This is a genomic window from Hamadaea tsunoensis DSM 44101, from assembly GCF_000428945.1.
Classification (GTDB): Bacteria; Actinomycetota; Actinomycetes; order Mycobacteriales; family Micromonosporaceae; genus Hamadaea; species Hamadaea tsunoensis.
In genome coordinates this window covers 56,573-114,243 of record NZ_AUAX01000022.1, presented here as the reverse complement: position 1 = coordinate 114,243, position 57,671 = coordinate 56,573, and the positions used below count along the sequence as shown (strand labels likewise).

General features: G+C 70.6%; 48 protein-coding genes (2 of these 48 running past the window's edge). 23 read left to right on the top strand and 25 right to left on the bottom strand.

Annotated features, from left to right (window positions below):
• The 13 genes from G401_RS0128385 to G401_RS0128325 all read right to left on the bottom strand — a co-directional run.
• Positions 1-2,510: the 5' portion of a CHAT domain-containing protein gene (locus tag G401_RS0128385; protein ID WP_027345134.1), read on the bottom strand. Its footprint begins 10 nt before the window's first position; only the first 2,510 of its 2,520 coding nucleotides appear in the window; its start codon is at positions 2,508-2,510; its stop codon lies off the left edge, out of view.
• Positions 2,507-2,965 carry a hypothetical protein gene (locus G401_RS0128380; protein WP_034593396.1) on the bottom strand — a complete coding sequence of 153 codons (459 nt, stop codon included), beginning with the start codon at positions 2,963-2,965 and terminating at the stop codon, positions 2,507-2,509. Before G401_RS0128380 ends, G401_RS0128385 begins: the two co-directional genes overlap by 4 nt.
• Positions 2,965-3,534: an RNA polymerase sigma factor gene (locus G401_RS0128375; RefSeq protein WP_027345132.1), complete on the bottom strand. Its 570-nt coding sequence runs from the start codon at positions 3,532-3,534 to the stop codon at positions 2,965-2,967. The genes G401_RS0128380 and G401_RS0128375 overlap by 1 nt, the downstream gene beginning before the upstream one ends.
• The gene (locus G401_RS0128370; RefSeq protein WP_211240866.1) at positions 3,531-4,514 is read right to left on the bottom strand and encodes a S8 family serine peptidase; all 984 of its coding nucleotides are present in this window, start codon (positions 4,512-4,514) and stop codon (positions 3,531-3,533) included. The genes G401_RS0128375 and G401_RS0128370 overlap by 4 nt, the downstream gene beginning before the upstream one ends.
• Positions 4,515-4,737: 223 nt before the next feature.
• Entirely contained in the window at positions 4,738-6,072 is a 1,335-nt protein-coding gene (locus G401_RS49065) for a carbohydrate-binding protein (protein ID WP_051367269.1), read from the bottom strand.
• Positions 6,073-6,138: 66 nt separating this feature from the next.
• Positions 6,139-7,140, bottom strand: coding sequence for a galactofuranose ABC transporter, permease protein YjfF (gene yjfF / locus G401_RS0128360; RefSeq protein ID WP_027345130.1), 1,002 nt, complete (start codon positions 7,138-7,140; stop codon positions 6,139-6,141).
• The gene (locus tag G401_RS0128355; RefSeq protein ID WP_027345129.1) at positions 7,137-8,192 is read right to left on the bottom strand and encodes an ABC transporter permease; all 1,056 of its coding nucleotides are present in this window, start codon (positions 8,190-8,192) and stop codon (positions 7,137-7,139) included. Before G401_RS0128355 ends, yjfF begins: the two co-directional genes overlap by 4 nt.
• Entirely contained in the window at positions 8,189-9,703 is a 1,515-nt protein-coding gene (locus G401_RS0128350; RefSeq protein ID WP_027345128.1) for a sugar ABC transporter ATP-binding protein, read from the bottom strand. Before G401_RS0128350 ends, G401_RS0128355 begins: the two co-directional genes overlap by 4 nt.
• Positions 9,704-9,746: 43 nt before the next feature.
• Positions 9,747-10,736 (bottom strand): ABC transporter substrate-binding protein, encoded by a 990-nt coding sequence (locus tag G401_RS0128345; protein ID WP_027345127.1) that lies wholly within the window; start codon positions 10,734-10,736, stop codon positions 9,747-9,749.
• 67 nt (positions 10,737-10,803) lie between these two features.
• Positions 10,804-12,300 (bottom strand): L-arabinose isomerase, encoded by a 1,497-nt coding sequence (gene araA / locus G401_RS0128340; protein WP_027345126.1) that lies wholly within the window; start codon positions 12,298-12,300, stop codon positions 10,804-10,806.
• Complete coding sequence (locus tag G401_RS49060) at positions 12,297-12,977, bottom strand: L-ribulose-5-phosphate 4-epimerase (protein ID WP_034593394.1); 681 nt, start codon at positions 12,975-12,977, stop codon at positions 12,297-12,299. The genes araA and G401_RS49060 overlap by 4 nt, the downstream gene beginning before the upstream one ends.
• Entirely contained in the window at positions 12,974-14,653 is a 1,680-nt protein-coding gene (gene araB, locus G401_RS0128330; protein ID WP_027345125.1) for a ribulokinase, read from the bottom strand. The genes G401_RS49060 and araB overlap by 4 nt, the downstream gene beginning before the upstream one ends.
• A gap of 54 nt (positions 14,654-14,707) precedes the next feature.
• Positions 14,708-15,733 carry a LacI family DNA-binding transcriptional regulator gene (locus G401_RS0128325; RefSeq protein ID WP_027345124.1) on the bottom strand — a complete coding sequence of 342 codons (1,026 nt, stop codon included), beginning with the start codon at positions 15,731-15,733 and terminating at the stop codon, positions 14,708-14,710.
• Between the two features lie 272 nt (positions 15,734-16,005).
• Here G401_RS0128325 and G401_RS0128320 point away from each other — a divergent pair, with 272 nt between their 5' ends.
• Both G401_RS0128320 and G401_RS0128315 read left to right on the top strand, forming a co-directional pair.
• A complete protein-coding gene (locus G401_RS0128320; protein WP_027345123.1) occupies positions 16,006-16,989 on the top strand; it encodes a LacI family DNA-binding transcriptional regulator in 984 nt (327 codons plus the stop codon).
• Positions 16,990-17,487: 498 nt separating this feature from the next.
• Positions 17,488-18,978 (top strand): family 43 glycosylhydrolase, encoded by a 1,491-nt coding sequence (locus G401_RS0128315; protein ID WP_027345122.1) that lies wholly within the window; start codon positions 17,488-17,490, stop codon positions 18,976-18,978.
• A 995-nt stretch (positions 18,979-19,973) separates the two neighbouring features.
• On the opposite strand, the gene G401_RS0128310 is transcribed toward G401_RS0128315, so the two are convergent.
• Positions 19,974-20,990 (bottom strand): LacI family DNA-binding transcriptional regulator, encoded by a 1,017-nt coding sequence (locus G401_RS0128310; RefSeq protein ID WP_027345121.1) that lies wholly within the window; start codon positions 20,988-20,990, stop codon positions 19,974-19,976.
• 231 nt (positions 20,991-21,221) lie between these two features.
• Here G401_RS0128310 and G401_RS0128305 point away from each other — a divergent pair, with 231 nt between their 5' ends.
• The 8 genes from G401_RS0128305 (at position 21,222) to G401_RS49050 (ending at position 35,293) form a co-directional block, all read left to right on the top strand.
• Positions 21,222-23,108 (top strand): glycoside hydrolase family 127 protein, encoded by a 1,887-nt coding sequence (locus G401_RS0128305; RefSeq protein WP_034593392.1) that lies wholly within the window; start codon positions 21,222-21,224, stop codon positions 23,106-23,108.
• Positions 23,109-23,165: 57 nt separating this feature from the next.
• The gene (locus tag G401_RS0128300; RefSeq protein WP_211240865.1) at positions 23,166-24,446 is read left to right on the top strand and encodes an ABC transporter substrate-binding protein; all 1,281 of its coding nucleotides are present in this window, start codon (positions 23,166-23,168) and stop codon (positions 24,444-24,446) included.
• Positions 24,447-24,506: 60 nt separating this feature from the next.
• On the top strand, positions 24,507-25,439 hold the full coding sequence (locus G401_RS0128295; protein ID WP_027345118.1) for a carbohydrate ABC transporter permease: 933 nt from the start codon (positions 24,507-24,509) through the stop codon (positions 25,437-25,439).
• A gap of 18 nt (positions 25,440-25,457) precedes the next feature.
• On the top strand, positions 25,458-26,267 hold the full coding sequence (locus G401_RS0128290) for a carbohydrate ABC transporter permease (RefSeq protein WP_034593391.1): 810 nt from the start codon (positions 25,458-25,460) through the stop codon (positions 26,265-26,267).
• A gap of 120 nt (positions 26,268-26,387) precedes the next feature.
• Positions 26,388-28,877, top strand: coding sequence for a glycoside hydrolase family 127 protein (locus G401_RS0128285; RefSeq protein WP_027345116.1), 2,490 nt, complete (start codon positions 26,388-26,390; stop codon positions 28,875-28,877).
• A gap of 131 nt (positions 28,878-29,008) precedes the next feature.
• A complete protein-coding gene (locus G401_RS49055) occupies positions 29,009-32,290 on the top strand; it encodes a discoidin domain-containing protein (RefSeq protein ID WP_051367268.1) in 3,282 nt (1,093 codons plus the stop codon).
• 745 nt (positions 32,291-33,035) lie between these two features.
• On the top strand, positions 33,036-33,908 hold the full coding sequence (locus tag G401_RS0128275; RefSeq protein WP_027345115.1) for a hypothetical protein: 873 nt from the start codon (positions 33,036-33,038) through the stop codon (positions 33,906-33,908).
• Complete coding sequence (locus G401_RS49050) at positions 33,905-35,293, top strand: hypothetical protein (RefSeq protein WP_051367267.1); 1,389 nt, start codon at positions 33,905-33,907, stop codon at positions 35,291-35,293. Before G401_RS0128275 ends, G401_RS49050 begins: the two co-directional genes overlap by 4 nt.
• Here the strand turns inward: G401_RS49050 and G401_RS0128265 are convergent.
• The gene (locus G401_RS0128265; RefSeq protein WP_027345114.1) at positions 35,290-36,399 is read right to left on the bottom strand and encodes a glycosyltransferase; all 1,110 of its coding nucleotides are present in this window, start codon (positions 36,397-36,399) and stop codon (positions 35,290-35,292) included. The genes G401_RS49050 and G401_RS0128265 overlap by 4 nt on opposite strands.
• Positions 36,392-37,369, bottom strand: a complete 978-nt coding sequence (locus tag G401_RS0128260; RefSeq protein WP_034593430.1) for a glycosyltransferase family 2 protein — start codon at positions 37,367-37,369, stop codon at positions 36,392-36,394. Before G401_RS0128260 ends, G401_RS0128265 begins: the two co-directional genes overlap by 8 nt.
• A gap of 226 nt (positions 37,370-37,595) precedes the next feature.
• Here G401_RS0128260 and G401_RS0128255 point away from each other — a divergent pair, with 226 nt between their 5' ends.
• Positions 37,596-38,660 (top strand): hypothetical protein, encoded by a 1,065-nt coding sequence (locus G401_RS0128255; protein WP_157546476.1) that lies wholly within the window; start codon positions 37,596-37,598, stop codon positions 38,658-38,660.
• A 174-nt stretch (positions 38,661-38,834) separates the two neighbouring features.
• Here G401_RS0128255 and G401_RS49045 read toward each other — a convergent pair whose 3' ends face one another.
• Both G401_RS49045 and G401_RS49040 read right to left on the bottom strand, forming a co-directional pair.
• Positions 38,835-40,247, bottom strand: coding sequence for a DUF6297 family protein (locus G401_RS49045; RefSeq protein ID WP_034593390.1), 1,413 nt, complete (start codon positions 40,245-40,247; stop codon positions 38,835-38,837).
• Entirely contained in the window at positions 40,244-40,843 is a 600-nt protein-coding gene (locus G401_RS49040; RefSeq protein ID WP_034593389.1) for an ABC transporter ATP-binding protein, read from the bottom strand. The genes G401_RS49045 and G401_RS49040 overlap by 4 nt, the downstream gene beginning before the upstream one ends.
• A 94-nt stretch (positions 40,844-40,937) precedes the next feature.
• On the opposite strand from G401_RS49040, the gene G401_RS0128240 reads away from it, so the two are divergent.
• Complete coding sequence (locus G401_RS0128240) at positions 40,938-41,735, top strand: class I SAM-dependent methyltransferase (RefSeq protein WP_027345111.1); 798 nt, start codon at positions 40,938-40,940, stop codon at positions 41,733-41,735.
• 82 nt (positions 41,736-41,817) lie between these two features.
• Here the strand turns inward: G401_RS0128240 and G401_RS0128235 are convergent, their stop codons facing one another.
• Complete coding sequence (locus G401_RS0128235; RefSeq protein WP_027345110.1) at positions 41,818-42,267, bottom strand: hypothetical protein; 450 nt, start codon at positions 42,265-42,267, stop codon at positions 41,818-41,820.
• 123 nt (positions 42,268-42,390) lie between these two features.
• On the opposite strand from G401_RS0128235, the gene G401_RS0128230 reads away from it, so the two are divergent.
• Positions 42,391-42,777: a hypothetical protein gene (locus tag G401_RS0128230; protein WP_157546473.1), complete on the top strand. Its 387-nt coding sequence runs from the start codon at positions 42,391-42,393 to the stop codon at positions 42,775-42,777.
• 3 nt (positions 42,778-42,780) lie between these two features.
• Here G401_RS0128230 and G401_RS0128225 read toward each other — a convergent pair whose 3' ends face one another.
• A complete protein-coding gene (locus G401_RS0128225) occupies positions 42,781-43,011 on the bottom strand; it encodes a hypothetical protein (RefSeq protein WP_027345108.1) in 231 nt (76 codons plus the stop codon).
• A gap of 92 nt (positions 43,012-43,103) precedes the next feature.
• Here G401_RS0128225 and G401_RS0128220 point away from each other — a divergent pair, with 92 nt between their 5' ends.
• The 4 genes from G401_RS0128220 to G401_RS49035 all read left to right on the top strand — a co-directional run bounded on the left by G401_RS0128220 (position 43,104) and on the right by G401_RS49035 (position 47,268).
• Positions 43,104-43,850, top strand: a complete 747-nt coding sequence (locus G401_RS0128220; protein ID WP_027345107.1) for a methyltransferase — start codon at positions 43,104-43,106, stop codon at positions 43,848-43,850.
• A 147-nt stretch (positions 43,851-43,997) separates the two neighbouring features.
• A complete protein-coding gene (locus G401_RS0128215) occupies positions 43,998-44,783 on the top strand; it encodes a TIGR02452 family protein (RefSeq protein WP_027345106.1) in 786 nt (261 codons plus the stop codon).
• 106 nt (positions 44,784-44,889) lie between these two features.
• On the top strand, positions 44,890-46,047 hold the full coding sequence (locus tag G401_RS0128210) for an alginate lyase family protein (protein WP_027345105.1): 1,158 nt from the start codon (positions 44,890-44,892) through the stop codon (positions 46,045-46,047).
• Between the two features lie 18 nt (positions 46,048-46,065).
• Positions 46,066-47,268 carry a glycoside hydrolase family 3 N-terminal domain-containing protein gene (locus G401_RS49035; RefSeq protein ID WP_051367266.1) on the top strand — a complete coding sequence of 401 codons (1,203 nt, stop codon included), beginning with the start codon at positions 46,066-46,068 and terminating at the stop codon, positions 47,266-47,268.
• Here the strand turns inward: G401_RS49035 and G401_RS49030 are convergent.
• Complete coding sequence (locus G401_RS49030; RefSeq protein ID WP_051367265.1) at positions 47,225-48,412, bottom strand: MFS transporter; 1,188 nt, start codon at positions 48,410-48,412, stop codon at positions 47,225-47,227. The two genes, G401_RS49035 and G401_RS49030, sit on opposite strands and share 44 nt — an antisense overlap.
• Before the next feature lie 259 nt (positions 48,413-48,671).
• Here G401_RS49030 and G401_RS53455 point away from each other — a divergent pair, with 259 nt between their 5' ends.
• The 4 genes from G401_RS53455 (at position 48,672) to G401_RS0128180 (ending at position 51,464) form a co-directional block, all read left to right on the top strand.
• Complete coding sequence (locus G401_RS53455; RefSeq protein ID WP_051367264.1) at positions 48,672-49,337, top strand: hypothetical protein; 666 nt, start codon at positions 48,672-48,674, stop codon at positions 49,335-49,337.
• A gap of 101 nt (positions 49,338-49,438) precedes the next feature.
• Positions 49,439-50,269: an HAD family acid phosphatase gene (locus tag G401_RS0128190; RefSeq protein WP_027345104.1), complete on the top strand. Its 831-nt coding sequence runs from the start codon at positions 49,439-49,441 to the stop codon at positions 50,267-50,269.
• Between the two features lie 184 nt (positions 50,270-50,453).
• Entirely contained in the window at positions 50,454-51,194 is a 741-nt protein-coding gene (locus G401_RS0128185) for a dienelactone hydrolase family protein (protein ID WP_027345103.1), read from the top strand.
• A 3-nt stretch (positions 51,195-51,197) separates the two neighbouring features.
• Complete coding sequence (locus tag G401_RS0128180) at positions 51,198-51,464, top strand: DUF6295 family protein (protein ID WP_027345102.1); 267 nt, start codon at positions 51,198-51,200, stop codon at positions 51,462-51,464.
• Positions 51,465-51,594: 130 nt separating this feature from the next.
• On the opposite strand, the gene G401_RS0128175 is transcribed toward G401_RS0128180, so the two are convergent.
• The 4 genes from G401_RS0128175 to G401_RS49015 are packed head-to-tail and all read right to left on the bottom strand — an operon-like array spanning position 51,595 to position 55,234.
• Positions 51,595-52,815, bottom strand: a complete 1,221-nt coding sequence (locus G401_RS0128175) for an ABC transporter permease (RefSeq protein ID WP_027345101.1) — start codon at positions 52,813-52,815, stop codon at positions 51,595-51,597.
• Positions 52,816-53,502 (bottom strand): ABC transporter ATP-binding protein, encoded by a 687-nt coding sequence (locus G401_RS0128170; protein WP_027345100.1) that lies wholly within the window; start codon positions 53,500-53,502, stop codon positions 52,816-52,818.
• On the bottom strand, positions 53,499-54,626 hold the full coding sequence (locus G401_RS0128165; RefSeq protein WP_084557693.1) for a peptidoglycan-binding protein: 1,128 nt from the start codon (positions 54,624-54,626) through the stop codon (positions 53,499-53,501). The genes G401_RS0128170 and G401_RS0128165 overlap by 4 nt, the downstream gene beginning before the upstream one ends.
• A 2-nt stretch (positions 54,627-54,628) precedes the next feature.
• On the bottom strand, positions 54,629-55,234 hold the full coding sequence (locus G401_RS49015) for a hypothetical protein (RefSeq protein ID WP_157546470.1): 606 nt from the start codon (positions 55,232-55,234) through the stop codon (positions 54,629-54,631).
• Positions 55,235-55,847: 613 nt separating this feature from the next.
• On the opposite strand from G401_RS49015, the gene G401_RS0128155 reads away from it, so the two are divergent.
• The gene (locus G401_RS0128155) at positions 55,848-56,504 is read left to right on the top strand and encodes a response regulator transcription factor (RefSeq protein ID WP_027345098.1); all 657 of its coding nucleotides are present in this window, start codon (positions 55,848-55,850) and stop codon (positions 56,502-56,504) included.
• Positions 56,501-57,671 carry the 5' portion of a sensor histidine kinase gene (locus tag G401_RS0128150; protein ID WP_027345097.1) on the top strand. It continues 47 nt past the right edge of the window, so only the first 1,171 of its 1,218 coding nucleotides appear in the window; its start codon is at positions 56,501-56,503; its stop codon lies off the right edge, out of view. The genes G401_RS0128155 and G401_RS0128150 overlap by 4 nt, the downstream gene beginning before the upstream one ends.

Below are 57,671 nucleotides of genomic sequence, written 5' to 3'. Positions count from 1 at the left end.
GCGCCGAAGCAGACGAATCCCGTCGGTTCACCGCCCGTCGCGGCAGCGAGCGCCGCGGCGGGCGTACCACCGGCGGCGAGATGGCGGTGCAGATCCGTCATCACCCGCATCGCCACGTCGTCGGCGACCCGGCCGACGCTGGCCACCACCGTGACCGTCCCGGCGGCGATGAGCGCGGTCGTGAGGCCGATCGACTCGTCGCCGGGGCGTACGTCGGCGAGACCGAGATCGCATGTGGACAGAACGGCCCGGCGCGGGGGCGCCGCCAACTGCTGGAGGTCGTAGCCCATGAGCGGCCCGTCGGCCAGCTCGAACGACGAGAACAGCGGATTCTGGGCCTGGTGCCGGCCGTGCGCGGCCACGTGGACCAGGCCGGCACCGGACATCGCCGCGGCGGTCGCCCCGGCGGTCGCCCCGGAGCCGGTGAGCACGGCCGAGCCGGGGTACAGGGCGGCGATCTCGCGGATCTCGGCCTCGGCGCGGTCGTTGCCCGGGCCGGCCACGAGCGTCACCGGCCCCTCCCCCGGCACCGGCCTGGAGCTCCGGCCCGGAGCCGCCCCGATGCGGGACCGCGCCGCGTACCAGGTGGTTGCCGACGGGGTGACGGTCACCGGCCGCCCCGCACAGCCGGGCAGCAGCGACCACGGCGCCACCATCAGACCGCCGGTCGGCACCAGCACCAGCGGCCGGTCGCCCACGACCGGCAGGACCGGCGCGAGCACCACGTCCGCGAGCGCCTCGGCGTCCCGGCGCAGGGCGGCGAGGATCGCGGTCGCCAGCCGCTCGGGAAGCGCCCGGCCGGCCAGGGCGTCGAGGTCCGCGCGCAGCCGGAGCACCGACTCCTCCGCCGCGGCCGCCGATCCCAGCACCGCCAACCGCGCTCGTCCATTCTGGAGGATCAGCGCGTGCAGGGTCGGCCCGTCGCGCAGGTACACGACCATCGCGGCGTCGCCGAGCGCCGCGGCCGCGTCCCGTAGGGCGACGGGTTCGGTGACGCCGCCCGCGCCGGGCGAGGCCCAGGACCGCTGACGGATCCGGCGTTCCAGCTCCGCGCACAGCGCCCGCAGGGCCGCCGTGGGGCGGCCGGCCCGCTCGGCTTCCCCCGTCGACAGGCGCAACTGGCGCAGCCGCTCCACGGCGGCCGCCGCCTCCGGATCGTGCGGCGGGCGGACCGCCGGCAGCAGCAGCGCCTGTGCCCGCGACCGCTCGGCCCAGCGGAAGACGGTCGCCGCGCGGCCGTCCGACAGCGCGTGGCGTACGCCCGCCGCGGCCAGGTCCCGGCCGTGCACCGCCGCACCCGTCTGCAGGTCGAGGCAGCCGAACGCCGCCCGGTAGCGGTGCAGCTCCGCGAGGCCGTCGGCCAGTTCGCGACGCGTACCGGTGACCTCGGCCCGGACCAGCCGGCCCAGCACCCGGGTGTCCAGCCGGTCGCCCCGCCGCCGGCGCCCGTACGCCGACAGCAGCGTCCGCGCCTCGCCGTCCCGGCCGAGTCCGGCGGCGCACCGGGCGGCGAGCAGTCCGGCGACCCGGGCGTCCTCGTCCAGCCCGAGCGCGGCGAGCCGATCGGCGAGTCCCGTCAGCCGGCGCAGCAGCCGGGCCGACGGCGCCCCCTCGGCGGCCGAGGCGCGGGCGCCGACCAGCTCCGCCAGCTCCCAGAAGCGGCCGTTCTTGCGGCGGTCGAAGGTCGCGCGGGCCTCGGCCGCCCAGCGACCGGCGGCGGCGGGGCGACCGGCGAGCAGGGCGGCCTCGGCCCGGGCGAGCAGCGCCTCACCGTCGTCCTGGCTCATCCCCTGCGTACGCAGCGCGGCCGCCGCCCCGGCCAGTTCCTCGTCCGCCTCCCGGTAGAGCCCGGCGGCCAGCAGGACACGGGCGCGGTCCAGGGCCAGGAGCGGCAGTACGCCGGGCGCCTCCCGCGCGTACTCCTGGGCGATGTTGTTGAAGGCGGACAGCGCGCGGGGCAGGTCGCCGGCGGCGAGGTCGAGCAGCGCGAGGTTGTGGCCGGCCTTGGTCGCGATGAGGGTGAGGCCGTGGCGGCGGGCGACCCGGGCGGCCCGGGCGAGGTCGGCCCGCGCGGCCGGCGGGCGGGACGCGCGCAGGTGCAGTACGCCGCGGTTGAGCAGGACGCGGGCGAGCTCGCGCGGTTCGCGGCGTTCGTCGACGACGGCCAGTGCCCGGTCGTACTCGGCGAGCGCCTCGTCGTCGCGGCCGGTGCGGCGCAGCAGGACCGCTCGCTGTCCATGCAGGACACCACGCTCGGACGGCGGCAGCAGCGATTCGGCCTCGTCGAGGTGGCGCAGTCCGAGATCGGTGTCCCCCTGCTCGGCGACGGAGTACGCGAGGCTGACCAGGACCCGCCCGCGCAGCTGAACGGCCTCGGGGTCGTCGACCGCGGCGAGCAGCGCGAGGGCCTGGCGCAGCCGGCGGGCACCGGCGGTGGGGCGCATGTCGTTGGCGGCCTCGACCCCGGCGGCGTGGAGGGCGGCCGCGCGGGCGTAGGCCTCCGTCCTCACAGGACGATGCTCGGAGTCACCACGGGATGCTCGTCGAACAGCACGACGATCTGGACGAGCCCGTGCGGGACGTTCTCGAAGACGAACCGGCCCCCGGCGTCGGCGGTGGCCTCCCGCAGGACGGCGGCCTCCTCCGGTTGAGCCGGCGCGGTACGCAGCTCGATGTCCAGCTCGCCGGGCGGGGCGAGCCAGCCGTCGATGCGCAGCCCTTCGTGCATCGGCGCCACGGAGATCATGATGCTCAGCCGGACGCAGTCGAACGTGATGGTCCGGGTCCGGTCCGACGCCCGCGCGCCGGAGCCGATCAGCACCTCGTCCTGCAGCCGGGCCACCTCGGCGTCGAGGCCGTCCAGCCCGAGGGCGAACATGACCCGCTCGGTGAGGTCCGACGGCACCGGGTCGATCGTCTCGTAGACGGCGCGCAGTTCTTGGAGGAGCTTGTCGTCGTCGTCCATCACCGGCTCCAAGCGGGGTGGGCGAGCAGCTGCTCGCGGAGTTTGGCCAGGCATCGCCCCCGGGTCGGTCCGATGCTCCCGCGCGGCATGGCCAGCGCCTCCGAGACGAGGTCGTAGTCCGGGCGGTCGGCCATGGCCACCACCCGCAGCAGGCACCGGCACTTCTCCGGCAGCTGCTCGACAGCCTGCCACAGCACGCGCGCCCGCTCGTCGGCCAGCAGGGCCTCGTCCACCGGCGGCTCCGGCGACACGGCGGCCTCGACCGCCTCCGGATCGGGCACCGCGCGGTTGCGTTCACGCTCGCGTACGCGCCAGGCCTCGCGCTGCGCGGCGGTCACGAGCCAGCCGGTCAGCGCGGCCGGCGTCCGGATGTCGGCCAGGCTGCGCAGGAACTCCAGCCAGGTCGTCTGCACGACGTCGGCCGCCGATTCGGTGCCCAGCCCCTGCGCCCGGGCGACGTGCCAGAGCAGCGGGTTCAGCTCGCGCACGATCTCTTCGAGGGCCGAGCGGTCGCCCACCCGGGCCCGCAGCAGCAGGCCGCCGATCCGCTCCCCCCGTTCGGTGGTCATGCCGGTTCTTCCCCGCGTTCCCCGGCCGCGAAGGGCAGCAGGCCCGCCACCGGTACGCCGAGCGCCACGGCCTGCGCCACCGTTCCGGCGTAGCCGGCGACCGCGTAGGACGTGCCGCTGCCGACGCCGAACCGGGCCCCGACGAGTTCCGGGGGAAGCTGTTCGTGGTGGACGTCGGCACCCAGGTCGTCGGTGCTGTCCTGAGTCTGGTCGGCGGTGGCCGTCACCACCGGTGCCGTGCTCACCACGCTCACGCCCGGGTACCAGACCATGCCGCCGATCCCGCCCAGGCTGTCCTCCCAGTGGTCGCCGGACAGCGTGAGGGCGCCCACCGCCGTCAGCGGAGTGCCGGTCGACGCCGAGGCCGCGGGATAGACGAGTCCCGTTCCGGCGCCCGGCTCCACCGCCGTGTTGCCGGCGGCGGCGAGCACGGTCACGCCGCGCGCGGACAGCTGGGTGATCAGCACCGCGAGTTCGTCGATGTAGGTGTCGTCATGGGTGGCGGCGTCCCTGCGGAAGCCCACGGGGATGCAGACGACGTCGACCTGCCCGCCGCCCTCGTGATAGGTCAGCAGCCACTGCAGCGCGGCGCGAAGCTGGTCGTCCAGGATGTAGCCCAGAGCGCTCTGGGCCAGTTGGAGGGAGAGGATCCGCGCGTCCGGCCCGTTCTGGTGGATCAAGCCGGCCACGAACGTGCCGTGCCACCGCGTCCCGGAGCCGTCCGCGGTCCACCCCGCGGCGGGGACGACGACCGGATCGTCGGTGCCGGCGGCGAACCAGGGATGGTCGTCGGCCACGCCCGTGTCGACGAGCGCCACCACCGGCCGCCGGCCGCCGGGGAGATCCGCCGCCGGGCGTCTGCGCGGCGCGGGCAGCCACGCCTGCAGCGGCCGGAACGGCAGGCCGTGGGTGTCCTTGACGGAGAACAACTCGATCTTGCCGGCCATGATCACTCCCGGGGTGACGGATGGGTCCCTCACGAATCTAGGGGCGCCGCGTCCCGGCTGGATACATGTTCCCCGGAATCCGACCCTCTTTCACCGGAAAGCGCACCCGCAAGATCCCGCGCTCCCCCGCGCGCCCTCCAAGATCCCGTTTGGATCAGGGAAATCACCCGAATCTTGGTCCAAGATTACGTGGCGATCCCTGATCCAAACGGGATCAAGGCCCTACCGAGACGCCCTACCGGAACACGGCAGGGCGCTACGAGAGGGTGATGCGGTCGAAGTCGGGGGCCCAGCCCGACGGGTTGCCGAACCGGATGGTGTTGCTGCCGGCCGTCAGCGTGACGGTGGTCGTGACCGAGCCGATCGTGTCCCAGCCGCCGCTGGCCGGCGTACTGACGGTGGTGGCGGTGCCGCCGTTCACGCTCACGGTCGCCGAGCGGTTCTCACCGGACGCGTAGTAGATGGTCAGGGTGTGCGCCCCGGCCGTGCCCGTGACGTTGTTGATCTGCAGGTAGTTCGCCGTGCCGTTGCCGACGTAGCCGACCACCGCGCCGCCGGACGCTCCGGCCGAGCTGCGTACCGCCGCCTGGCCGCCGCGGGTGTTGGCGCTCGCCTCCGCCTCGTAGCCGGTCGCCGTCGAGCCGCCGGACAGCTGCGCGGTCCAGTGGTCGTTGGCGTGCGCCAGCGTGAAGCTCAGGCTCGGGCAGTCGTACGCGCTCCCCGACGGTGTGCCCGCCGGGTCCACCTGCGAGTTGCCGGGGGCCGCCGCGACCCAGGTGGCGCCGGCGAGAACCTGGACCGAGCTGCTCTCGAAGACCTTGCCGGCCACGTCCTTGCAGTAGTAGCCGGCCCCGGTCGCCGGGTTCACCGACGTGTAGATCTCGAACATGTTCCAGCCGAACGGGAACTGCGGCAGGTCGTAGGTGCCGCTGCTGGTGAAGAAGGCGTCCCAGACGTGGGTCTGGTAGTTGTACAGGTACGCCGTCCAGGTGTTCGCGGTCGTCGACGTCCTGTGCTCGTCGAGGCTGTACGCCGCCCGCCCGTTGACCGTCGTGGTGTACGTGGCGAGGAAGGACGCGTCGAGGTTGACGATCTTGCCGACGCCGTCCCGCCCGCCGCACCAGTCCCAGGCCCACAGCTTGGATCCGGACGGCGTGTACGCGGTCGTCATCTCGATGCACGCGCCGGACGCCGGGATGGCCGTGGGCGCGTACACGTAGTCCCCGCCGGTGGTCGTGATGCCGGTGAGGACGCTCTGCGTCGCGTGCAGGCCGGCGCTGGCGGAGTTGGGGAGGTCGACGCCCCAGGTGGTGTGCAACTGCGCGGCGGCGAGCGACGCCTTCGCCAGCCGCGAAGCCTTGAACTGGGCGGCCGCGGCGCCCGCAGCCTGCTGGGCGGCGGCTCCGGTGAGACCGGGGACGACGCCTCCGATCGGGGCGGTCGCACCGCGGGCGGCGGGATCGTCGGCGGCCGGGCGGGCGAGTCCGTCCGCTGTAGACGGTGCCGTCGTGGACGGATGTGCCGAGGCGGGTGCCGCGGCGGTCACGCCGAGGACGGCGACCAGGGCGACGTAGATGAGGGACCGGGCCATGCTTTCTTCCTCTCGGAGAAGGCGCGGCCCGGTCGCGCTCGAATCAATACATCACTGTACATCCATTTAGGATCGTGCGCTCCCCCGCGCGCCGATCACCCGCTGCAGCAGGATGAAGAGCAGCAGCAGCACACCCGTGAAAATCTTGATCCACCACGAGCTGAGCGTGCCCTCGTCCGAGATGATCGTTTTGATCAACCCCAGCACGAGTACGCCGAGCAGCGACCCCAGCACGTAGCCCGTACCGCCGGTCAGCAGCGTGCCGCCGATGACGACCGCCGCGATGGCGTCGAGTTCCATGCCGACGCCGTGCAGCGGGTCGCCGGACTGGATGTAGAGCACGAAGACGAGTCCGGCCAGCGCCGAGCAGAAGCCGCTGACGGCGTACACGGTGATCTTGGTACGCGCCACCGGCAGACCCATCAGCAACGCCGACTGCTCGCTGCCGCCGACGGCGTACACCCGGCGGCCGAAGCGGCTGAAATGCAGCACGACGACGGCCACGAGCACGGTCAGCAGCGCGACGGCCGCCCCGACCGACAGGAACACGTCGCCGCCGAGCGGGATGTGGTACTGAGCCAGGTTCGACACGGTCGGCTCGTTGATCGAGATCGCCTGCTTGCTCAGCACGAGACTGAGGCCGCGGAAGAGGAACAGCCCGGTCAGGGTCGCGATGAACGGCTGCACCTTGTAGAAGTGGATCATGCAGCCCATGAGGGCGCCGCCGAGCGTACCGACGAAGAGGACGATCAGCGAGGCGACCGCGAGCGGCACGTGCTCGACCACGACCAGTTGCGCCAGCAGCATGCCGGAGAAGCCGATCACGGAGCCGATCGACAGGTCGATGCCGCCGGTGAGGATGACGAAGGTCGCCCCCACCGCCGCCACCACCAGGTAGCAGTTGTTCACCAGCAGGTTCGGCGCGACCTGGGCGTCGAACGAGTAGCGGTAGCCGCCCCACGCGTACATGACCAGGAACAGAGCCAGGGTCACGACGACCGGCAGCCGCCGATCCCGCAGGAGCCGGCCGGCCGCCGACACCGCCGGCGACGCGGAGAGCGTGGTCATGACGAGACCTCCACGGGTTCCTGAGTGGACACTGCGGCCGGAGCCGGCGGCGGTGGCGCCGACCGGAACGGGGCCATCAGGCGCCGGCGGAAGTCCGGCGACTGGATGAGGCACACGATGATGACGACGGCCGCCTCGAACACCATGTTCGCCTGCGACGGGATGCCGATCGTGAAGATCGTCGTCTTCAGGGTCTGGAGAATCAGCGCGCCCAGCACCGAGCCGCCGATGCTGAACCGGCCGCCGGTGAGCGGCGTACCGCCGATGACGACGGCCAGGATGGCGTCCAGCTCGATCCACAGACCGGCGTGGTTGGCGTCCGCGTCCGACAGGTTCGAGCTGTTCATCAGCCCGGCGATGCCGGCGAGCAGGGCGCAGAAGATGTAGACCATGATCTTGATGCGCCGCGCCCGGACACCGGCCAGCCGGCTCGCCTCGGAGTTGCCGCCGACCGACTCGACCAGCAGCCCCAGCGCCGTACGCCGGGTCAGCGCCAGCATCGCCACCACCGCCAGGGTCACGATGAAGACGCCGGTGGGGGCCGTGAAGGCGTACCCGCCGATGGTGGCGTAGGGCTTGGACAGCACGGTGATGATGAAGCCGCCCGTGATGAGCTGGGCGATGCCGCGGCCGGCGACCATGAGCACGAGCGTCGCGATGATCGGTTGTACGCCGATCCGCGCGACCAGGAACCCGTTCCACAGTCCCAGCAGGACACAGGCCGCCAGCGCGAGCGCGACCGCGATGAGCACCGCGCCGACCGAGTTCTGGTCGGGCTGCCTGCTGATGTACCAGCAGGCAAGCGCCCCCGCGATGGCCATGACCGCGCCGACCGACAGGTCGATGCCGCCGGTCGCGATGACCAGCGTCATCCCCAGGGCCACCAGGATCAGCGGCGTGCCGAAGATGAGGATCGAGACCAGGCTGCCGTAGAGATGGCCGTTGCGCACGTGGATCGCGAAGAAGTTCGGCGTGAACGGCAGGTTGAACAGCAGCAGGGCGATGAGGATCGCCGCGGGCCAGAACAGGTGATGGCGAACGACCCGGCTCATGCGTGGCCTCCGCTCGCGATCGTCTCCATGATGCGCTCCTCGGTCACGTCGGGACCGTTGTCCAGCCGGGCGACGAGGGTGCGGTCGCGCAGCACGCCGATGGTGTGGCTCAACCGCAGCACCTCCTCCAGCTCGGCCGAGATGTACAGGACGGACAGGCCCTCGGCGGCCAGACCGGCGACGAGCTTCTGGATCTCGGCCTTGGCTCCGACGTCGATTCCCCGCGTCGGCTCGTCCAGGATCAGCAGCTTCGGCTCGGTGATCAGCCAGCGCGCGAGCAGCACCTTCTGCTGGTTGCCGCCGGACAGCGCGCCCGCCTTCGCCTCGGGGTCGCCCGGCCGGATGTCGAGCACCCGGATGTAGCGGGCCACCAGCTCGTCGACCTTCTCCCGGGGCAGCCGCCGGGTCCAGCCCCGGGCGGCCTGCATGGCCAGGATGATGTTCTCGCGTACGGTCAGCTCGGGAATCAGGCCCTCGGCCCGGCGGTTCTCCGAGCAGAACGCGATGCCGCGGCCGATCGCCACGTGCGGGCCGCGCAGGGCGACCGGGCCGCCGGGCATCTCGACGCGTCCGGAATCGGCTGTGTCTGCGCCGAACAGCAACCGCGCCAGTTCCGTACGCCCGGAGCCCAGCAGCCCGGCCAGCCCGACGACCTCCCCGGAGCGCAGATCGAGGTCGAAGGGGGCGATGCCGCCCTTGCGTCCCAATCCCTCAGCGCGCAGCACCGGGTCGCCGATCGGCGGGCGGTCGTGCTCGGCGAGCTCTTCCAGCCCGCCGAGTTCCTTGCCGATCATCGCGCGGACGAGCCCGACCCGGTCCAGTTCGGACACGAGGTGCTCGCCGACGAGCCGGCCGTTGCGCAGGATCGTCATCCGGTCGCAGATCTCGTAGATCTGGTCCAGGAAGTGCGAGACGAAGACGATCGCGACGCCCTCCTCCTTGAGCCGGCGCATGACCGAGAACAGGACCTGCACCTCGTCCCGGTCCAAGGAGGAGGTCGGCTCGTCGAGGATCAGTACGCGGGCCGATGACCCTTCGACCGCGCGTACGATCGCGACGAGCTGCTGGATCGCGAGCGGGTACTCGCCGAGCGGTGCCGACACGTCCAGGTCGAGCCCGAACTTGGCGACGAGCCGGCGCGCGGCGGTACGCGTACTGCGCCACTTGATGAGGCCGCCCGCCGTCTGCTCCCGGCCGAGGAAGATGTTCTCCGCGACGGTCAGGTTGGGACAGAGGTTGACCTCCTGGTACACGGTGCTGATGCCGAGCTGCTGGGCGTGGTGCGGACTGGTGATCCGCACCTGCTCCCCGTTCAGCTCGACCGCACCGGCGTCGAGGTCGTAGACCCCGGTAAGGACCTTGATCAGGGTCGACTTGCCGGCCCCGTTCTCGCCCAGCAGCGCGTGGATCTCGCCCGGGTAGAGCCGGAAGTCGACCTCCGACAGCGCCCGCACGGCGGTGAACTCCTTGCTGATGCCCGTCATCCGCAACACGGGCTGCGTCTCCGCCATGCGGGCGCTCCTTTCCGTTCGTTTCCCCAGAGGGCGAGGACGGTCAGTACTTGCGGTTCGGCAGGGCCGCCGCCGCGTCGGCCGCGACGAAGTCGGCCTCCTGGGTCTTGATCCACTTCTCCAGCGTCTGGCCGGCGAGGACCTTCTTCACCGCGTCCATCAGCTGCGGGCCGAGCAGCGGGTTGCACTCGGCGATCGCGTTGATCTGCCCGGCCGCCATGGCCACGAAGCCGTCGTGGACGCCGTCGATCGAGACGATCTTGATGTCGGTACCGGGCTTCTTGCCGGCGGCCTGGATCGACTGGATCGCGCCCAGCGCCATGTCGTCGTTGTGCGCGAACAGGACGTTGATCTCCGGGTGGGAGGTCAGGAAGGCGGCCATGACCTGCTTGCCGCCGTCCCGGGTGAAGTCGCCGGTCTGGCTGGCGACGATCTTCCAGTCGGGGTGCGAGGCGTCCATGACCTTCTTGAAGCCGGCGGCGCGTTGGGTCGCCGGCGCGGAGCCGGTCGTGCCCTCCAGCACGGCGATGTTCACCGCGCCGGTCGCGCCCTGCAGGACCTTCTCCAGCAGGTGCGCGGCCCGCTCGCCCTCGATCTCGAAGTCCGAGCCGACGAGCGAGACCCACAGGTCCTGGCTGGAGTCGACCTGGCGGTCGGTCAGGATGACCGGGATCTTGGCCGCCTGGGCCTCCTTGAGGACGGTGTCCCAGCCGCTGGAGACCACCGGCGAGAAGGAGATGACGTCGACCTTCTGCGCGATGTAGTCCCGGATCGCCTGGATCTGGTTCTCCTGCTTCTGCTGGGCGTCGGAGAACTTGAGGTTGATGCCGGCGGCCGCGGCGGCGTCCTTCACCGAGGACGTGTTCGCCGAGCGCCAGCCCGACTCGGAGCCGACCTGGGAGAAGCCGAGCGTGATCTGCTTGGTGCCGCCGCTGCTGGAGGACGACGGCGACTCCTTCTTGCCGCAGGCCGCGAGCGTACCGGCGGCCGCCGCGGCGACCGCGCCGGAGAGAAGCGCCCTTCTACTGATCATTTCTGCTCCTTGAGGGGATGGGACGGTCACAATGAGGGATTCAGTTGGGGCAGTGCAGGCAGTGCAGTCACAGACCCGCGGCCAGCCGGTGGTACGCCTGGTTCCAGCGGATCTCCTTCGCGAAGTCGCGCAGGTTCGTGTCGGCGTCGATGACGAGCAGCTCCACGCCCGTCATCTCGGCCAGGTCGGCGAGGATCTCGGTGTCCACCGCCGCCGAGTACGCGGTGTGGTGCGGCGCCCCGGCCGTGATCCAGGCCTCGGCCGAGGTACGCAGGTTCGGCCGCGGTGTCCAGACCGCCCGCGCGACCGGCAGCTTGGGCAGCGGCTGCGGCGGCGGGACGACGTCGATCTCGTTGGCCACGAGGCGGAACCGGTCGCCCATGTCGGCCAGGCCGACGACGAGCGCGCGGCCGGGCAGGGCGTCGAAGACGAGGCGTACCGGGTCCTCGCGGCCGCCGATCGACAGCGGGTGGATCTCGCAACTCGGGGTGCCGGCCGCGATCGTGGGGCAGACCTCCAGCATGTGCGCGCCGAGGACCAGCTCGTTGCCGCGTTCCAGGTGGTAGGTGTAGTCCTCCATGAACGAGGTGCCGCCGGGCAGCCCGAGGGCGGCCGTCTTCAGGGCGCGTACCAGGATGGAGGTCTTCCAGTCGCCCTCGCCGCCGAAGCCGTAGCCGTCGGCCATCAGCCGCTGGACGGCCAGGCCCGGCAGCTGCCGCAGCCCGCCGAGGTCCTCGAAGTTCGTGGTGAAGGCGCCGAACCGGCCGGCCGTCAGGAAGTCGCGCAGGCCCAGTTCGATGCGGGCGGCGTAGCGCAGCGAGTCGTGCCGGTCACCGCCGGAGCGCAGCTCGCCGGCGACGCGGTAGAGCTCCTCGTAGTCGCGGACGAGATCCTTGATCCGGGCGTCCTCGACCCCGTCCACGGCCGCCACCAGGTCGTTCACGCCGTAGGTGTTGACCGAGACGCCGAAGCGCAGCTCCGCCTCGACCTTGTCGCCCTCGGTCACCGCGACGTCGCGCATGTTGTCGCCGAACCGGGCGACCCGCAGCGTACGCAGTTCGGCCGCGCCGGCCGCCGCTCGCGTCCAGGTCGCCACCCGCTCGGCCACCGACGGCTCGGTGACGTGCCCGGCGACCACCTTGCGGGGTACGCCCAGCCGGGCCTGGATGAACCCGAACTCCCGGTCGCCGTGGGCGGCCTGGTTGAGGTTCATGAAGTCCATGTCGATGCTCGCCCACGGCAGGTCGACGTTGGCCTGCGTGTGCAGGTGCAGCAGCGGCTTGCGCAGCGCGTCCAGGCCCGAGATCCACATCTTGGCCGGCGAGAACGTGTGCATCCAGGCGATGATGCCGATGCACGAGTCGTCGGCGTTGGCCTCGAGCATCGTGCGGCGGATGGCCCCGGAGTCGGTCAGCACCGGCCGCCAGACCACCTCGACGGGCAGGTCCTCGCCGAGCGAGGCGGCGATGCGCCGCGACTGCTCGGCCACCTGCACCAGGGTGTCCTCGCCGTACAGGCCCTGGCTGCCGGTGAGGAACCAGATGCGGTAGTCGGTCGTGCTCATCTCGCGGGTACTCCATCCACAATAGACTTGGACTGTCCGTACACGTTCTGGTAGCGGTGGTAGAGGGCGTCGATGTCCTCCTGGTCGATCGGGACCGGCTCGCCGTGCACCCGGGCGAGGTGCACCGTGCGGGCCACGTCCTCGGCCATGACCGCCGCCTTCACCGCCGCGCGGGCGTCGCGGCCGATCGTGAAGACGCCGTGGTTGCGCATGAGCACGGCCGGCGACCGGTGGCCGTCCAGGGTCTCGACGATCCCCTTGCCGATGTCGTCGTTGCCGATGAGCGCGAACGGCCCGATCGGGATCTCACCCCCGAACTCGTCGGCCATCGCGGTCAGGACGCACGGGATCGGCTCGCCGCGGGCGGCCCAGCTGCTCGCGTACGCGGAGTGCGTGTGCACCACTCCCCCGACGTCGGGCCGGTGCCGGTAGACGTACGCGTGGGCGGCGGTGTCGCTCGACGGCGCCAGGTCGCCCTCCACCACGGCGCCGTCGAGGTCGCAGACGATCATGTTCGCCGGGGTCAGGTCGTCATAGGACACGCCCGACGGCTTGATGACGAACAGATCCGCCCCCGGTACGCGCGCCGAGACGTTCCCGGCGGTCCACACGACCAGCCGGTAGCGGACGAGCTCCGCGTGCAGGGCGCAGACTTCAGCGCGTACGGAAGAGATCATCGGAGGGCCTCGTTCCGCAGGCGCCGCAAGCGGTGGAGCATGCCTTGACCGCCGAAGGTGTCGTGCAGGACCCGGTACTCGGCGTAGAGCGCGTCGTAGACGTTGGCCCGCTGGGGATCGGGCTGGTACGCGCCCCGCTCGACCGCGCCCATCGACTCGGCCGCGGTCCGCACGTCCGGGTACGCGCCCGCCGCGACCGCGGCGTGGATGGCGGAACCGAGGGCTGGGCCCTGGTCGGAGACGGCGACGGAGACGGGCCGGCGCAGGATGTCGGCGTAGAGCTGCATGAGGAAGGCGTTGCGCTTGAGCCCGCCGGCGACCACGAACTCCTCCACCGGTACGCCTGCGTTCTCGAACGTCTCGACGATCACCCGGGTGCCGAAGGCGGTGGCCTCCAGCAGCGCGCGGTAGATCTCCTCGGGCCGGGTGGCGAGCGTGAGACCGGCGACGATGCCGGACAGGTCGTGGTCGACGAGGACGGAACGGTTGCCGCCCATCCAGTCCAGCGCGACCAGACCGTGCCCGCCGACCGGTTGCCCGGCGCACTTGCGGGTGAGCAGGTCGTGCAGGGACTCGCCACGCTCGGCCGCCTCCGCCTGATACTCCGCCGGTACGCCGGTCCGCAGCCACCAGGCGAAGATGTCGCCGACGGCGCTCTGCCCGGCCTCGTAGCCGTACGCGCCGACGCTGATCCCGCCGTCGACCACCCCGCACATGCCGGGCACTTCCGCGAGCGTCGCGCCGTTCATCACGTGGCACGTCGAGGTGCCCATGATGGCGAGCATCCGGCCGTTCTCGACGGCCCGGGCGGCCGGCGCGGTGACGTGGGCGTCGACGTTGCCGATGGCGACCGCGATCCCCTCCGGCAGACCGGTCCACTCCGCGGCCTTCTTCGACAGCGTTCCGGCCGGCGTACCCAGGGCGCTCAGCGGCTTCGTGGCGAGCCGGGTCGGGGGGAAGTCCGCGAACTGCGGGTTCAGTGCGCCCAGGTATTCCGCCGACGGGTACGCGCCGTCCTGGAAGATTCCCTTGTACCCGGCGGTGCAGGCGTTTCGGCTCTCGACGCCGGTCAGCTCCCAGACGATCCAGTCCGCCGCCTCGATCCACCGCTGCGTACGCGCGTAGACCTCGGGGTCCTCCTCCAGCACCTGCAGCGCCTTGGCGAACTCCCACTCCGAGGAGATCTTGCCGCCGTAGCGGCTGATCCACTTCTCGCCGCGCTCGTGCGCCAGGGCGTTGATCCGGTCGGCCTGCGGCTGCGCGGCGTGGTGCTTCCACAGCTTCGGCCACGCGTGCGGGCGGGCGGTGAGGTCCGGCAGCTCGCACAGCGGCGTACCGTCCGCGGTGGACGGAAGGACCGTGCACGCCGTGAAGTCGGTCGCGATGCCGATCACCTGCCCGGCGGCCACACCCGCGTCGGCCAGCGCGGCCGGGACCGTCCGGCGCAGCGACTCCCGCCAGTCCTCCGGATCCTGCAACGCCCAGTCCGGCGGCAGCCGCCGCTCACCGCCCGGCAGGGTCGTCTCGATCACGCCGTTGGCGTACTCGTGGACGGCCGTACCGAGTTCGGCGCCGTCGGCGACGCGGACGACCACGGCGCGCGCGGACAGCGTGCCGTAGTCGACCCCGACGACGCAGGCGTCGTCCGGATGACTCTTGTTAGCGTTAACATCCATGGCTGTGCGGCTCCCGTGAAACTCTTACGGAAAGGGCTGATGCGCGTGGTCGGTTCAGGCGATGTGCGGCGGCCGGGCGCTGCCTCGGACCACCAGGTCCGGCGGGATGATGACGTGCCCGGCCGGCCCGGGCCGGCTGCCCGCCAGCCGGTCGACGAGCAGTTGCAGGGAGCGCCGGCCCAGTTCGCCGAAGTCCTGCCGCACCGTCGTCAGTGGAGGCATGAAGTACGAGGTCTCGGGGATGTCGTCGAAACCGACGACGCTGACGTCCTGCGGCACGCGGCGGCCCGCCTCGTGCAGGGCGCGCAGCAGGCCCAGGGCCATGTGGTCGTTGGCGCAGAACACCGCCGTCACCGTCGGGTCGACCGCGAGGCTGCGGCCCGCGGCGTACCCGGAACTCGCGCTCCAGTCGCCGAGGATGGGCAGCGGCACCGGCGCGGCGGCCTGTTCGAGCGCCTCGCGCCAGCCCTGCATGCGCCCGACCGCGTCGAGCCAGTTCATCGGCCCGGCCACGTGGTGCACCGTGCGGTGGCCCAGGTCCAGCAGGTGGCGCGTCGCGATCAACGCGCCGGCCCGCTGGTCTATCGCGACCATCGGCACGCGTTCGGTCACGCCGCAACCAGCCCCCACCAGCGGTACGCCGGCCGCGGCCTGTTCCAGCGCGCCGGCCGCCTGGGTCTGCGGCGCGATGACGACGACGCCCTCGACGGCCTGGTCCCGCAGGCGGCTGACGGCGTCGAGCAGGGTCGCCCGGTCCATCGCCCGCAGGCTGGAGATGCTGACGAAGTAGTCCGCGTCCCGGGCGGCCTGCTCGATCCCGTAGAGCATCGAGGCCGGCCCGTAGAGCGTGGTGTCGAAGCTGACCACGCCGAGCGTCTGCGAGCGCCGGGTGACCAGGGTCCGGGCGGCCGAGTTCGGCCGGTAGTCCAGTTCCCGGATCGCCGCCAGCACCCGCGCCCGCGTCTCGGTACGCACATTGGGCTGATCGTTGAGCACTCGCGAGACGGTCTGGTGGGACACGCCCGCCAGCCGCGCGACGTCCGCCATGACGGGCGGCGGAGGCGCCGAGTTCCTGTCCATCGCCACCCACCCCTCTCGGCGTTTCGTCGTCGTTACGCGGTGATTGCTGATCGGTAGTGTGAGCGTTCACATCTGGGTTCGTCAAGAGGCGTTCACATCTGCCCTGCTGACACCCGCTGGCCTGCCATGACACCGGATGGCGTTGACGGTAGCGAATGTTAACGCTCATAATCGACGGGCGCGGACAGGCAGGCGTGCGGCTGTGGCGCGCCCGCGGACAGACCTGACATGAGTAAGCTGCGTCCGTGGCGAAGAGCGCGCGGGACCCCGGCATGATGGACGTGGCCAGACTGGCCGGCGTCTCCCATCAGACCGTCTCGCGGGTCCTCAACGAGCACCCGAACGTCGCCGAGCGCACGCGGCTGCGCGTACGGGCGGCCATCGCCGAACTCGGCTACCGCCCCAACCGCGCCGCGCGGGCGCTGGTCACCGGCAAGTCCCAGGTGATCGGGGTCGTCGCGCAGAACTCCACCCTCTACGGCCCGGCGGCCACTCTCGCCGCCCTGGCCCAGGCCGCCAGCTCCTCCGGCTTCACGGTCAGCGTGGAGAGCGTGCGTACGCTCGAACGCCGGCCCGTCACCGACGCGATCAACCACCACCTCGACCAGCGGGTCGCCGGGCTCGTCGTGATCGCCCCCGTGGCCGAGGCCAGCGAAGCCCTCGACGGCCTGCCCGACGACATCCCGCTCGTCTGCGTCGACGGCGACCCCGAACGCGAGACCGACCTCGTCACCGTCGACCAGGAACTCGGCGGCTACGCGGCCACCAAGCACCTGCTCGACGCCGGGCACCCGACGGTCTGGCACGTGTCCGGCCCCGAGGACTGGTTCGACAGCCAGGGCCGCATCGCCGGCTGGCGGCGCGCACTCACCGAGGCCGGCGCCGAGATCCCGCCGCTCATGGCCGCCGACTGGTCCGCCGCCTCCGGCTACCGCATCGGCCAGGTCCTCGCCCGCATGACCGAGGTCAGCGCGGTCTTCGCCGCCAACGACCATCTCGCGCTGGGCATCCTGCGGGCGCTGCACGAGCGGGGGCGGCGCGTACCGGACGAGATCTCGATCGTGGGCTTCGACGACGTCCCCGAATCGGAGTTCTACATCCCGCCGCTCACGACCGTCCGCCCCGACTTCGACGCGGTCGCCGCGGCCAGCCTCGACCTGCTCCTCGCCCAGATCGAGACGGGCCGTCGCCACGGCGGCCGCCGGGTCATCCCGCCGGCGCTCGTGACACGGCATTCCGTCTCCCCACCGAAGTGACCCATCCCCCGTCCCGTCGTACGACGATCTTGCGCGAATGCCTCGAATTTCGTCCGGAGTACCCGAATTGCCCGAACATTCGCGCAAGATCGTCGGGCGCTTGGGACGGGGTGCCGCGTCGGATCGTCGGGTGGGCCGGGGTCGCCGATTTCTGCGATCATCCCGCCCGGCGTCACTAGGCACATATATCGGACAGCCGCGACAAAGGCCGGGGGCGACGGGGCGAAACGGTGACCGGACCGCGGTGAAGGATGCGTCGCCCCACTCAGGTGGCAGAGAGGCCCCCCAGGGCCGAACGGTCTCCCGCGGGAGGAGCGGAGGCGAGATCGACGAACCCGGGAACGGAAGAACTTGAATTTGATCTTGTGGGGGTTGCCCTCCACCCCCGGCGTCGGCTATAACAATCCGCACTGGGATGCCGGGTAGGCGTTCGTCCACTGTGCCGAGTGGCGCGTTCCATCACAGGACTCTGTCCGCCCTACCCAAGGACGTGATCTTGTGAAACGTCTTGCCCTGTTGTGCACGGCCGCGCTGGCCGTCGCCCTCCTCGTCGCCCCCGCTCGCAGCGAAGCGATCGTGGCCTTCACCTCCACCGCCGTGAACACCAACGGCGGCAACTGCATGGACCTGCCCAACGGCGCGAACACCAACGGCCTGCAGCTCGTCCAGTACGCGTGCAACGCCGGCACCAACCAGAACTTCACCTTCACCCCGGTGGCCGGATCGGCGGACTCCTACACGATCGGGACGCTGAACTCCGGCAAGTGCGTGGACGTCTACGGTGCGTCCACAGCTGACAATGCCACGATCATCCAGTGGAGCTGCCACGGCGGCACCAACCAGCAGTGGCGGCTGACCGCGGTCGGCACGAGCGGCTACAACATCGTCTCGGTCAGCTCGGGCAAGTGCATCGTGCCGAGCGGCGGGGTCGCCACGAGCAACACCGGTCTCGTACAGCTGGCCTGCTCCACGGCGACCAGCCGGGTGTGGCGCCTCGCCGGGTTCACCAGCGGCGGCGGGGGCGGGGGTGGCGGGACCTTCACCAATCCGCTCAGCCTGCACGGCCCCGACCCGTGGCTCACGTACTACAGCGGCTACTACTACCTGGCCACGACGACCTGGAACAACACCATCACGATGCGCAAGGCGACGACGCTGCGCGCGCTGGCGACCGCGGCCGACCAGGTGATCTTCACGTTGAGCCGGCCGAACGGGGCGGGCACCATGTGGGCGCCCGAGTTCCACCTGCTGACCGGACCGAACGGTACGCGCTGGTACCTGTACTACGTCGCCGGCCAGGAGCCCTACAACCTCGGTACGCAGCGCATCCACGTGCTGGAGAGCGCCGGGCTCGACCCGATGGGCCCGTACTCGTTCAAGGCCGACCTGCTCGACCCGACCTCGGACAACACCTGGGAACTGGACCCGAGCATCCTGCAGCTCAACGGCCAGCTCTACCTGCTCGGCACGTACTACAACGGTTCCCAGCCGCTGTTCATCCGGCCGCTGTCCAACCCCTGGACCGCCAGCGGTACGCGCCACCTGCTCTCCACGCCCACGTACAGCTGGGAGACGGTCGGCGGGGCGGTGAACGAGGGCGCCGAGGTGATCCAGCACGGCGGTAAGACGTTCATCGCGTTCTCGGCCAGCCACTGCTCCACACAGGACTACAAGATCGGGCTGCTCACCTGGAACGGGGCCGACCCGCTGCAGGCGTCCTCCTGGGTCAAGTCGCCGAACCCGATCTTCCAGAAGTCCACCGCCAACGGGGTCTACGGGCCCGGGCACAACGGGTTCTTCAAGTCGCCCGACGGTACCGAGGACTGGATCGTCTACCACGCGAACAGTTCGGCCAGCGGCGGTTGCGACATGAACCGCACGACCCGGGCGCAGAAGATCACCTGGAACGCCGACGGTACGCCGAACTTCGGCACGCCCGTCGCCACCGGAGTCACGCTCACCGCCCCGTCCGGCGAACCCACCTCGTAACCTTCCCCTCCCGCCTCTCCCGCCTCTCCCGCCTGTCCCGCCTCTCTCGGCGATCTTGCGCGAATGTCTCGAATTTCGTCCGGTGTACCCGAAATGCCGGTACATTCGCGCAAGATCGCCCCTCGCTTCCCGGGCCCGCTGCCTTTGTCGTGACTGTCTGATATGGATGATCGCTGGGCGGCCGGCGAGATGATCGTTTACGGGTGAGGTGTGAAAACGGCCGCCGATTGCGTGATCATTTACGGTTCCGGAGCGCGCTGACCGCCCCTGGCTACACCTGACCCGTAAACGATCATGCAGATCGGGCCGGAATTACACCTCAGCCGTAAACGATCAAGAATTAGCAGCCTCGGCCCACCTGTCGGAAGATCGTTCCCGCGTCACAGGAGGCGGCCTCCGATCGAGCGGCTTGGACGTGATCCACAGCGGCCGAGATGTAAACCCGACTTTCGCCCAAGATTCAAAGCACTCCAGATGTAGCAGACCGACCACTATCGACATCCCAGCCGTAATGGATCGAGGGAGCGGGCCCGAAAACGACATCCCAGCCGCGAACGATCACCAAAGAGCCGGCCCGCACCAACCCATTTCGGATAGTCGGGACAAAGTCCGGTCGGGCCGACCGCGGGCTCGACATGATCACGGCGAGCCTCTTGATCATGTAGCGCTATTCCGGCAAGAAAGCGCTCTCCTGCCGATATGGCGTTACATGATCAAGGCCCAGCGGCCCCCGTTGCCGGAATGACGTTGCATGATCATGCCGTCGAGCGTGCCCCTCCGACACCCTCGACACCCTCGACACCCTCGACACCCTCGACGATCTTGCGCGAATGTCCGGGCATTTCGGGTACACCGGACGAAATTCGAGACACTCGCGCAAGATCGTCGGATGCCCCGGTCCACAAGTCGGACAGTCGCGACAAAGGCAACCCGCACGAGGGGTAACCCGCACGAGGGGCGACGAGCGACGAGCGACGAACCCCGCGAAGAAGGGGTCAGGCGGGACCGGTGGACTCGCGGACGACCAGCCGGCACGGCTGCCGGATGACTCCCGTCGACGCCACCCCGTCGAGCGCAGCGAAAAGGTGCATCACCGCGGTCGCCCCGAGCTGCTCCAGGTTGAGGTCCACAGTGGTCAGTGGCGGCCGGCAGTCCGCCGCGAACTCCGCCCAGTTGTCGTAGCCGACGATCGCGACGTCCTCGGGTACCCGGCGGCCGAGGTCGAGCAGGGCCTGCGCGCAGCCTGACGCGATCTGGTCGTTGCCGCAGAAGATCGCGTCGACTTCGGGGTGCGCGTTCACCAGGGCCCGGGTCGCGTGCCGGCCCCACCGCTGGGACCAGTCGCCGTACATCGGTTCGCCGCCGACGAGCGGCAGGTCGTGCTCGGCCAGCACGGATCGCAGCGCCACGACCCGGTCCCGGGCCGCGCGGTAGCTCTGCGGTCCGGTGATGTGCCCGATTCTCTTGCGCCGCAACGCGATCAGGTGTTCCACCGCGAGCCGCGCCCCGTTCTCGTCGTCGGCCAGGACCGAGAGGTCGTTGGGGTCGGTCGACTGGCCGTAGACGTAGACCACGGGTACCGGGATGTCCTTGCCCAGCGACGGGCGGACGTCGTTGCTGTCGCCGAGCACGATGAACCCGTCGACCTGCCGGGCGAGGAGCGTCTGGATGTAGTGCCGGCGGCGGATCGCGTCGCCCCGGGCGTCGCACAGCAGCACCGACATCTGCTCGTTCGCGAGGGCGTTCTCCGCGCCGAGCAGGATCGGGATCGAGAACCGGCCGCCGAGTTCGTCGGTGAGCAGGCCGATGGTACGCGTACGCCCGGAGATCAGACCGCGGGCGAGGACGTTGGGCTGGAACGACAGCTGGTCGGCGGCCTGGATGACCCGCTGGCGCGTGTCCGGTGCGACCTCCGCACGGGCGTTGAGCGCCTTCGACGCGGTGGCCACGGAGACGCCCGCCAGCCGGGCCACGTCGGTGAGGGTCACCGCTGTCGATCGCTTCCTGCCCATGCCCGGCCTCCCACGAAACGCCGCCGATTCGATTTCGACGACTCCTTTCGACCAGACCAGGCCGCCGAGCACGTCGCTGACACAGTAAACCCAGGGATCTACGTCCCGTCCATCGGCGTACGCGTTATCGAGACGTAACAGAACAGGCACCTTGCCGAAAAGGTTTTCGGCGCGCATGGTGGCTTCCAGCACGACGGAGTGACCGCGGTCACGAACATTTTGGAGGCGAGAATGGACCTCACCGGAGGCCGGCCTGTGGTGCCGTCCCGGTCCGCCGTCCGGCCGCTGGGTCTCGGCGAGTCACGGATCACCGGCGGCTTCTGGGCGGACCGGCAGCGGCTCATCGGGACGGCCACCCTCGACCACGGTCGCCAGTGGATGGACAAGCTGGGCTGGACGGGCAACTTCGTCCGGGCCGCCCAGGGCGCGGCGGGCGGGGTCGACCGGCGGGGCCGGGAGTTCTCCGATTCCGAGGTCTACAAGCTCGTCGAGGCGATGAGCTGGGAGTCCGGCCGGCTGCCCAGCGCCGACCGGGAGCGCGAGATCGTCGAGCTCACCGGCATGGTCGCCGCGGCGCAGGCCGGCGACGGCTACCTGCACACGGCCTTCGGGGGTCCGGGACAGGCCGCCCGCTACAGCGACCTGTCCTGGGGGCACGAGCTCTACTGCGTCGGCCACCTGCTGCAGGCGGCCGTCGCCCGGACGCGTACCAGTGGTGACACGGATCTGCTGGGGGTCGCCCGGCGGGCCGCCGACCACGTCTGCGCCGCGTTCGGCCCGGACGGGCTGGCCGCCGTGTGCGGGCACCCCGAGATCGAGGTCGGCCTGGCCGAGCTCGCCCGGCTCACCGGCGAGCAGCGCTACCTGGACCAGGCCGCGCTGTTCCTGCGCCGCCGCGGCCACCGCACCCTGCCGCCGCATCAGTTCGGATCGTCGTACTTCAGCGACGACCAGCCCATCCGCGAGGCGTCGGTGCTGCGCGGGCACGCCGTACGCGCGCTCTACCTCACCGCCGGCGCGATCGACGTCGCGGTGGAGACGGGCGACGACGAGCTGCTCGGCATCCTGGCCGCGCAGTTCGACCGGACGCTGGCGACGCGTACCTATCTCACGGGCGGGATGGGTTCGCGCCACACCGACGAGGCGTTCGGCGACGACTTCGTCCTCCCGGCCGACCGGTCGTACGCCGAGACCTGCGCCGGCGTCGCGGCGACGATGGTCGCGTGGCGGCTGCTGCTGGCCACCGGCGATCCCCGGTACGCCGACACGATCGAACGGATCATCTACAACGTCGTGGCGACCTCGCTCGGCGACGACGGCCGGTCGTTCTTCTACGCCAACACGCTGCACCAGCGGACGCCCACGTTCGCGGTCCCCGACGACGAGGAGCAGCTCGGCTTCGGCGGCGGTCCCCGGGCCGCGTGGTTCGAGGTGTCCTGCTGCCTGGCCAACCTGTCCCGGCTGACCGCCAGCCTCGGCGCGTACGTGGCCGGGGTCGTGGACGACAGCCTGTGGCTCTACCAGTACGCGCCCGGCGAGATCCGCACCACCCTCCACGATGGACGGGCGGTCGGCGTCGACGTGGCGACCGCGTACCCGGACGACGGCACGATCGTCGTGACCGTCACCGAGGCCGACGGCGGCCCGTGGACCCTGGCGGTACGCGTACCGGAGTGGGCGAAGGGCGCCACGGCGACGCTCAACGGCGAGCCGCTGGCCCTCGACGGCCACCTGCGAGCAAGGCACACGTTCCGCAAGGGCGACGAGATCCGGCTGCACCTGCCGGTGGGTCCCCGGTTCACCTTCCCCGACCCCCGCATCGACGCCGTACGCGATTGCGTCGCCGTCGAGGCGGGTCCCCTGGTTCTCTGCGCCGAGGCTGATCCGGACGGGCTGGACCTGGACACCGTCCGGGTGCGTACCGACCGGGGGCCGGCGGCCGGCGACGGCGGCGTGCACGTGGCCGCCGAGATCGAAGACCCCGCCCCGGACGGCTGGCCTTACGCCACCGACCGGCCAGGCGGCCCACGGTCCGCGGCGGACCTGCCGCTGCTGCCCTACCACCGGTGGGGCCGTCGAGGACCGGTGACGATGCGGGTCTGGCTCCCCAGGGCTTGACCCCATGACCGCAACTCTCCCTACCCTGATCACCCACCCCGGGTGGAAGGAGCGATTGTGATATCGAGGAAAGTGCAGGCGGCCGCGGCGTTCTCGGCCGTGCTGCTGGCCGCCGCGCTGGGCGGCTGCAGCAAGGACACCCCCGCGGCCTCGTCCGCCGCGGCCGTCGACGATGGAGCGCAGCTCACCCTGTGGACCCGGGCGGCCACCGAGGCCGTCTCGAAGTCCTACGCGGAGGCGTACAACAAGACGCACAAGAACCAGGTGACGGTGACGGCGTACCCGAACGAGGAGTACCCGGCGAAGCTCGCCTCGGCGGCCGGGGCGAAGTCCCTGCCGGACCTGTTCGGCTCGGACGTCGTCTTCGCCGCCCAGTACGCCTCCCAGGGCCTCTGGCAGGACGTCACCGACCGCTTCGCGGCCAGCGGTGTGAAGGACAAGGTCTCGCCGGCGCACGTGCGGGCCGGGACCTGGGACGGGCGCAACTACGCGGTCCCGCACACCATCGACATGTCGGTGATGCTCTACAACAAGGACCTGTACGCCAAGGCCGGCCTGGACCCGGAGAAGCCGCCGACGACCCTGAAGGAGTTCGCCGAGCAGGCCCGCAAGGTCAACAAGCTGGGCGGCGACGTGCACGGCACCTACTTCGGCGGCAACTGCGGCGGGTGTGTGGAGTTCACCTTCTGGCCGTCGGTCTGGGGTTCGGGCGGCAACGTCATCGACGACGCCGGGACCACCGCGAAGATCGACTCCAAGGAGATGGCCGACGTCTTCGCCCTGTACCGCTCGCTCTACGACGACGGCACGGCCGCTCCGGCGTCCAAGGACGAGGCCGGTCCGACCTGGCTCGGCGCCCTGCAGAGCGGCAAGATCGGTATCGCGCCCGGCCCGTCGGTCTGGCTCGGCCTGATCGAGGAGAAGGGCATCAAGATGGGCGTCGCGCCGATCACCGGCCTCGACGGCGGCGACTCGACGTTCGTCGGCGGCGACGCGATGGGCATCGGCGCCACGAGCACCAAGTCGGCGCAGGCGTGGGACTTCCTCAACTGGACGATGTCCGAGGAGGCCCAGGTCGAGGTCATCGCCAAGAACAAGGGCGTGCCGATCCGCACCGACCTGGCGTCGAACAAGTACTCCTCGGCGGACCCGCGGATCGTCATGATCAACAGCTTGGCGGCCAAGGGCAAGACCCCGTACGCCAAGAACTTCAACGCCTCCTTCAACGACCCGCAGAGCCCCTGGCTGCAGACCGTGCGCGGGGCTCTCTTCGGCGACGCCGCCACGGCCCTCTCCCAGGGCAACACGGCGATCACGAAGTCCCTCCAACAGAGTTGACCCCCGGGGCCGGTCGCCCCATGAGCGGCCGGCCCACCCCATGACCCCCGGAGACAGTGAATGTCCACAGTGCTCGAACGCACGAAAGCACCGGCGCGAGAGAGAGCAAGAACCGTCGGACGCAGGCGCAGAAAGGGTCTGGTCGGCGCGCTCTACGCCGCCCCCACCGCCGTCATGGTCGGCCTGTTCTTCGTCGTGCCGCTGCTGCTCGTGGTGTGGATGTCGCTGCACCGGTGGCCGTTGCTCGCCCCGCCGACGCTGAACGTGCCGGACAACTACACGAAGATCGGCGACAACCAGCTGGTCGGCTCGGCGGTCTGGTTCACGGTCAAGTACACGGTGCTGCTGACGGTCCTGCTGTTCGGCCTGGCCCTCGGCCTGGCCCTGCTCGTCCAGCGGCGCCGGCGCGGCGTGGGCTTCTTCCGGACCGCGTTCTTCCTGCCGATGGCGGTCGGCTTCGCGAGCGCCTCGCTGCTGTTCCTCGGCCTGCTGAGCGACGAGATCGGCCCGATCAACGGGTTCCTGCGGTGGCTCGGCGTGGTCGACGGCTACATCTCCTGGACCAGCGGCAGCGGCACCTCCGCGCTGAGCTCGGCCATGCTGCTCGTGCTGTGGCGGTTCGCCGGCTTCAACATGCTCATCCTGCTGACCGGCCTGCAGGCCATCCCGCTGGAGATCTACGAGGCCGCCCGGATCGACGGCGCCGGCCGCTGGCAGATCTTCCGCCGGGTCACCCTCCCGCTGCTGCGCCCGACCATCGCCCTCGTGCTCACCATGATGACGACCGGCTCGCTGCTCGCGTTCGACCAGTTCTGGATCCTCACCCGCGGCGGCCCCGACAACACCACGACCTCGCTCGTCATGGTCATCTACCGCGAGGCCTTCATCAAGCTCGACCTCGGCTCGGCGGCCGCCATCTCCGTCGCGCTCCTGGTCGCCCTCGTCGTCGTCAACGTCGTCCAGCTCGGCGTCCTGCGCCGTCGCTCTTCCTAGGATCCGGGGGTACGCACAGTGCAGCGCACAAGTCGCGCCAACCGCTTCGCGTTCTCCGCGACCGGCGGGGCGCTCGCCATCCTCTTCCTGTTCCCCCTCCTCTGGAGCGGGTACGCGTCGCTGCGTACCAGCAGCGGGTTCGGGTTGGAGAACTATGACCGGCTCTTCACGTCGGACAACGGGATCCGGCCGCACAACGTCGTCAACAGCCTCACCGTCAGCGCCTTGACGGTCGGCGGCACCCTGCTCGTGGCGACGCTGGGCGGCTACGCGTTCGGCCGGTTCAAGTTCTGGGGCAAGGAGGCGCTCTTCCTCGTCACGCTGGCGATCCTGATGGTCCCGTACGCGACGATCCTCATCGCCCTCTACGTCCTGCTCGGCTGGCTGGGACTGCAGGACAGCCTGATCGGGCTCAGCCTGGTGCTCATCATGTTCCAGCTGCCGTTCTCGCTGTTCATGATGCGCAACTCGTTCGAGGCCGTCCCCGCCGAACTCGACGAGTCGGCCCAGGTGGACGGCTGCAACAGCTTCTCGACGCTGACCCGCATCCTGCTGCCGGCCGTGCGGCCGGGCCTGATCACGGTCGGCCTGTTCGCGTTCCTCACCTCGTGGAACGAGTTCTTCGCGCCGCTGATCCTGCTCAACTCGACCGACAAGTTCACGACCACGCTGGCGGTGGTCAACATGCGTACCGCCAGCCACGGCTCGATCGACTACGCGGCCCTCGAGGCCGGCGTCGTCGTGATGGCCGTGCCCTGCCTCATCCTGTTCGCCTTCATGCAACGCAGCTACGTACGCGGTTTCACCTCAGGGGCGCTGAAGGGCTAGCCACACCGAGCTCCCAGCGCAGTGCTTCTCCGGGCGAAGCATCCTTTCACATATCGATCATGATCGATCAAGTCGGCCCTGGCCACGACGGCCTCGGCCCGCACGAAAGGTGACACGCTCATGCACGACACCCCCGTCTCCCGGCGCTCCCTGCTGCGTGCCAGCGCCGCACTCCCTGTTGGCCTCGCGACTGGAGGTGCTGTGGCCGCCTTGCCCGGCCAGGCCGCGTACGCTGCGCGTACCGACGTCGGCGTCTCGGCGTACGCGTTCCCGCTGACCGCGGTCAGCCTGCAGACCGGACCGTTCCTGTCCAACTTCTCGCGGACGCAGGCGTACCTGTCGTTCGTGGACGCCGACCGGCTGCTGCACACGTTCCGGCTCAACTACGGGCTCTCCTCGACGGCCACCCCGTGCGGCGGTTGGGAGACCCCGACCACCGAACTGCGCGGCCATTCCACCGGGCACCTGCTGTCCGGCCTCGCCCAGGCGTACGCGAACAGCGGCAACGCGGCCTTCAAGACCAAGGGCGACTACATCGTCGGCGTCCTCGCCCAGTGCCAGGCCCGGGCGACCACCGCCGGCTTCAACACCGGCTTCGTCTCGGCGTACCCGGAAAGCTTCATCGACCGCGTGGAAACGCGGCAGAGCGTCTGGGCGCCCTATTACACGCTGCACAAGATCATGGCGGGCCTGCTCGACATGTACCTGCTCGCGGGCAACGCGCAGGCGTTGACAGTGCTGACCGGGATGGCCGCGTGGGTGAAGTTCCGGATGGACCGACTGACCCAGACGCAGCGGCAGAACATGCTCGACACGGAGTTCGGCGGCATGAACGAGGTGCTCACCAACCTCTACCAGCTGACCGGCGACGCCAACCACCTGACGACCGCGCAGTACTTCGACCACGCGGAGATCTTCGACCCGCTGGCGGCCAACACCGACGCGCTGTCGGGCTACCACGCGAACACGCAGATACCGAAGGTCATCGGCGCGATCCGCGAGTACCAGGCGACCGGGACCACCCGCTACCGCGACATCGCGGTCAACTTCTGGGACATCGTCACCCAGCACCACACCTACGTCATCGGCGGCAACTCCGACGGCGAGTACTTCCAGGCACCCAACCGGATCGCGAGCCAGCTGTCCGACACGACCTGCGAGGTCTGCAACTCCTACAACATGCTGAAGCTGACGCGGCAGCTGTTCTTCACCGACCCGGCGCGCGCGGACTACATGGAGTACTACGAGGGCACGCTGTTCAACCAGATGCTCGGCGAGCAGGACCCGGCCTCGTCGCACGGCTTCGTCACGTACTACACGCCGCTGCGGGCCGGCGGGATCAAGACGTACAGCAACGACTACGACAACTTCACGTGCGACCACGGCACCGGCATGGAGACGCACACGAAGTTCGCCGACTCGATCTACTTCCACGACGGCGCGTCGACGGTGTACGTCAACCTGTTCATCGCCTCGACCCTCACGTGGTCGGCGAAGGGCGTCACGATCCAGCAGGCGACGAACTTCCCGGAGACGAACTCGACCCGGCTGACCGTCACCGGCTCCGGCTCCTTCACCATGAAGGTACGCGTACCGGCGTGGGCGACGGGCGCCACGCTCACGGTCAACGGGACGGCCGTCACGGCCACGCCCGGCGCGTACGCGACGATCACGCGTACCTGGGCGTCGGGCGACGCGGTGGTGCTCACGATGCCGATGGCGCTGACCCTGCCGGCGACGCCGGACAGCGCGACGACGAAGGCGGTGAAGATCGGCCCGATCGTCCTGGCCGGTGCCTACGGGTCCACCAACCTGACCTCGCTGCCGACCCTCACCGCCGCGAGCATCGCCGCCACCGCGACACCGTTGCAGTACACCGCCACGGCGAGTACCGGGACGGTGACGTTGCTGCCCTTCTACAAGATGCACCACCAGCGCTACACCGTGTACTGGAACGTCACGTCCACGACGCCGCTGCCCCAGTTCGTGGCCTGGTACAAGTTCGACGAGACCAGCGGGACGAGCGCCGCCGACGCGACCGGCAACGGCAAGACGGCGACGCTCTCCGGCACGACGGCGTGGGTGGCGGGCAAGTCCGGCAACGCGCTGGACCTCAACGGCACCGACGGGTACGCGACCGTCCCCAGTGGAATCCTCGCCGGTGCGACCGCCGCGACCATCGCGACCTGGGTCCGGATCGACACGCTCAGCAGCTGGTCGCGCGTGTTCGACTTCGGCAGCAGCACGACGGTGAACATGTTCCTCACCCCGCGCAGCGGTTCCGGCACCGCCCGGTTCGCCATCACCACCTCCGGCGCGGGCGGCGAGCAGCAGATCAACGCCCCGGCCGCGCTGGCCACCGGAAGCTGGGTCCACGTGGCGGTGACGCTGTCGGGCGGCGTCGGCATCCTCTACGTCAACGGTGCCGAGGTCGCGCGCAACTCCGCGATGACGCTGACCCCGGCGAGCCTCGGATCGACGACGCAGAACCGCATCGGCCGGTCCCAGTACGCCGACCCCTACCTGGACGGCGCGGTCGACTCGTTCCGCGTCTACAGCCGGGTCCTGACGGCTTCCGAGATCTCGACCCTCTACTCCACCGGAGTCTAGAAGGGTTCTCGAGCCCCGGCCGGTGGCGGCGGTTGCGCCCGGCGGCCCCGCCACCGGCCGGTCCTGCACATCCCCGCTCATCTTCCGTCCTGCCCGCTTTCCCCTGAGCGAGCATCCTGAAAGGACAGAGCATGCCCGCATCCACCCGTCGATGGCTGGCGGCGTTCTGCGCCGCCGCCCTCGGCGCCGCCTCGCTCACGGTGAACGCGCCGCCGAGCTTCGCGGCGCAGACCATCGGCTTCCCCACGTTCTCGGGGCCCGCCATCCCCGCCCCACCGGTCGGCTACACCACCGGCGACATGATGCAGACGATGTACAACGCCGAGAGCTCCGGCACCGACTTCTGGATGGACCGGCTGCTGGCCCGGACCGGCAACGATCCGGCTGGGCCCTGGCTCATGTCGCGCGGCCGCGCGGTCTTCATGAAGGAGCACAACCCCGCCGTCCTCGGCTTCGCCGGCAAGGTCGCGTACTGGGAGTCGATCTCCGACGCGAACGCGTACTCGGTGACGCTGTCCCCGGGCACCTTCACCGAGCAGGTCAACTCCCGGTGGCAGGCGCCGAGCTACTGGAAGAGCGTGCACACCTCGGGCTCGCTCTCGGTCACCCAGACCAAGTTCATCACCGACAACAACGTGGCCGTGACCAACCTCGCGATCACCAACAGCGGTTCCGCCGCGACGACCCTCACCGTCCGCGCCGTCTCGCCGTACGCGACGAGCGGCGGCAACGGCGAGCTGACCGGCTCGACCGGGGTGAAGAACGGCCTGACCAACGTGACGACGAAGCTCACCGGTGACGGCTACACCGTCACCAGCGGCGGGCTGAACAAGTCGATCACGATCGCGGCCGGGGCCACGGTGACGACGAAGCTCGTCATGGGCTTCATCACCAGCGAGATCCCGGAGTCGGCCACCGACTACTCGGCCTACGCCGGATACTCCGCGGCGACCGCCTTCGCCACCCAGGTACGCGCGTACAACCTGTGGTGGGCGAAGTACGTGCCCTACATCGACGTGCCCGAACCGGCCATCAAGAAGGAGATCTACTACCGCTGGTGGCTGATGCGGTTCAACAACCTCGACGCGAACATCCCGGGGCAGACGTACCAGTTCCCGACCTCCGTCGAGGGCGCGCTCGGCTACAACAACGCGATCGCGCTGACCCAGCCGATGCACATCGACGACCTGAAGTACCTGCGCACGCCCCTGTACGCGTACGGCGACTGGCTGTCGGTCGGTCAGATCTCGAAGGGCGCGCGGTTCCTCGACAACCCGGGCGACCCGGAGAACTGGTCGAACAGCTACACGCAGTACATCGCCGAGGCGGCCTGGAAGAGCTACCAGCTGCACGGCGGGCAGCCGGGCATCGCGAACAACCTCGCGCACTACGCCGAGGGTGACGTGAAGGGCCAGCTCGCCTACTACGACCACGACCACAACAACCTCATCGAGTACGACTGGGGCGCCCTGACCGGCAACGACGCCGACGCCGTGAGCTTCCACTGGAAGGCCGGCAACATGGACCGGGCCGAGTCCGCGTACCAGTACAGCGGGGCGCTCGCGGCCGCGCAGGCGTACGACGCCGTGGGCAACACCGCCAAGGCGGCCGAGATGCGCACGATCGCGACGAACATCCAGAACGCGATCCTCAACGTGCTGTGGAACCCGACCGACCAGCTGTTCGAGCACCGGCTCAAGTCGACGAACGAGTACGTGCCGTGGAAGGAGATCAACAACTACTACCCGTTCGCGGTGGGTGCGATCCCGACCTCCAACACGACCTACCGCCAGGCCCTGCGCCTGTACGCCGACCCGGCCCAGTACCCGGTCTTCCCGTTCTACACGGCCAACCAGGTCGACAAGGCGGCCGCCGCCGCGGCCGGATCGCCGGGCTCGAACAACTTCTCGACGATCAACTCGACCGTGCAGTTCCGGCTCTACTCCTCGGTGCTGCGCAACTACCCGAACTCCTACATGACCGCGACCGACTACAAGAAGCTCCTCTACTGGAACGCCTGGGCGCAGTACATCAACGGCAACACCGCGTACCCGGACGCCAACGAGTTCTGGTCGGACTGGAACGGCTCGTCGATCACCTACCGCTCCTGGATCCACCACAACATCCTGGGCAGCAGCAACTGGACGGTGATCGAGGACGTGGCCGGCCTGCGGCCGCGCAACGACGCGAAGGTCGAGCTGTCGCCGATCAACATCGGCTGGCCGAACTTCACGATCAACAACATCCGCTACCGCAACGCCGACCTGACCATCGTCTGGGACGACCCGTCCGACGGCGTGGTCAAGTACCCGGGCGTACCCGAGGGGTACTCGATCTTCATCAACGGCACCCGGGTGGCCACCGTCAGCACCCTCGTCCCGTTCACGTGGGACCCGGCGACCGGCTCGGTCACCACCTCCGGCACCGTGACGTACAACGCCGCGTACGCCGGCCTCCAGGCGCCCAACCAGGTCGTCCAGTCCGACCCGCGGGTCGTCGACGAGCTGGCCAAGGCGGGCGTCGACCTGACCGCCAACCTCACCAACCTCGCCCAGGGCGCGACCGTCTCGGCCAGCTACACCGGCTCGGGCACGGCCACCTCCGGCGCCGTCGACGGCTTCCCCACCAACGAGCCCTACTGGGGCGCGGGCGGCTCGGCGAACGCCCAGGACTGGTACGAGCTCAACTTCGGCAGCGCCAAGACGCTCAACGAGATCCGGCTCTACTTCAAGGACAGCCGGCCGGCCTCGACGACGTACCGGGCGCCGTCGGCGTACACGATCCAGTACTACGACGGCGCCAACTGGGTCGCCGTCCCGAGCCAGGCCAAGACCCCGGCCGCGCCGCAGGCCAACTACAACCTGGTCACCTTCCCGGCGATCTCGGCGACCCGCGTACGCGTCCTCGCGACGAACGCGTCCGGCGCGAAGACCGGCCTGACCGAGATCAAGGCCTTCAACCGCGGCGGCACGCAGCCCCCGCCCGTCACCAACCTGGCGCTGTCGGCGACCCCGTCGGCGTCGTTCACCTCCTCGTGGGAGTCGATCAACGCGGTCAACGACGGGATCGACCCGCCGTCGTCGAACGACACCGTGAACCCGCGCTGGGGCTGCTGGCCGAACACCGGCCAGCAGTGGGTCGACCTCACCTGGTCGTCGGCCCAGAACCTGACCAAGGCCGACGTCTACTTCTTCGACGACGACCAGGGCATCGACATGCCCGCGTCGTGGAAGCTCCAGTACTACAACGGCAGCTCCTATGTGGACGTACCGTCGCCGTCGGCGTACACGCTGACGAAGAACGCGTACAACACCGTGACGTTCGGGTCGGTGAACACGACGAAACTACGGGTCCTGCTCACCGGCAACGGGACGTCGTCCGTCGGCCTCCTGGAGGTGAAGGCGTATAGCTGACCTTTCCTGACCCGTCCCCCTCGCAACTACCCGGGCGAGGGGGACGGTCTCTTTTTCAGGATGAAATTCAAGATCAAATTCAGGTCCCGGGTTCGTCGATCTCACCTCCGCTCCTCGCGCGGGAGACCGTTCCGGCCCCTCCGCTGCGCTCCGGGACCTCCACTGCCAGCACAGTGGGGCGAAGCATCCATCACCGCGGCCCGGTCACCGTTTACCCCCTTCACCCGGCCTTTGTCGCGACTGTCCGATATGGGGGGCCGGGGTCGACGGACGGGTGATCGTTTACGGCTGAGGTGTAGAAATCGCCACCCACTGCATGATCGTTTACGGTTCTGGAGCGCATTGGCGGCCCTTGGCAACACCTGCGCCGTAAATGATCATGCAGTGGAGGCCTGAAATCACACCTCAGCCGTAAACGATCATGGAGTCGGTGAGACTGTCTCGCAGGTTGGAAGATCGTTCTTGTATCGCGGATACGGGCGGTGCCGACGAGAGTTCGGCGTGATCGATTGCGGTCGGGGTGAAGGGGTGAACGGTGACCGGGCGACGGCGGATGATGCTTCGCACCGCTCAGGTGGCAGTGGAGTCCCCGGAGCGCAGCGATTGGGGCGGAACGGTCTCCCGCGGGAGGAGCGGAGGTGAGATCGACGAACCCGGGACAAAAAGATCTTGAACTTGAATTTGATCTTGACATAAGCACGGTTAGGATGCACAGACACAGGACGACCAGGAAGCGGGAGCGTAGGTGCACCACGCCAACCACTACTACGGCCACTCGCACGTCCTCGCGCGCTACTGCGGCCTCGACGACCGCGAGCCCCCGCGGATCCACGGCTACCTGCAGCACGGCTGGAACATCGGCGACGGCATGGCCGCCGACCACGAGTTCGTCCCCGGTACGCCGATCTTCCTGTGGTCGGAGCGGATCCGCCGGCGCGCCTGGTCGATGGGGCGTCGCGAGACGTACGTCGTGGGGTCGCCGTGGGCCTACCTGATCGAGATGGAGCCCGATTTCGGCGCGGTCGACCAGCGGGAGGGGACCATCTGGTACCCGTTCCACGGCTGGGAGGGCCAGCACGTCGTGGGTGACCACGACCGCCTGGTCGACGAGATCCGCGCGACCGAGGACGGTCCGGTCACCATCTGCCTGTACTGGCAGGAGTTCCAGTCGAAGCGCAACCGCCGCCGGTACGAGAAGGCCGGTTTCCGGGTGATCTGTCACGGTTACCGGGGCGGCTGGTGGGAGAACCTCGACCCCGACTTCCTCTACCGGCAGCTCGCCGAGCAGCGACGACACAAGCGGGTCGCGTCCAACCGGCTGAGTTCCGCCGTCTTCTACGGCACGCTGGCCGGGTGCGAACCCGCCGTCTACGGCGACCCCATGCAGCTCGAACGCGAGAGCCACGCGTGGGGCGGCCAGCCGCGCATCGAGCGTATCTGGCCCGAACTGCACGGCGCGCGGCTCGACCTGCCGGTCGCGCGTGAGATCATCCGGGCCGAGCTCGGCGCCGACCACCTGCTGCCGCCCGAGGAGCTGCGCCGGCTCTTCCGCTGGCCCAACGCGTACCAGGAGCCCTTCGTGGAAGACTCTCGCCTGCTCAAGGAGGGGGTCCGGTGACCCCGCGGCTGATCGGCGGGGAGATGCTCGTCTGGTCGGACCTCGACGGCACCCACGGCCCCGGTCCGGTACGCGGTTCGTTCGCCCCCTTCCTGCGGTCCGGGCGTACGCTCATCGCCGGCCCGCACGACACGTCGATCATCGACGCCGTGCCCGGTGACGTCACGATCCTGGTACGCGGCATCAGCGACGCCGAGACCCTCGCGGCCCGCCATCCCGGTGCGACGATCCTGTGCGGCGCCCTGGAGAAGCTGAGCGAACCGGCGGCGTTCGACACCGTGATCGCGCTGGACGGCGTCGGCCGGCTCAACTCGGTCGAGGGCGCCGAACTGTCCTGGGCCGAGGCGCTGAACGTGCTGCTGGCGACGCTGCGCCCGGACGGGCGGCTCGTCCTCGGCTTCGACAACCAGCTCGGCCTGCACCGGCTGACCGCTCTGCCGGGTGAGCCGTCGGATGCGGAGTGGCTGGTCAGCGACGCGCACGACCGTAGCCGCCCGGCCGGGCTGGCCCGGGTGAGCGCCGCCCTCGGCCGCCCAGTCGCCCGGACGTACGCCGTCTTCCCCGGGCCGATCGCGCCGACCGCCCTGCTCTCGACGGAACTGCTGGCCGACGAGTCGCGGACGGGCTACGTGGACGCCGTCCTCAGCCGGGCCATGGCTCCCGCCGCGCCCGTCCTGTCCGACCCGGTACGCCTCGCGCACGAGGCCGTACGCCACGGTGCCGCGGCCGAGCTCGCCCCGGCGTGGATCTTCGTCACCGGCCCGGCCGGCGGTCTGCCCGACGCACTCGTCGACGGGGAACCGGTCGACCGGTCCGAGCTGCCCGGTGGGCGTACGCTGGAGGATCTTCTGCTGGAGGCGGCCCTGAAGCGGGACCTGCCGGCGGTGCGGGAGCTGCTCGGGCAGTGGCGCGACCGCGCAGCGGGTGTGCCGGCCGACCAGCTGGTGGACTTCGCGCCGCTGGCGGAGGCGGGCGAGCACGCGGCGGCGCTGCGGGCGTTCGCCGCGACCGTCCTCGACGGCGGGTACGCGCACCCGTGGCCGTCGCCGGCGGGCGTGGACGACCTGGCCCGGATGCTGGCCGCGATGACGGGCGACACGATCGAGTTCTCCGGGCCGGCACCGGCGGGACCGTCCGCGACGGCCTTCCGCGAGCTGACCGCGGAGCGCGACAGGCTCGCGACCGAACTGGCCGAGGCGCACGCCAAATTCGAGTACTACGAACAGCGGCTGACCGCGCGGGAGAACTCGCTCAACCGGGCGCTGCGGATCATCGACCTGCTCAGCGCGAAGGGCCCGGCGCGGGCCGGACGGGCGCTGATGGGCGGGGCGAGGGCGGCCCGCCGCACGGTCCGCACCATCACCCGGACGATCCGCCCCCGCTAGCGGCGGTAGGAGCGGACGGCCTCGTCGTAGAGGGCTTCCAGGCGGCGGGTCTGCTTCGCGAGGTCGAAATGCTCCTCGACGTACGCGCGGGCAGCCGCGCCCATGCGTTCCCGGGCCGCGTCGTCGCCGAGCAGCGTACGGATCGACGCGGCGAGGGCGGCCCGGTCCCCTTCCGCGCCGAGCAGGCCGGTCTCGCCGGGCACGACCGCCTCGGGGATGCCGCTGTGGTAGGTCGACACCGTCGGCAGCCCCTGCGCGGCGGCTTCGAGGATGGTGGTCGGCAGCCCCTCGGAATCGCCGTTCGGGGCGGTCTTCGACGGCGCCACGAAGATCTTGGCGTCGGCCAGGGAGGCGCGGACGACCGAGGCGTCCTGGGCACCGAGGAAGGTCGCGTCCAGCCCCAGCTCGACGGCCCGGGCGCGGAGCCCCTCCTCCAGCGGTCCGGTGCCGATGAACAGCGACCGGACGCCGGGCAGCGTACCGAGGGCCTCGATCAGGTCGTCGATGCCCTTCTTCTCGACGAACCGGCCGACGAAGATCACGTCCCACTTCTTCTCCCCGGTCGCCGGGACGGCTTCGGGGAGCGGGATTCCGGTGTGGTGTACGCGTACCTTGGCCGGGTCGGCGCCGATCGCGATGGCCTTGTCCCGGATGAAGCCCGACACGGCGATGATGATCGTCGCGCGGCCGAAGGCCGTGCGCAGGTTGCGCCGGAACCGCGCGCCGAGCGGGCCGGGGCGGCTCGGCTGGCTGGTGACGTCGAGCCCGTGCAGCGTGATCACCAGCGGTACGCCGACCTTGCCCGCCTCGCGGCTGATCAGCCAGCCGTCGCCGCCGAAGTGCGCGTGCACGAGGTCGGGCCGCAGCCCGGCGAGCACCTTCCGGAGTCGGGCGGAGCCGCCGGTGACCCGCAGCCGCAGGAAGTCCTTGCCGCCGGGCGGGAAGGCGATCACGTCGGACGGGGTGGCGATGAAGGATTCGACCTTGGTCGCGCCGAGGTACGTCGGCTCCCACTCCGTCAGCGCGCCGCCCTGGTTGCGGACGAACGTCTCCGAGGCGGGCAGCAGGTAGCTGCGCCAGATCACCACACGCCGCTTGCTAGTCACCGGAGACCGCCTTGTTCGCCTTGCCGCGCTTGAGGATCCGGTCGCGCAACCCGCGCCGCAGGTCCTGCGGGATGAGCCAGATCTGGGCGAAGGTCACGTAGTCGATCAGGCCCGGCCGGCCGTTCCTGCGCGCTTCCTTCAGGATGGTCTTCGCGATCTTGGGGCTGTGGGTCGGCGCGGCCATCGAGCTGACCACGCTCATCATCAACGCCGCGTACGCGCGGGGGGTCATCAGCGGCCGGCTGCGGATCAGCCAGTCGAGCTGGGACTGCCACGGCGTCTCGGCGCTGATGCGGGGCCGGTCCTCGTCGGTGTGCCACAGCACCAGGGCGTCCGACGTGTAGACCAGGTCGACGTCCTCCTCCGCGAGCGCCCGCAGCGTCCAGTCCAGCTCCTGCATCCGGCGTACGCCGGGGGTGAACGGGACGCGCCGGAACAGCTCGGTCGGCGCCATGATCGTCGAAGTCTGGATGAAACCGTCGCCGTGGAACAGGCCGCGGCGGACGGTGAAGTACTCGCTCAGCGGCTCCCCGGGCGCGGGCAGCCGGCGCGGCATGATCAGTTCCGCCCGCGGGGTCCGGTTGATCAGCCGGGTCGCCACGATCGGCGAGGCCGCGTCCGCCCGGGCCGCCGCGGCCAGCTGCACTTCCAGCTTCCGGGGCATCCACTCGTCGTCGTCGTCGAGCATGGCCGTCCAGGCCGCCCGGGCCTCGCGTACGCCGGTGTTGCGGGCGTTCTGGGCGCCGCCCTGCTCGGTCAGCGGGACCACCCGCAGGCGCTCGTCGGCGATCTCCGCCAGCGCCGCGACCGAGGCCTCGTCCGGGCCGTCGATGACGACGACGACCTCGATGTTCTCGACGGTCTGGGCCAGCGCGCTGCGGACCGCGCGGGTCACGAGCTCGGGCCGGGCGAAAGTCGGGATGACGACGCTGACTTCGGGGCTGACCTCTGCATTACCGGCCTCGGGCATGGCGAACACACTAGCCCAACCCTTCCGGGGTGGCCCGCGCCCGCCCCGCGCGTCGCCTAGCTGCGCGGACACCCGTCGCCCGTCGCCCCGCTCCCGGAAGACGTCGGCCGATCCGTCGCGTACGTCCGTCCAGGGTGGACAGGTTCGAGCGCTTCGGCGGGTTCTGACGCGGGGTCCGCGGCAGTTGGAATGGAGGAACAAGCGAGCTGCGAACCGGGGGGAACGGATGTCTCGCACAACACTGGTGATCGCCTTGGCGTCGGCCGTCGTACTCGCGGCCGGCGCGGCCGTCACGTGGGTCCTGTTCGAGCGGGACGCGGGCCGGCTGACCTGGACCGCGGCCCGCCTCGACGGCATACCCGCCGGTACGCGTTTCGACAGCATCGGCTGCGCCCGCGCGGCCGGCTGCTGGGTCGGCGGCGAATCCGGCACCCGGCAGATGGTCCTCGGCCGCCTGGACGGCACGACCCTGGTCGCCGCCCAGGTACCCGTCGACGACGAGGGCAGCGACGGCGCGGTCGCGGCCGTGGACTGCTCGGCGGCGAGCGACTGCTGGGCGGCGCGTACGCAGGCCCCGACCAACGGGGAGGCGACCTACGAGGCGCTGCACTACGACGGGACGCGGTGGAAGCTGCTGCCCGCCGCCCCGGCCGCGCCCTCGCTCGGCTGCCAGCCCGAAGGACCGTGCTGGGTCGCCGAGAACGACGTGCTCTACGGCCTGCGCGACGGCGGCTGGACCGCCGAACCCGCCGCCGGGCAGGTGACCACCGGCGAGGCGCGGGTGGCCTGCCGGGGCACCGGCGACTGCGTCTTGCTGCAACCGGGGTCGCGTTTACGGCATTTCGACGGCACCGCCTGGCAGACCCGGGAGGCGCCACCGCTGCCCGACCGGTCCGGCAACACCCTCCTGCGCGCCGATCCGCGTACGCTCACCTGCCCGAACGACTGCTGGCTGGCCGCGAACGCCGAGCCGGTCGACGAGCCGGGGGCGGCCGCCTCCGTCCTGCTGCACCTCGACGCGGCCGGGTGGCACATCGTCACCACCGGAACCGACGGCCTGCCGGCCCTCGCGGGCGGCGCGGACCTCGACTGCCCGGCGGCCGACAGCTGCTTCCTGTTCGGGGCGACGGAGAAGGGCGCGCCGGCCGGCAAGCTGTACCACTGGAACGGGCGGCGCTGGCGGAGCGTGCCGGTGCCGGGCCAGGTACCGTCCTCGGCCGCGCTGGCCTGCGCGTCGGCGACGTTCTGCGCGCTCGCGGGCAACGGCGCCGTCACCGTAGGCACCACCTGACCCGGCTCTTCGCCCACCCCGCCCCGCCCCGCCCCGCCCCGGCCGCCCCTACCCCCAAGATCCCGCTTGGATCAGGGAAATCACCCGAATCTTGGGCCATGATTACGTGGAGATCCCTGATCCAAACGGGATCTTGGCGTCGGGGCCGGGGCCGGGGACGGGGCCGGGGGCGGGTCAGGGGCGGGCGGCGCGGCGGAGGAACAGGGCGAGTCCCACCACCGACCCGGCCGCCTGCGCCAAGAGCGGGAGCGACCCGCCGCTCAGGACGACAAGAGTGGGCGCGAGCAGCAGGGCCGCGAGGTCCACGCCGCGGATCGCCCAGTGCAGGATGCCGGTCGGTATCAGGCCCGCGGGCGTCACGATCGGCGGGAACTCGTGCCGGACCCGCCCGCGCCGCGCCGCGCGCATCATCCCCGTGGCCAGCGCCGGGCCCGCGAGCACGCCCCACACCAGGTAGCGCGTATCCACCAGCGCCAGCGAGAGCACCGTCCACAGTGTTCCCACGAGCACCGGCACGACCGCCCGGGCCGCCGTCAACACGCCTGTACGCAGACCCAGCAGCCGGGGCAGCGCGGCCTGGTCATGGTCGCGGCGGATGTTCGCGCCCGCCCCGGCGATCCCGGCGACCCCGCACAGCAGCCAGACGACGGCCAGGACGACACCGGTGCCGAGGATCTGGGCGGCCGTGGCCGGGACGACGGCGGTCGCCGCGAACACCGTCCACCGTTCCGGGGCGCGGACCGCCGACAGCAGATCCTGGCGTACCACGGCGCGCCAGCCGAGTGCCGTTCCGAATCCGGTACGCCGCGGGTGCAGTGCCGCGCCGCGCTGCTCCTCGAAGACGCGGGCGGCCAGGCCGGGGTCGAGCGTGACCACGCCGGCGGCGATCGTCGCGGCGAGTCGCGTACCGCCCGCGAAGGCGAGCCAGCGCAGCCGGCCGAGGCGCCACACCGCCAGCGCACCGCAGATCGCGGCGGCCACGGCGAACGGAAGCCACGGAACATCCACATCGGACGGAAGGGCCGGTCGGAGGACGGTCACCACCGCCGACGCGGCGACGAGTAGAACGATCACGAATTCGCCCCAGCGCGCGTACGCCCCCGTCTGTACGCAGATCAGCAGTGCCGCCAGGGTGACGCCGAGGGCGGCGCAAGCGGCCGCGAAGGCGACGGCGGGCGCGGCGGGCAGGGCCAGGCCGAACGCCCCGACCGTGCCGTAGAGGCCGCCCGCGAGCGCGCCCGCGCCGAGGACCCACCCGGCGGCGGGCAGCAGCAACCGGCGCCGGTCGAGCGGACTGGTGGCCAGCCACGTCACGGTGGCGGCCGAGGACGTGACGGGACCGAGCCGCAGGGCGGCCGCGAGGCACAACGCGTACCAGAGAAGGCCGAGAGCGAGCAGCGCGGACGGTGCCGGGGGCATGGCGTGCGCGAGGTGACGCGCGTCGAGCCGGCGCAGCGCCCCGCCGGCGGCGGAGACCAGCGTCGGTACGCCGATGACCAGCGCGAGCAAGGTGGTGTAGAGGCGCTCGGCGGTGTTGTGCCGCCGCTTGCGCCGCAGCCAGCGGCGCACGTCCCCGGTCGCGCTCATCCCAGGAGGTGTTCCTGCGTGCCCGCGAGGTCCGCGTCGTGCGTGGCGACGACGGCCGCCCGGCCGGCGTCCACATAGGAAAGCAAGGTGGCGCGCAGGGTCGCGCGCCCCTCGGCGTCGAGGTGGCGCTCCGGCTCGTCGAGCACGAGCAGCGCGCTCGGCCGCGCGAAGACCATGGCCAGGGCCAGCCGCTGCAGCTGACCGGAGGACAGCCGCCCCGGCGTCTCGCCCGCGAACTCCTCGACGCCGAAGGTCCCGGCCGCCCGCCAGCCGTCCGGCAGCGGCCCGTTGGCCCGCTCGACGAGCTCGACGTGCTCGGCCGCGGTCAGGTCCGGGTACCACGCTCCCCCGTCCAGCAGCAACGCGACCGTACGCCGATAGCGCGGGTCCCGGTCGTCGGCGCGTACGCCGTCCGCGCTGATCGTGCCGGCCATCGGGGCGACGAGTCCGGCGAGGGAGCGCAGCAGGGTCGATTTGCCCGAGCCGTTCGGACCGCGGAAGACCGCGACCGCGCCGGCCGGCACGGTCAGGTCCAGCCCCTTGAGCAGCGGTACGCCGCCGTACCCGACGGCGACTCCCTCGACCTTCAGCACCACGGCAGTCAGCCTAGCCGCCGGTGGCAACGATCGGCTGTCCATATAGCGGGATTTTCCTTCCACTATTCAGGATGCCAGGACTACCTTAAGGATCATGAAGCGCTACACGCACGGCCATCACGAATCGGTCCTGACCTCCCACCGGTGGCGTACCGCCGAGAACTCGGCCGCGTACCTCCTGCCGTACCTGCGGCCCGGAATGTCCCTGCTGGACGTCGGCGCCGGACCTGGCACGATCACCATGGACCTCGCCGACCTGGTCGCCCCCGGAACCGTGACCGCCACCGAGTACAACGCCGGTGCGCTGGAGCTCACGCGGGCCGAGGCCGCCCGGCGGGGCACCGCGAACGTCGAGTTCGCCGTGGCGGACGTGCACGCGCTCGCGTACGCCGACGACACCTTCGACGTGACGCACGCCCACCAGGTGCTGCAGCACGTGGCCGATCCCGTGCAGGCGCTGCGGGAGCTGCGCCGCGTGACGAAGCCCGGCGGGATCGTCGCGGTACGCGATTCCGACTACGCCGGGTTCATCTGGTACCCCGAACTGTCCGAACTGGACGAGTGGCTGGCCCTGTACCAGAAGGTCGCCCGGGGCAACGGCGGCGAGCCGGACGCGGGCCGGCGGCTGCTCTCCTGGGCACACGCCGCCGGATTCACCGACGTACGCGCGACCGCCTCGGTCTGGTGCTTCGCGAACGAGGCCGACCGCGCGTGGTGGGGCGGCATGTGGGCCGAGCGGATCCTGAAGTCCGAGATGGCGACGACGGCACTCGAGACCGGCGCGGCGGTCCCGGCGGACCTGGACCGGATCTCGGCGGCCTGGCAGCGGTGGGCGGCGGAGTCGGACGGCTGGTTCCTCATCCCGCACGGCGAGCTCATCTGCGTCGTGTAGCGCCCGTCGTGCGGATCGTTCGCGGCCGCACCCGGCGCACCGGGTCCGGCACGGCGGTCGGCCGCCGTGCCGGACGATCGTCTCAGTGGGTGATCTGCAGGTCGGCGCTGCGGGTGGCGAGCACCTGGACGCCGTTGGCGATGGTCACCGTCAGGTGCAGCACCGCGGCCGTGCAGTCCTTGAACACGAGGTACGTGACCGACCGGGTGAGCGCGCCGCCGGGCGGGAAGTCGAGCGGGGTGTTCAGCGGGTCCAGGGCCGGGCAGCCCTGCGGGATCGCGGGGCCGCTCGACGCGTTGGCGAACCGGCCGACCCAGGTGGCCGTGACCTGCTGGCGCCGGCTGGTGCAGTTGGCGGCGGCGAGCGTGGCGGTCGAGGTGCCTCCGGCCGCGATGCTCGCCGGGTTGAACGCCAGACCGGTGATGACGATCGTCCCGGTGCAGGCGGCGGGACCCGCGGCGGCGACCGGCGGGGTGGGTCCGAGGGTGACGGCGGCGGCGGCCACCGCGAGGGCGAGGAGCAGTTTTCTCATGCCGGGCCTCCCGAGGGCATGACGACGATGGGCATCGAGGAACGTAACCCCGCGGACCCGCGTACGCAACGACACTCATCGATCAAGCGATGGCCGTCCCGGACGCCTGCGACAATGGTGCCCATGAGCGAAGCGGCCGTCGAGCGGTTCGAGGACGCCTGGCGGGCGGTACGCCAGGCCGTCGGCGCAGCCGAGGCCGAACCCGGCACCCGTACGCGTGACCGGCTCGTGAGCGCCCTCGACGAGGCGGTCGAAGCCCGGGCCGCCGCCCGCGCGGCACTGATCGGCCGATCCGGGACCTGGGCCGGCACCCAGGCGCTGCACGCCGCCGAGGCCCGCGTGGGAGCGTTCTCGTACCTGCTGGAACAGTTCGCTCCCACGTGGACGCCCGGCGGCGGCGGGCATTCCGCCGAGGAGATCGCCACGATGGTCCGCCCGATGATCCTGCACCCCGGCGACGGCGGCAACGCGGCCGAATACATCGCGGAGCAAGAGGGTCACAGCTTCTGACGGCTACTCCGCGGCCGGCACGCTCGACTCGTCCAAGCGGACGGGAAGCTCGCTGAGCAGCGTGAACGCGTACTCGTTGCGGGGCGCGGAGTCGTCGTCACCCGGGTCCGCGACGACGTAGGACTCCAGCCGGAAGCCGAGGCCCAGCAGGTCGGCCGCGGCCACCCGCTCCAGCGCCTCGTCGAGCGTGGGCAGGTATTCGGTGTACAGGGAGATGTCGTGGGGTTCGGTCATACCCCGACCCTACGGTCGCCCGGCGCACCCCGCCCGACCGCCGTCCGGAAACGCGCCGAAAGCACCCGCCGGAGTGCCCCTAAACTACGGACATGCCGGCCCCTTACAGGTACTTCGTCCTCGCCGAATTCATCCTCGCCGCGTTGACCATGGCGGGCCTGCGCTTCATCGTCGCCCCCTACGGCCGGCACAACCGCCCCGGCTGGGGCCCCTCGATCCCCGCCCGGCTCGGCTGGCTCGTGATGGAGGCGCCGGCCTCGCTGCTGGTCGCGTACTTCTTCGCGACCGGGGCCAACCGGGCGTCCCTGGTACCGCTGCTGCTCCTCGCACTGTGGCAGATCCACTACGTGCACCGGGCCTTCGTCTACCCCTTCCGGCTGCGGGGCGGCACCCGCATGCCACTGGCCGTGGCCGCGATGGCGTTCGCGTTCAACCTGCTCAACGCGTACGTCAACGGGATGTGGATCGGGCACTACGGAAGCTATCCCACGTCATGGCTGGCCGACCCGCGCTTCCTGATCGGCGTCCTCCTCTTCGCCGGCGGGCTCGCGCTCAACCTGCGGTCCGACCGCATCCTGCGGGCGCTGCGGCGGCCGGGCGAGAGCGGCTACAAGATCCCCCAGGGCGGTCCCTACCGGTGGGTGTCCAGCCCCAACTACCTCGGCGAGATCGTCGAATGGCTCGGATGGGCGCTGGCGACCTGGTCGTTCGCGGGACTGGCGTTCGCGGTCTACACCATCGCCAACCTCGCCCCCCGCGCCCTCGCCAACCACCGCTGGTACCAGTCCGAGTTCCCCGACTACCCCGACCGGAAAGCCCTGCTCCCCTACCTCTGGTAACCCCCTCTCCCGTTGCGACGATCTTGCGCGAATGTCCGGGCTTCTCGGGCATTTCCGGCGAAATTCGGGGCACTCGCGCAAGATCGTCGGAAAGGGTGGCGGGAAGGGCGGCGGGAAGGGTGGCGGGAGGGGTGGAAGGATGGCGCGGTGAGCCAACGCCTTGGGGAGATCGCGCGCCAGACCGTCGTCATCACCGACGCGGGCGCGTACCGCACCGAGGGGGTCGAGGTCGACATCGCCGACCAGGTCCGAGCCTCCATCGCGGGCACGCGGCTCTACACCTCGCCACCTCTTTTCGAGGGTACGCCGGCCGAAGCGACCATTGAGGTCACCAAGGAATCCACATTGGAGGCTGCCCGCCGGGTCGGGCCGGAGGCGGCGACCCTCGTGTTCGCGTCGGCGCGCAATCCCGGCGGCGGCTTCCTCGGCGGCGCCCAGGCGCAGGAGGAGAGTGTCGCCCGCAGTTCGGGACTCTACCGGTGCCTGCTCAAGGTCCCGGAATTCTACGAGTTCCACCGCGAGGAACGGGATCTTCGCTACAGCGACCGGGTCATCTACTCCCCCGGCGTACCGGTGTTCCGCAACGACAAGGGCCGGCTGCTGGAAGAGCCCTACACGACCAGTTTCCTCACCGCGGCGGCCCCGAATCTCGGCGCGATCCTCGACAACCAGCTCCCGTACGCCCGTGACGTCCCCGCGGTGCTGGCCCGGCGGGCCCGGCACGTGCTGGCCGTCGCGGCGGCGAACCGGCACCGGCGCCTCGTGCTGGGCGCCTGGGGGTGCGGCGTGTTCCGCAACGACCCGGAGACCGTGGCCGGCGCGTTCGCCGAGGCGCTCGCGGCGATGCCGTGCTTCGAGCAGGTGGTCTTCGCCGTCTGGCAGGGCCGGCCCCTCGACGTGTACGCCGCCTTCCAGCGCCGGTTCGTGCGGTAGCCCCCTTCACACAAATCCCTTCCACATACGTGGACGAATATCCAGGGATTGACAGGCATATCCGCCGAGCCCACCATTAGGAAACTTAACTTCCTAAGGAGTGGCCATGATTCGTAGAGCCCTCGCCGTCCTGGCCGTCGGCCTCGCGGCGGTGATCCCCGCGCTCCCCGCCCACGCCGCGACCGCCTTCGTGCATCCGGGCGTGCTGGTCAGCCGGGCCCAGCTCGACTTCGTCAAGGGCAAGGTCGCCGCGGGCGCCCAGCCGTGGAGTGCGGCGTACTCGGCCATGATCGGCAGCCGGTACGCCTCCCTGTCCCGCACCCCGGCGCCGCGATCGGTCGTCGAATGCGGCCCGTACTCGAACCCGAACTACGGGTGCACCGACGAGCGGGAGGACGCGCTGGCCGCGTACACCGACGCGCTGGCCTGGTACATCTCCGGCAACTCCGCGTACGCGAAGAAGGCGATCGCGCTGATGGACGCGTGGTCGGCGAAGATCACCGATCACACCAACTCGAACGCCCCGCTGCAGACGGCCTGGGCCGGGTCGGTGTGGCCGCGGGCCGCCGAGATCATCAAGTACACCTACTCCAGCTGGCCCAACTCGGCGCGGTTCGCGACCATGCTGCGCAACGTCTACCTGCCCGAGATCCGCAACGGCTCCAACTCGAACGGCAACTGGGAACTGTCCATGATGGAGGCGACGGTCGGGATCGCGGTCTTCCTCGACGACCACACCACCTATGACGCCGCCGTCACGCGCTACCTCAACCGCGTCCACGCCTACGTGTACCTGTCGACGGACGGCGCGCTGCCCTACACGGTCCCCGGCAGCGGGCTGACCACCAGCTCGCAGATCATCGCGTACTGGCAGGGCCAGTCGACGTTCGTGACCGGGCTGACCCAGGAGACCTGCCGGGACTTCACCCACACCGGGTACGGGATCTCGGCCATCTCGCACGTCGCGGAGACCTCGCGGATCCAGAACCTCGACCTGTACCCGCAGGTCGGCGAGCGGCTGCGGCAGGCGCTCGGTTTCCAGTCGACCTACCAGCGCGGTGCCGCTGTGCCATCGTGGCTGTGCGGCGGGACGCTGACGCTCGGGCTCGGCCCGGTGACCGAGGTCGGGTTCAACGCGATGCACAACCGCCTCGGGTACGGCATGACCAACACCGAGGCGCTCACCCTCGCCCAACGGCCGGCCGGCACGGACAACCTCTTCGTCGCGTGGGAGACCCTCACGCACGGCGACAATCCGGCCTGAGTACCGCACACTGAGCAGGTGCCCCCGCGCCGACGTCTCGCCGCCCTGGTCCTGCTGGCCCTGCCGGTCCTCCTGACCGCCGCCTGCAACACGGCACCCCCGCCGACCTGGAGCCTTCCGGGTACGCCGACCTCCGAGGGCGCGTCGAGCACGCCGCCCTCGGAGGAGGTGTCGCCGAGCGCCGTCCCGCCGGGCTGCACGACGGCGGGCGCGCTGGCCGGCTGGTCGCTGCAGAAGCTGGCGATGCAGACGATCACCGTGCCCGCCAACGAGGGCAGCGTGTCGACGGCGAGCGCCCAGGTGGCGGCGGGTGCCGGCGGGGTGATCCTGTTCGGCTCGAAGGCGCCGGCGAGTCTCGCCGCATCGCTGAAGACGTTGTCCGCCAAGGCTCCCGGCGGCATCGCCCCGTTCGTCATGACCGACGAGGAGGGCGGCACGGTCCAGCGTATGTCCAATGTGGTTGGCGACCTGCCGTCGGCCCGCAAGATGGCCGCGACCATGACACCCGCGCAGATCCGCGCGCTGGCCCTGGCCACCGGCAGGAAGCTCAAGGCCGTCGGGGTCACCATGGATCTCGCCCCCGTGCTCGACCTCGACGACCGCAGCGGTCCGAGTGAGAGCAACCCCGACGGGTCGCGCTCCTTCAGCCTCGACCCCAAGAAGGCCGCCGCGGCCGGCATCGCGTTCGCCCAAGGGCTCGCCGAGGCGGGCGTCGTCCCGGTCGTCAAGCACTACCCCGGCCTCGGGTACGCGTCCGCGAACACCGACTCCGCCAGCGCCACCACGTTGCCGTGGACCACTCTGCAGAAGGCCGGCCTGCTCCCCTTCTCCGATGCGGTCAAGGCCGGGCTGCCCGCGATCATGACGTCCAACGCGACCGTGCCGGGCCTGACCAAGCTGCCGGTGAGCCTGTCGCCCGAGGCGGTCACGAAGGTGCTGCGCGAGCAGCTCAAGTACGACGGCCTCGTCATCACCGACTCGCTGTCGGCCACCGCGGTCAACAAGGCCGGCTACAAGGTGCCCAAGGCGGCCGCGCAGGCGCTGATCGCCGGCAACGACATGATCATGTTCACGGCGGCGGCCGGTGACGTGGCCACGGTGACCAGGCAGACGGCCGACGCGATCGTGGCCGCCGTCAACGCCGGTACGCTCACCCGCGCCCGCCTGGAGAACGCGGTCACGCACGTTCTCGCCGCCAAGAAGGTGTCGCTCTGCTCCTGAGCAGCAGCACGAAGACGGCCGCCCCGACCAGCGGGCCGACGCCCTGCACGGTCAGCAGGGACATCACGTCGGCCGGGTCGGCGTACGCGCCCGCGACGGCTGTTCCGGCGATCGCGGTCAGCGTCGCGCCCGTCCAGATCAGCGCGTACGCGCGGCCGCGGACGGCGTCGGGGGTGGCCGACTGGAACAGCGCCCAGATCGCTCCCACATGCACCCCCACCGGTACGCCGACCAGCACGAACAGCGCGACCACCGGCGCCACACCGGAACCGATCCGCGGGTAGTTGAAGATGGCCAGGTCGACGAGGCCGAAGAACGTGTAGCACCCGGCGATCAGCGGCACCGGCGGGATCCGGCGGGCGAACCGGGCCGCGACGAGGCCGCCGAGGATGCCGCCGACCGCCTGGGCCGACGTGCACCAGCCGAGTTCCCGGGCGCCGCCGTGCAGCGGACCGGTCACGTAGACGGCGAAGAGCGTACTCATCATCCCGTCGCCGACCGAGGTGATGGCCAGCAGCGCGAGGATCGCGCGGACGGTGCGGTTGGCGGCCGCTTCCCGCAGACCCGCCCACCCCGGTACGCGTACTCCCGCGTGCCTGCGGTGACGACCGCGGATCAGGCAGCAGAGCGCGGCGGCCAGGGCGAAGGAGGCCGCGTCGACGATCGCGACCAGCGGGAGCGCGGCGATCAGGCCACCCACGACGGGGCCGGCGAGACGGCCGGTGTTCATGGCGACGCCGAGGAGGGAACTCGCCGCCGCGCGGCGGTCGGGCGGAACGAGTCCGGGCAGGATCGCGGTCTCGGCGGGGCCGACGAAGCTCGCCAGGGCGGCGGCGAGGAAGGCCACCGCGACGACCGCCCGCGGATCGCGCGTGAGCAGCGCGAGCACGAGCGGCGCCTGGAGGGCGTTGGCCGCGACGAGCGTGCGGCGGCGATCCCAGCGGTCGACGAGCGCGCCGGCGAACGGCAGCGTGAGCGCGCCGCCGAGCATGCCCGCGGCGACGACGGCCGCCACCTGGCCGACCGACCCGGTCAGGGCGAGGACGCCCACCGGCAGCGCGACGCGCAGGGCGAAGTCGCCGGTGGTGGAGATGGCGGTGGCCCACCACAGTGGACCGAAGTCGCGGGAGAGGAGCAGGGACACGGCAGAGACCACCCGTCGGTCGGGAAACGGGCGCGCGGGAACGCGCGCTGGAGTTTCCCGGCCACCAGGAGGTACGGCGCGAAGGCCGATGGGTGGGGCCGAGCGCGGACAAGTCTACCGGGTCCGGCGGGAAGATCTACGATCGTGCGTAGGAGCAGCTCAATGCCGCCCCGGACCGTCCAATTGTCCACTTCCGAAGGTCTCATCCGTCCGGTCATGATGGACTGTCAAGATTCGCATCGGACCGAGGACAGAGTCGATGACCGCAGAGCACGACCAGAAGTTGACGCTGCACCTGGTGACGCACGTGCCCGAGCACGAGCCGCGCGAGGACGACCCGCACTACCACCTCTTCGAGCAGGTCAAGGCTCGGATGAAGCGGCAGGGTCTGTGGCAGTGCGTGATCAACGACGACTACTGCGGCGGCAACGTGGAGCTGCACCACTCCCACATCGAGTTCTCCCAGACCAACGCGGTCGACTTCGACCGGCTGAACAAGCAGCTCGGCCTCAGCATCGACTCCGACGACGAGTTCCAGGAGTGGATCGAGTCACCGGGCAACCTGGAGGCGCTCTGCGCGGTCCACCACCGTACGCACTTCGGCGTGCACGTGATCCCCGGACCGCTGTGGGAGCCGCTGCGCTACCGCAAGGCGAGCGCGAAGCCGGCGGCCGAGTACCAGACCGCCGACGAGGCCGAGGTCGACGCGACGGTGGTGGAGAAGACCAAGACGCGCCGCAAGGTGACCAGGAAGGGCATCGAGACCGACACCAAGACCGACATCGCCACCGACGTCAAGGTCAAGGACGCCGACCACCACACGGTCGAGGAGCACGTCGAGCACACGAAGTCGGTCGAGAAGACGGTCGTGCCGCGGCAGCGCAAGAAGAAGGGTCTGCTCAGCCGCATCTTCGGCGGAAACTGATCCGGGGTGGGTCGCGGTGGCGGCTCCATGATCGCCGGGTTACGGTGCCCTCTGTTCACATTCCCGATGCCCGGGGTTAACCTCCCGGATAGGAGCGGACAGTGGCAGTCTCCCGAACCCGGCGCCTGGCCGTCACCACGGCCCTCGCGCTGATCGGCCTCACCGTCGGCGGCGTCGCGTACGCCGACACGGCCGCCCAGCCGGCCATCAAGACCTTCACCCCGAAGTACGCCGACCAGATCACCAACATCGACGTGCTGCGCCAGCAGATCCGCAACTACTACGGCGACCCGCTGAACACCGGCGTCTCCTCGCCCGACAGCAACTACGCCCACGAGGCGAAGAGCGTCGCCGCCGCCGGATCCCGCTGGCTGACCGCGCACCACCACGGCGGCGCCCCGAAGGCGATCCTGCTCGACGTCGACGACACGACCCTGCTGACCTGGAACTACGAGGTCGCCAGCAACTTCGCGTACAACCCGGCGACGAACGCGACCTACGTCAACGGCCAGCTGTTCCCGGCCGTGCCCGGCATGGTGGACATGGTGACCGCCGCCCAGCGCGCCGGGTACGCCGTCTTCTACCTCACCGGCCGTCCGGCGGCCCAGGAGGCGGCCACGCTGGGCAACCTGACCTCGGACGGTGTCGGTGTCGACGCCGGATATCCGCAGCCCACGACCCTCGTCAACGGGGAGGACGGCCTGTTCACCAAGCCGGCCGTCGCGGACTACCCGGACTACCTGAAGGCCGTGTGCGCCGGCGACCCGAACGGGTCGTGCACGACGCTGCACTACAAGACGGCGACGCGGGCGCACATCGAGGCGCTGGGCTACGACATCGTCGCGAACTTCGGCGACCAGTACAGCGACCTCGAAGGCGGGTACGCCGACCGCACCTTCAAGCTCCCCAACCCGAACTACTTCCTCCCCTGACCGCTTGATCCCGTTTGGCGCTTGATCCCGTTTGGCCTTGATCCCGTTTGGCCTTGATCCCGTTTGGATCAGGGAAATCACCCGAATCTTGACCCAAGATTACGTGGGGATCCCTGATCCAAGCGGGATCAAGGGGGCGACGGGTCCTGTCTCGCGGCTCAGGCAGGCGTGATTTCATCACGTGATGAGCGACTCGATGACCACCAGCACGATCAAGATCACTGGGGACGGCGGCGACGAGATCGAGGCCTACCTGGCCCGGCCCGCGGAGACCGATCGGCGGGGCGGGGTGGTCGTCATCCACCACATGCCCGGCTACGACCGCGCCACCAAGGAGATCGTCCGCCGGTTCGCCGAACTCGGCTACGACGCGATCTGCCCCAACCTCTACTGGCGTGAAGCGCCCGGCGCCGCCCCCGACGACGCCGCGGCCACGGCCCGGGCCCAGGGCGGCGTCCCCGACGACCGGCTCGTCGGCGACGTGGCGGGCGCGGCCGCGTACCTGCGGGGGTTGGACACCGCCAACGGCCGGGTCGGCGTGATCGGCTACTGCTCCGGCGGCCGGCAGTCCGTGCTCGCGGCCTGCCGTCTCGACCTCGACGCGGCCGTCGACTGCTACGGCGCCTTCGTCACCGGTACGCCGCCCGAGGGCATGCCGATGCGCCGCAATCTGGTCGAGGAGCTGCCGAATCTGCGTACGCCGCTGCTCGGCCTGTTCGGGGCGGACGACAAGTACCCCGGCCCGGAGCAGGTGGCCGAGCTGCGCGACATCCTGGCCGCCCACGGCAAGGACTTCGAGGAGCACACCTACGACGAGGCCGGGCACGCGTTCTTCGCGGTCGACCGGCCCGCGTACCGGGTGGCCGCGGCGAACGACGGCTGGGAGCGGATCGCGGCCTTCTACGGCAAGCACCTGGCGGGCTGAGCGATGTGCACCTACGAGACCGTGTGCCTGTGCGTCGACGGCTCCGGCAAGGGACCGGGCGGCAGCTGGCTGCGCGTGACCGACGCGACCGTCTATTTCGACCACCCGGTCCACGCGATGGCGGACCACACGCTCAACATCGACTTCACCGACCCGGCGAAGGGCCCGGCCGCCCGGATCGCGCTGGAGCTGACCGCGGAGTCGGCCCGCCGCCTGGTCGCCGCCATCCAGGAGGCGCTGGACGCGGTTCCCGCCGAGCTCACCCGCTGACCGCCCCGCCTGCTCTTGATCCCGTTTGGATCAGGGAAATCACCCGAATCTTGACCCAAGATCACGTGGCGATCCCTGATCCAAACGGGATCAAGCAAGCGGCCCCTGGGAGGGGCCCCAGGGAGGGGCGTCAGGGGGTGGCCAGGGCTTCGGTGGGTGACAGGCGCGCGGCCCGGATCGCCGGGTACAGCCCCGCCATCCCTCCGATGAGGATGGTCGCGGCCAGGCCGCCGACCGTCGCCCACGCCGGTACCACCGACGGCCAGTCCTGGTAGAAGGCGTACCCGGTGGTGACCAGGATGCCGAGGAACAGCCCACCGGCCCCGCCCAGCGCGGACAGCAGCAGGGATTCGGCCAGGAACTGCAGCCGGATCTGGCCGCGCGTGGCGCCCAGCGACCGGCGCAGGCCGATCTCCGCCCGGCGTTCCAGCACCGAGATCACCATCGTGTTCGCCACGCCGACCCCGCCGACGAGCAGGGCCACCGCGCCGAGGCCCAGCAGCAGGCCGGTGAACGCCGTGCCGGCGGCCCGCTGGGCGACCAGCGCGTCGGACGGTCGGGACACGCTGACCTCGTTGGGCGCCGACGGGTTCGCCGTCGCGGCGAGCACTCCCCGCACGTTCTCCACCTGGCTGTCCAGCGACCGGGTGTAGATCGTCGTCGGGTACCCGTCGAAGCCGAACACGCTCTGCGCGACCGGCCAGCCGATGAGCGCCGCCGAGTCCAGCTCGGGCGCGAGCGCCACCGGGTCGAGGATGCCGACCACGCTGAACCAGTGCCCGCCCACCTGGATCCGGGTCTGCGGATCCACCTTGCCGAGGCCGAGCCGCTCGGCGGTGGCCGCGCCGAGCACCACCGCCGGATAGTTGACCGTGGCGTCGTTCAGCCACGCCCCGGACGCCACCGTCGCCCCGACGGTGGCCGGCAGCGTCACCCGGGCCGTGAGCACCGAGATGCCGTTGGTCTGCGCCGCCGGCACCTTGTCCGAGCGGTAGACCTTCGCCCCGGTCACCTTGCCGGTCGCCGAGGTCGCCTGCACCGGCCCGATCCGCGCCACCATGGCCTCGGACTCGACCGGCAGCACGGCCGTGTCGCCGAACATCGTCTGCCCCGGCGACACCGTCAGCAGGTTCGTCCCCAGCGCCGCCAGCTTGCGGTCCAGGTCCGCCTGCGACGAGGCCGAGATGCCCACCACCGCGATCATCGCCGCGATGCCGATCGCGATGCCCAGCGCCGAGAGCAGCGCGCGGGTCGGTCGCGTGCTCAGTCCCGCCGCGCCCACCCGCACGATGTCGCGCGGGCGCATCCGGGGCGGCGCCAGCCGCGGCCGGTCCAGCTCCACCGTTGCCATTCAGACCCCCGTTCCGGCGTACGCGCCGCGCGTGTCCTCGACGACCAGCCCGTCCCGCATGTGCACCTGGCGGTCGAGTCCGCCGGCGATCTCCCGGTCGTGCGTGATCACGATGACGGTCGTGCCGGACTCGTGCAGTTCGCGCAGCTGCCGCATGACCGCCGCCCCGGAGACGCTGTCCAGGTTGCCGGTCGGCTCGTCGGCCAGCAGCAGCGGCGGATCCCCGACGATGGCCCGGGCGATGGCCACCCGCTGCCGCTCGCCACCGGACAGCTCGTGCGGTTCGTGGTCGAACCGGTGCCCGAGCCCGACCCGGACCAGCGCCCTGGCCGCCCGCCGCCGCCGCTCCCCCAGGCCGACCCCGGCGTACAGCAGGCCGTCGGCGACGTTGTCCACCGCCGACAGGCCCGGCGCGAGATGGAACTGCTGGAAGACGAAGCCGATCCGGCTCGAACGCAGCGCCGACAGCTGCCGGTCGGACAGTTTCGCCACGTCGTACCCGTCGATCACGACCGTGCCGCTGGTCGGGCGGTCGAGCGTACCGAGGACGTGCAGCATGGTGGACTTGCCCGAGCCGGACGGCCCGACGATCCCGACGAGTTCGTGCGCCCCGATCGACAGGCTCACCCCGTCGAGCGCGCGTACCCCGCCCGGGTAGACCTTCGTGACGCCGGTCAGCTCGATCACCGCGGCATCCCCACCGTGGTGCCCTCGGCGATGCCGTCGCCGGTGACCTCCACCCGGCCGTTGGCGAACAGGCCGGTCTCCACCTTGGCGTAGTGCGTGGCCGAGCCCTCGACGACCTCGACGCCGTAGCCGCCCTCCGAGAGCGCCACGAGCGCGCCGACCGGCACGGTCAGCACGCCGGTCCGCTGACCGGCCGTGAACTCCACGTGCACCGACGCGGCCGTGAACCCGGCCACCGCCTGGGCGTCGTCGAGCGAGATCAGCACCTCGATCTTCGTCTCGGTCCCGCCGTTCGGACTGTCCGAACTCTCGATCTTCGTAGTGACCCGGTCGATCTTCCCGTTCACCGTCTTGCCGTCGGGCAGGCGTACCGAGACCTTCGCGCCCTTCCTCGCCAGGCGCTGGTCGGCCACGTCCAGCTTCACGGTCACCACGCGCACCGTTCCCGTGTACGCGAGCACCTCCTGCCCCGGTTGCGCCTCGCCGCCGAGATCGGCGCTGACGCTGTCGACGCGTACGGCGCCGGGGCTGAAGACGACCCGGCCCAGCTCGACCCGGCCGGTCTTGGTGAGCCCGAGATCGTCCTGCCAGTCCTTGACCGCGGCCGCGGTTTCGGAGGTGAACTTGTCGTCGACGGTGAATCCTTTGTAGCCCAGCGCTTTCAGGTTCTGTTCGAGCTGGCGTACATCGGCACCCTTGGCACCTGTGCCCAGTTCCCGGTACGCCGGAACGGTCCCGTACATCAGCACGACCGGCGTATTGTCCACTTTGTACAGCGCTTTGCCGCGGGCGACGACGGTCTCGCTGTAGGGCAGGGACGTGACGGTGCCGGGCAGGCGTACCTTCAGGGAGGTCGTCGGGCCGAAGGCCAGGTCGCCGTCCTCGGACTGGGTGTCGTCGAGCGTCTGCCGGGTGACCTGGGCGGTCGACGGGGGCAGGCCCGCCGCGGCCGGCGTACTCGGACCATGGCCCCCGAAGCCGATCGTGGCCGCCGCCGCCGCTCCGGCGACGACCACGACGGCCGCCGCGCCCGCCGCCGCCTTGCCCCTGCGCCGCCGCCGGCGGGACCGGGGAACGGCCACCGGCTCGTCCGGCGTGCCTGCGCTGGTGGTGGTCTCGGTCATGATCAGCCCTTCCCGCCGCTGCCGGGGGCGGTGAGCGAGCCGATCTGGGCCTTGCCGCTCGGCGGCGGGATGAGCTTCATGCACTTCTCCTGAGCGGCCTTGAAGTCGGGATCCTCGGCGATCGAACCGTCGATGGCGATGCCGCCGTCGGCACTCGGATCCGGGAAGTTCGGTACGCCGCTCTCCCGCATGCACTGCGCCATCTTGCGCATGTTCTCCTGCAGAGCGGGGTCGACCTTGCCGCCGCCGGGACCGCCGCCGGGCGAGTAGTCCTTGCACGCCTTCTGGGCCGCGTCGACGTCCTCCTTCTTGACGTTGCCGCCGATCTGGACCTGGATCCCGCCGTTGCCGTCGATCTTCGGGTCGTCCATGGGAACACCGTGGTCCCGCATGCACTGGGCGAACTTCAGCGACCGGTCCTGCTCCGACAAGGTCGGCGTGGGACTGGCGCCGGGCTGGGCCGAGGCCGTACCGGTGACCGAGGCGACCTTGCTGCCGTCGTCCTTCTTGGCGCAGCCGGCCGCGGCCAGCATCAGCGCCAACGCCAGCAGCCCGAGCCCGAGCAGGACGAGCGTCCCCCGGCTCGACCCGCGTACGAACACTGTCATGATCCACTCCACGATCCGCGACCGGCTGTTCCGGCCGTCGCATCGCAGTCTTCGGCGGAGCCTGTTTCCCGGGCGCTTCCTCATCCGCTAACGCCGAGGAAACACCAGCCCGAGCAAAGATCAAATTCAAGGCCGGATTCTCGTCCCGGGTTCGTCGATCTCACCTTCCGCCAGGTCGGCGCCGGGTGCTGATTTCTTGATCGTTTACGGCTAAGGCGTAAATCCAGCCCGATCTGCATGATCAATGACGCGTCAGGTGTAGCCAAAGCCGGTCAACGTGCTCCAGAACCGTAAACGATCATGCATCGGGTGGCCGTTTCGACACCACAGCCGTAAACGATCACCTCACCGACCCCACTCGGCACCCATATCGGACAGTCGCGACAAAGGCCGGGTGGGGGGTGGGGTGAAGCGGTGACCGAGCCACGGTGGACGATGCGTCGCCCCACTCAGGTGGCAGTGGAGTCCCCGGAGCGCAGCGATAGGGGCGGAACGGTCTCCCGCGCGAGGAGCGGAGGTGAGATCGACGAACCCGGGACAAAAGGCATTTGATCTTGAATCTGGTCTCCTCCGCTAACAGGGAAGAAACAGGGTCGGCAGGCACCATTGTCGGATGCGGGTATTGGTGGTGGAGGATGAGCGGCTGCTCGCCGACGCGATCGCGGAGTGGCTGCGGGACGACGCGCACGCCGTCGACGTGGCCGGCGACGGCGCGGCGGCGTTGCAGCGGCTGGACGTGAACGATTACGACGTGGTGGTCCTCGACCGGGATCTGCCGGTCGTGCACGGCGACGACGTGTGCCGGGCGGTCGTGGCCGGCGATTCGACGGCGCGGGTGCTCATGCTGACCGCGTCCGGCGAGATCTCCGACCGGGTCGCCGGGCTCGCGCTCGGTGCCGACGACTACCTGCCGAAGCCGTTCGCCTTCCCGGAGCTCGCCGCCCGGGTCCACGCGCTCGGACGCCGGTCGCGGCCCGCGACGCCGCCGGTGCTGCGCCGGGCCGGCATCATTCTCGACCCGGTACGCCGTCAGGTCTTCCGCGACGGCCGCTACCTCCTGCTGTCGAAGAAGGAGTTCGGGGTGCTGACCGAGCTGCTGCGGGGCGACGGCGCGGTGGTCTCGGCCGAGCAGCTGCTGGAGAAGGTCTGGGACGAGAACGCGGATCCGTTCACCTCGGCCGTCCGGCTGACGGTTCTCAAACTGCGCCGCAAGCTCGGCGATCCGCCCGTCATCGAGACGCTGCCCGGAGAGGGGTACCGCATCCCATGAGTCTGCGTACGCGCCTGACGATCGTCTACGGCGGGATGCTGTTCGCCGCCGGCCTCGTCCTGCTCGGGGTGACCTACGTGCTGGTCGGGCAGCACGGGCCGGGGATCGCCAGCTTCGTCGGGACCCGGATGGGCTCCGGTGACACCGTCTACGGCTCCGGCCAGGCTTCCGACGCCGACGTGAACAAGGGCAACCCACCGGTGCTGCGGACGACGAACGGCGACGTGATCACCGCGGACCAGGCCCCGCAGTTCATCCTGGAGCAGCAGAAGATGGTCCGGGACTCGACGATGACCGCCTTCCTCACGCAGGGGGCGATCGCCCTCGTCCTGGTCAGCGGGGTCTCGGTCATGCTGGGCTGGCTCGTGGCGGGACGCGTACTCGCGCCGCTGACCAAGGTCACCGAGACGGCGCGGCGGATCGCCGACGCCCCGGCGGCCGAGCACGGCCTGCGCGAACGCATCGCGCTGACCGGACCGCGGGACGAGGTGAAGGAGCTGGCCGACACGTTCGACGTGATGGTCGCCCGGCTCGACCGGTCCTTCGAGGGGCAGCGCCGGTTCGTCGCCAACGCCTCGCACGAGCTGCGTACGCCGCTGACGCTGAACCGGGCCCTCGTCGAGGTGGCGATGCACCGGCGGACGGCGAGCCCGGACGTCAAGCAGCTGGGCGAGACCCTGTTGGAGATCAACAAGCGGCACGAACAGCTGATCAGCGGCCTGTTGATGCTGGCCAAATCGGAGGTGGAGATCGGCCGCCCCACCGAACTCGACCTCGCCGACGTCGTGGCGCACGTCGAGGCGCAGTCCGCCGCCGAGGCCCGCGACCTCGACGTGGCGGTACGCGCCGACGGGGCGGAAGCGCGTACGTCCGGCGATCCGATCCTGCTGGAGCGGCTCGCGCAGAACCTGCTCGACAATGCGATCCGGCACAACTCGCCCGGCGGGTTCGCGGAGATCTCCAGTGGCACCCTGCCCGACGGCTCGGCCCGCCTGGAGGTCGCCAACAGCGGTCCGGCGATCCCGCCCTACGACATTCCGGGCCTGTTCGAGCCGTTCCGCCGCTACGGCGACGAGCGGCTGGTGACGGCGAAGGGCGCCGGCCTGGGACTGTCCATTGTGCAGTCCGTCGTCCGCGCCCACGGCGGGCAGGTGGCGGCCCGGCCCC

What these genes read in the sequence shown, in the direction of transcription:
- G401_RS0128175 (WP_027345101.1), bottom strand. Translation starts at nt 52,815, where the DNA reads ATGGCAACGGTGGAGCTGGACCGGCCGCGGCTGGCGCCGCCCCGGATG.
- G401_RS0128325 (WP_027345124.1), bottom strand. Translation starts at nt 15,733, where the DNA reads ATGGACAGGAACTCGGCGCCTCCGCCGCCCGTCATGGCGGACGTCGCG.
- G401_RS0128305 (WP_034593392.1), top strand. Translation starts at nt 21,222, where the DNA reads ATGGACCTCACCGGAGGCCGGCCTGTGGTGCCGTCCCGGTCCGCCGTC.
- G401_RS0128310 (WP_027345121.1), bottom strand. Translation starts at nt 20,990, where the DNA reads ATGGGCAGGAAGCGATCGACAGCGGTGACCCTCACCGACGTGGCCCGG.
- araB (WP_027345125.1), bottom strand. Translation starts at nt 14,653, where the DNA reads ATGGATGTTAACGCTAACAAGAGTCATCCGGACGACGCCTGCGTCGTC.
- G401_RS49060 (WP_034593394.1), bottom strand. Translation starts at nt 12,977, where the DNA reads ATGATCTCTTCCGTACGCGCTGAAGTCTGCGCCCTGCACGCGGAGCTC.
- G401_RS0128285 (WP_027345116.1), top strand. Translation starts at nt 26,388, where the DNA reads ATGCACGACACCCCCGTCTCCCGGCGCTCCCTGCTGCGTGCCAGCGCC.
- G401_RS0128235 (WP_027345110.1), bottom strand. Translation starts at nt 42,267, where the DNA reads ATGAGAAAACTGCTCCTCGCCCTCGCGGTGGCCGCCGCCGCCGTCACC.
- G401_RS0128255 (WP_157546476.1), top strand. Translation starts at nt 37,596, where the DNA reads ATGTCTCGCACAACACTGGTGATCGCCTTGGCGTCGGCCGTCGTACTC.
- G401_RS0128345 (WP_027345127.1), bottom strand. Translation starts at nt 10,736, where the DNA reads ATGATCAGTAGAAGGGCGCTTCTCTCCGGCGCGGTCGCCGCGGCGGCC.
- G401_RS0128380 (WP_034593396.1), bottom strand. Translation starts at nt 2,965, where the DNA reads ATGGACGACGACGACAAGCTCCTCCAAGAACTGCGCGCCGTCTACGAG.
- G401_RS0128375 (WP_027345132.1), bottom strand. Translation starts at nt 3,534, where the DNA reads ATGACCACCGAACGGGGGGAGCGGATCGGCGGCCTGCTGCTGCGGGCC.
- G401_RS0128185 (WP_027345103.1), top strand. Translation starts at nt 50,454, where the DNA reads ATGAGCGACTCGATGACCACCAGCACGATCAAGATCACTGGGGACGGC.
- yjfF (WP_027345130.1), bottom strand. Translation starts at nt 7,140, where the DNA reads ATGACCACGCTCTCCGCGTCGCCGGCGGTGTCGGCGGCCGGCCGGCTC.
- G401_RS0128240 (WP_027345111.1), top strand. Translation starts at nt 40,938, where the DNA reads ATGAAGCGCTACACGCACGGCCATCACGAATCGGTCCTGACCTCCCAC.
- G401_RS0128155 (WP_027345098.1), top strand. Translation starts at nt 55,848, where the DNA reads ATGCGGGTATTGGTGGTGGAGGATGAGCGGCTGCTCGCCGACGCGATC.
- G401_RS0128260 (WP_034593430.1), bottom strand. Translation starts at nt 37,369, where the DNA reads ATGCCCGAGGCCGGTAATGCAGAGGTCAGCCCCGAAGTCAGCGTCGTC.
- G401_RS49055 (WP_051367268.1), top strand. Translation starts at nt 29,009, where the DNA reads ATGCCCGCATCCACCCGTCGATGGCTGGCGGCGTTCTGCGCCGCCGCC.
- G401_RS0128225 (WP_027345108.1), bottom strand. Translation starts at nt 43,011, where the DNA reads ATGACCGAACCCCACGACATCTCCCTGTACACCGAATACCTGCCCACG.
- G401_RS49065 (WP_051367269.1), bottom strand. Translation starts at nt 6,072, where the DNA reads ATGGCCCGGTCCCTCATCTACGTCGCCCTGGTCGCCGTCCTCGGCGTG.
- G401_RS0128220 (WP_027345107.1), top strand. Translation starts at nt 43,104, where the DNA reads ATGCCGGCCCCTTACAGGTACTTCGTCCTCGCCGAATTCATCCTCGCC.
- G401_RS0128165 (WP_084557693.1), bottom strand. Translation starts at nt 54,626, where the DNA reads ATGACCGAGACCACCACCAGCGCAGGCACGCCGGACGAGCCGGTGGCC.
- G401_RS53455 (WP_051367264.1), top strand. Translation starts at nt 48,672, where the DNA reads ATGACCGCAGAGCACGACCAGAAGTTGACGCTGCACCTGGTGACGCAC.
- G401_RS0128320 (WP_027345123.1), top strand. Translation starts at nt 16,006, where the DNA reads ATGATGGACGTGGCCAGACTGGCCGGCGTCTCCCATCAGACCGTCTCG.
- G401_RS0128355 (WP_027345129.1), bottom strand. Translation starts at nt 8,192, where the DNA reads ATGAGCCGGGTCGTTCGCCATCACCTGTTCTGGCCCGCGGCGATCCTC.
- G401_RS0128295 (WP_027345118.1), top strand. Translation starts at nt 24,507, where the DNA reads ATGTCCACAGTGCTCGAACGCACGAAAGCACCGGCGCGAGAGAGAGCA.
- G401_RS0128350 (WP_027345128.1), bottom strand. Translation starts at nt 9,703, where the DNA reads ATGGCGGAGACGCAGCCCGTGTTGCGGATGACGGGCATCAGCAAGGAG.
- G401_RS0128210 (WP_027345105.1), top strand. Translation starts at nt 44,890, where the DNA reads ATGATTCGTAGAGCCCTCGCCGTCCTGGCCGTCGGCCTCGCGGCGGTG.
- G401_RS0128230 (WP_157546473.1), top strand. Translation starts at nt 42,391, where the DNA reads ATGAGCGAAGCGGCCGTCGAGCGGTTCGAGGACGCCTGGCGGGCGGTA.
- G401_RS49015 (WP_157546470.1), bottom strand. Translation starts at nt 55,234, where the DNA reads ATGACAGTGTTCGTACGCGGGTCGAGCCGGGGGACGCTCGTCCTGCTC.
- araA (WP_027345126.1), bottom strand. Translation starts at nt 12,300, where the DNA reads ATGAGCACGACCGACTACCGCATCTGGTTCCTCACCGGCAGCCAGGGC.
- G401_RS0128180 (WP_027345102.1), top strand. Translation starts at nt 51,198, where the DNA reads ATGTGCACCTACGAGACCGTGTGCCTGTGCGTCGACGGCTCCGGCAAG.
- G401_RS49045 (WP_034593390.1), bottom strand. Translation starts at nt 40,247, where the DNA reads ATGAGCGCGACCGGGGACGTGCGCCGCTGGCTGCGGCGCAAGCGGCGG.